The organism is Jutongia hominis (assembly GCF_014384965.1).
In the GTDB taxonomy this organism is placed as follows: domain Bacteria; phylum Bacillota; class Clostridia; order Lachnospirales; family Lachnospiraceae; genus Butyribacter; species Butyribacter hominis.
In genome coordinates, this window is sequence record NZ_JACRSW010000040.1 from 115,343 (window position 1) to 173,013 (window position 57,671).

Genomic DNA, 57,671 nt, shown 5'->3' on the forward strand with positions numbered 1-57,671 from the left:
AAAGGAATCGGATGTTTTGATCAAGACATCTGTTACTGCAGTCGGAAAAGGAGTCTTGCTTGCTGAAGAGACAGCACGTCAGTTGGAAATAATTGCGGATAACTCAAAGACGATCACTGAAGAAGTATCTGGTATTGCAGAGACACTGGAAAATCAGGCACTAGAAATACAGCAGATCAATGATGGAATAGAACAGATCAATGATGTTGTGCAGACCAATTCAGCGACATCTGAGGAGTGCGCTGCGGCGAGTCTTGAAATGAATAGTGAAGCAGAGCATTTGCATAATATGATACGTGAGCTCAAGGTAGCTAAATTTGATGAATAGGAAAGAAAACCATGTGAAAAGAGTATATTTCTTGATATTTTTTCTGATCCTAAGCAAGCTTGTTGATGTTATAAAAGATCAAACAGAAGATGTTGTAGCGAGATGGGGTGTGATAAAATAAAGCCGATAGATCATAGTTGAGAAGATACAATTATAGGAGAAATGTAATATGTCAAAAGATGAATATTTGATCATGGATCCTCCCCTTAAAGCATTGACTGTTTTTGCAATGCCTATGATCCTTGGTAGCTTTTTCCAACAAGTATATAACATGGCTGATTCCATTATTGTCGGTCAGTTTGTCGGATCTTCTGCGCTTGCGGCTGTCGGGGCTTGTGCTGCGCTGACGAATGTTTTTATTTGCGTGGCACTCGGTGCCGGTGTTGGTGCCGGTGTGCTTGTGAGCCGCTATTTTGGGGCTGGAAATTATAGAAAAATGAAAACAATTGTATCAACATCATTGATCAGCTTTTTGATTCTAAGCATACTTCTGGGTGTGCTCGGTTTCGATTTTTCCCATTCAATGATGTGTTTATTACAAACTCCTGCAGATATACTGAAGGAAGCAGTACTGTATCTGCATGTTTATTTTGTTGGATTTCCGTTTCTGTTTATGTACAACATTTTATCAACAATGTTTACCTCGATAGGTGAGTCAAAGATCCCGTTGGGACTTTTGATATTTTCTTCTGTCTTAAATATTTTCATGGATCTTTGGATGGTAGCTGTCCTTGGTCTTGGTGTGTTTGGTGCAGCCCTTGCAACTCTCATTGCACAGGGGATTTCCGCAGTGCTCTCGCTTTTGATCTTCTTGCGCCGGATGCGGCGATATAAAAGTCAATTTGACTGGTTTGACAAGCAGGAGTTACATTCTATGCTTCGGATTGCTGTACCTTCGGTTCTTCAGCAGTCCACAGTGTCAATTGGTATGATGATCGTACAGGCGGTTGTAAATCCCTTTGGTACACAGGCACTTGCAGGTTATGCGGCAACGATGAGAGTAGAAAATGTTTTTTCGCTGATATTTGTATCCATTGGTAATGCGGTCTCACCATATGTTGCCCAGAATCTTGGAGCAAAGAAAAACCAGCGTATCAAAAAAGGATATTATGCTGCCCTGGTGTTAGATCTATGTTTTGCATTGCTTGCTTTTATAGTCATTGAAACACTGCATACTCAGATTTCTTCACTATTTCTGGGAAAAGATGGAACTGCTTTCGCTTATCAGGTGTCCGGGGATTATATGAAATGGCTTGGTTATTTTTTCATTTTTATGGGTATCAAGATGGCAACCGATGGAGTCCTTCGCGGTCTTGGTATTATGCGTCCGTTTCTCATTGCAAATATGGTGAACCTTGCGATCCGCTTGTCAGTAGCTTTGATTTTTGCCCCGTGTTTTGGCATTGCATTTGTCTGGCTGGCTGTACCTGCAGGCTGGTTCGCCAATTTTCTGATCTCATACTTGGCACTCAGGAAATCATGGCCGGTGATAAAGTAACAAAGGAAGACGAGTAGTCAAGGATATTATCCGGTTGCTGCATATCAGGATGTAAGTGCATTCAAATTATACTACAGCGATATGGGTAAATATGATACGATTTATGCAATTAGGATTTCGACAAGAAATTTTGGAATGATAAATGGAATAAAATCAGTGCCATTATATAGCGTGTTTTGTATTTAGCAAGACAGTCTATGATTTTTGCTGATCATTACTTAATATCACACGGACAAGGTTTTTGGCGTAAGCACTAAATAAAATAGTATTGTTGATAAAAAATGCAATCTACGAGAACTCTCGCAAGATTGCATTTTTATCGTATATTTACGTAGAAAACAGATCCGCAGAAAAGAGCAGTCAATGATGAGCATACGGTTGTAAGAAGAAGTGGAGAAATACTTTCAGATATGGGATTTGAAAAAAAATCTCAAAAAATTAGCACTCACCTCTTGACAGTGCTAACAAATGGTGCTATAACATAATCAGATCGAGGGAAAGAGATAAAAGAATCCGGAAAGGATCCACCGGATCCGATAAAAATTCCCTTGATGATCACAACACTTCGGTTTCTCCGAAGGTGCATGTAACAGAATAATGACAAGATAATTGACAAAGACCAAAACTTTTAGCACCCTGACCGGATAGCAAAGCAAAGAATTTGTCAGTTACCCTGACATCGCAGTTTAACAGTAGTATGAAAGGGGAATGACTTATGATGATGCCTAGTATTTTTGGAGAAAATTTATTTGATGACTTTATGAATGATGATCTGTTTGATATGAACTGGATGATGTCTAAGAAAAGTCCATTCTATGATATTGACAAAACATTGTATGGAAAACACGCAGCAAGGATTATGAAAACAGATGTAAAAGACAGCGGAGACAGCTACGAAGTAGATATTGACCTTCCGGGCTTTAAGAAAGATGACATTCAGGCGGAGCTTGAAAATGGTTATCTGACGATCAAAGCAGAAAAGAAGCTGGATAAAGAGGAAGGCAAAAAGGATGATAAAAAAGAAAAGAATTACATTCGCAAGGAACGTTATTCCGGCAGCATGAGCAGAAGCTTTTATGTTGGTGATGAAGTAACGCAGGATGAGATTCAGGCAAAATACGAAGATGGTATTCTTCGCCTGAACATTCCAAAGAAAGAAAAAGCCGCTGTAGAACAAAAGAAATATGTTGCTATTGAGGGATAATTTTGAACGTTGATCTCAATACTTACAGTAACGAAGGATTGTAACAGTGTCGAAAAGAAAGACAGATCAACCGATCCGGTGCATCAGAATAAAAGGAATGTAAGTTACATTTTAGCATTTGATGTGGCAAAGAGACAGATGTTATGATCGGATAGAAAAGCAAAGTAGGCACAGAGTTTACTTTGCTTTTCTTAATTGACAGGGGAAGGCGAAAGGAGGAACGAAAATGAACATTAGCAGATTTACACAAAAGTCACAGGAAGTAATACAGCTTTGTGAGAAGACAGCAATGGATTACGGACATCAGGAGATCGCACAGGAGCATTTACTGTATTCTATGATGAATGTAGATGAAAGCTTGATCCGTAAGCTGATCGAGAAAATGGGAATCGAACCGGATGTGTTTACTACACAGGTAGAAAGCCTTTTGCAAAAAAGACCAAAGGTAACCGGTGGAGAGCTTCATATTGACCAGAAATTAAATGAGACATTGATCTATGCAGAGGATGAGGCAAAAAGAATGGGAGACGAATATGTTTCCGTAGAGCATTTGTTTTTGAGCCTCCTTGCCCATCCAAGCAAAGAGATCAAGGCATTGATGAAAGATTGCAATATTGACAGAAACCGTTTCTTACAGGTGCTATCAGAAGTACGTGGCAACCAGAGAGTTACGAGTGACAATCCGGAAGCAACGTATGATACTTTGGAAAAATACGGTTCAGATCTCGTAGAGCGTGCCAAAGACGGAAAGCTTGATCCTGTTATCGGCCGTGATGAAGAGATCCGAAATGTGATCCGTATTCTTTCCCGTAAGACAAAGAATAATCCGGTATTGATCGGTGAACCCGGTGTCGGTAAGACCGCAGCCGTAGAAGGACTTGCACATCGTATTGTAAAGGGTGATGTACCCGAAGGATTGAAGAATAAAAAGATTTTTGCACTTGATATGGGTGCATTGGTAGCCGGTGCAAAATATCGTGGAGAATTTGAGGAACGACTTAAAGCGGTACTGGAAGAAGTAAAGAAAAGCGATGGTCAGATCATTCTGTTCATTGATGAACTTCATACGATCGTCGGTGCCGGTAAGACCGATGGGGCGATGGATGCCGGAAATATGTTAAAGCCAATGCTTGCACGTGGCGAATTACATTGTATCGGTGCCACGACACTGGACGAATATCGTATGTATATTGAAAAAGATCCTGCTTTGGAGCGTCGTTTCCAGCCGGTTATGGTGGATGAACCGACCGTAGAAGATACAATTTCTATTCTGCGTGGTTTGAAAGACCGCTATGAGGTATTCCATGGCGTAAAGATCACGGATGCTTCTCTGGTTGCGGCAGCAACCTTGTCAAACCGCTATATTACGGATCGTTTCCTGCCGGACAAAGCGATCGACTTAGTCGATGAAGCCTGCGCAATGATCAAGACCGAGTTAGACAGTATGCCGGCAGAGCTTGATGAAATGCGTCGAAAGATCATGCAGCTTGAGATTGAGGAGGCAGCACTCAAAAAAGAGACCGATCATTTGTCTAAGGAACGTCTGGAAAATTTGCAAAAAGAGCTTGCGGAGCTTAGAGACAACTTTAACAGCCAGAAGGCAAAATGGGATAGCGAGAAAGCTTCTGTCGATGAAGTCAACAAGATCAAAGAGCAGATTGATGAATTGCATACACAGATGGATGCCGCCAAGAGAGAATATAATTTAGATAAACTTGCAGAATTGCAATATGGTAAGTTACCGGATCTGGAGCGTCATCTTGCAGCAGCAGAAGAAAAAGCAAAAGGTGAGAACCGTACTTTGGTACAGGAAAGTGTAACAGAAGATGAGATTGCGAAGATCATTTCACGCTGGACCGGAATTCCGGTTGCAAAACTTTCCGAAGGAGAAAGAGAAAAGACATTGCATCTGGAAGAAGAACTTCACAAACGTGTGATCGGTCAGGAAGAAGGCGTAGAACTGGTATCAGAAGCGATCCTTCGTTCCAAAGCCGGAATCAAAGATCCGACTAAGCCGATCGGTTCTTTCCTGTTCCTTGGTCCAACCGGTGTTGGTAAGACGGAGCTTGCAAAGACACTTGCCGCGAGTCTGTTTGATGATGAGAACAACATGGTCCGTATCGATATGAGCGAATATATGGAGAAAGTCAGTGTGGCACGACTGATCGGTGCACCTCCGGGATATGTCGGTTACGAAGAGGGTGGTCAGCTGACAGAAGCCGTTCGTCGTAAACCATATTCGGTGGTATTGTTTGATGAGATTGAGAAAGCACATCCGGATGTCTTTAACGTGCTTTTGCAGGTTCTGGATGATGGACGCATCACTGATTCGCAGGGACGTACGGTAGACTTTAAGAACACGATTATTATTCTGACATCAAACATCGGATCGTCTTATCTGTTAAACGGAATAGATGAACAGGGAAATATCAGCGACGAAGCAAGAGAAAATACGATGGCAGACCTTCGTGCAAGCTTCCGTCCGGAATTCCTGAACCGTTTGGATGAGATCATTTTGTTTAAGCCATTAACAAAAGATAATATCTCCGGTATTATTTCCCTTCTGATCGATGAGCTGAATGCCCGCTTGAAAGAAAAAGAACTTCGTGTCGAATTGACACCAAAGGCAATGCAATTTATTGCGGATGCAGCGTATGAGCCGGCGTTCGGTGCCCGTCCGTTAAAGCGTTATTTGCAAAAGAATGTAGAAACTCTTTTGGCAAAGAAGATTTTGAGTGATGAAGTGCATATGGGCGAAACGATTACGATTGATGAAGTTGATGGCAAGTTACAGGCATAAAAGAAAAGAGGAAGGCAGTGCGCAGGCACTGCCTTTTTTGTCCTTTACATCACGAAATGACTGTGCTAAACTGTAAAATTGTCAGTGAACTGTGAACGGGCAGTTTGAAAAGGGAACACAGTGAGAATCTGTGGCAGCCCCCGCTACTGTAAAAAGGAGTTTTATCTGATTTTTACTTTATATAATATAGGTAGAAAAGCCACTGTGAACGGATTCATGGGAAGGCAGATAAAATGTTGAGTTTGAGCCAGGAGACCTGCTGACGATCGAAACACAAAAAGTATAGTTGGACTTCGGTGGGAAGTTCAGAAAGGAAGGAAACATGAAGACAAAGAAGTTATGGAGTGCGATACTGGCATTTGCATTAGTTGTCAGCAGCACAGCGAGCGGAGCATGGAATGGTTCTGCAGCGAAAGCAGCCGAAACCAAAGCAAAGGTTTTAGCGTATGTAGCAGTAGAAAATGATGCAGCCACAGGATCTGCGATCAAGATTGACAAGACACCTGTTTTGTTGGATGAAGGATCGACAGCACTGGATGCATTACAGCAGGTATTGGATACAAATGGTTATAAAGACAAGTATAAAGTCAAAACGGAATCTTATGGTGACACGATTGATGAGATCGATGGTATGGGAACTGTAGCAATTGATCCTGCAACTTATACTTATGTATATTGGAGCTTTGGCGTCAATGGTGAGGCTGCAAGCGTAGTAGCCGGAAACTATAAATTAAAGAACAATGACCGGATCAGTTATGTATATACATCTGATTATACAAATGTAGAATGTGACAGCTTCAAGGATGATAATAGCAAGGATCCTAATGAAGCACAGGCAGAAACGCTTGTTAATACAGCAAAGTTAAAAGAACAGGCACTTGCCGGTACTATTTACAAGACACAGTTTGAAAACGGAAAAGTGGTACCCGGCTTAGATGATATCAACAGCTTATATACTGTATTTTCTCTTGCAAGAGCAAATTACGGTAAAGATGATGCCGATGTACAGGCATTTTATGATGCAGTTTATACAAAGATCGAGAAGCAGTTTGCAGCGATCAAAGCCGGTAAGAAAGTTTACGATACACAGGGAAAAGAAATTTCTTTCGACCAGATTATTGCAGGTGGTTATGCCTCTACTTTCTATGCCAAAGCAGCACTTTGTGTAGAGGCACTTGGCAAAAATCCAAAAGACGTAGGTGGTGTTGACCTGATTGAAAAATTAGCTGACCGTTCAATTTATGAAGGTTCCAACAGTTATATTACAGTAAGAGCACCAATGGTACTTTTTGCATTAGATGCGATGGATGCAGAAATTCCGGAAGGTGATGCATATATCACAAGAGAAGAGATCGTAAAAGAGCTCTTAGATCAGGTAGATGCACAGATCACGCAGTCAATTCTGTGGAAATCATGGGATAGTGCAGCAATGACCATTCAGGCACTTGCACCATATGTTGGAACAGGAATCGGAGAAGTATCCGGTGATGATGTAGATACAGCCGTAGATAAAGTTCTTGGCTTACTTGCAACCATGCAGGGAAGTGATGGCAAGTTTGGAACAGATTCATGGAATCCAAATGGTAATGTATGGACATTGGCGCAGATCATGATCACAATGGGCTGCTTTGATATTGCACCGATCACACAGGATGAAGATACGGTATATGATTTTATTAAGAATGGTAATACCGTCTTTGATGCAGCCGCTTCTTTCGTTGATGAAAAGACAGGTACAGTTGATGCAGCTTTAATGGGATACCAGCCGGAACAGCTTTTACGTGGTTTAACAGCATGCATCCGTGCAGAAAACAGTGAAAGCGGACTTTTTGATCTCGTAGATGATGTAGCATATACAGCAAAAGAAAGCAAAAAGACAGAATTAACTGCCGATATGATCAGCCAGATCGCTGACCAGACATATACCGGAGAAGCTTGTACACCGGAGGTTGTCGTAACAGCAAATGGCAAGACTATAGTAAAAGATACGGATTACCGTGTGACATATTTTGAAAACATTGCAGCCGGAGATAAGACAGCATATGCAGTTGTACAGGGTATCGGCGACTATTATATGAACCAGAGAGTAAACTTCTCTATCATTAAGAAAGAAGAGCCAACGAACCCTCCTGTAGTAACAACAGTACCAACCAATACGCCGGTAACACCGACAAAAGCACCGGTACCGACGAAGAAGCCTTCTAAACAGACAAAGAAGACTACATTAAGAAAGCCTGTGATCAAGAAAGTAAAAGCAGGTAAGAAGACATTAACCGTACAGTTTGCTAAGGTGAAAAATGCGAAGAAATATGTTGTAGAAGTTTCTACAAACAAGAAATTCAAGAAAAATGTTTTGAAAAAGACTGTGAAAAAAGGAACGAAAGCAGTATTTAAGAAATTAAGATCAAAGAAAACATATTATGTACGTGTGCGTGCTTTGAATGGCAAGAACAAGAGTGCATACAGCAAAGTAAAAAGCAAAAAAGTAAAATAATACAGAAAACTTATTCCTTAGAATCATCTAAAGACAGCTCTTTTGTAAAAGAAAAATTTCTTAATAGAAAGAATTCTTTTCAACAGGGCTGTTTTTGTACTTTCACGGAAAGATATCAAAATTGTATTTTGCCTTGGATATAGTATTCCGGAGCTTTTTATTGTATGTCGTGCGTGCGCTTTTATGAAAGATTTTAAAAGAACCTTCTGTCTTAGCTATAGTATGTTGGAACTTTTCATTGTGTGTCATTATAGGATTTTTATCGTATCCGATAATCGCATTTTGTCATTTTTCATAGTTGACAAATATGTTGTATTGAAGTAAAATGAAAAACGTTTTCAAATCATGAAATAAAAAAGAAGATAATGCCATAATATAAATCATGAAATAAAAAAGAAAATGTGGATAGGGAAAGGAACGTTATTATGAAAGCGAAGAAAATGGTATGTTTTATTGTGCTATGCAGCCTTTTATGCACTACATTTACAGGCTGTAGCAGCGTTGTTGATACAAAAAAGAAGGATGGACGATTAAAAGTAGTTGCGACCGTATTTGCAGAATATGATTTTTTACGTCATATTGCCGGAGATAAGATTAACCTGAGCATGCTTATGTTGCCGGGAGCCGATCTTCATGCATTTGATCCGACACCAAAAGATGTTGCAAGTGTACAGTCAGCAGATCTGTTTGTAACGATCGGCGGGGAATCCGATGCATGGTCTGAAAAGATCATGGAATCCGTAGATAATAAGAATTTACAGACAATCAAATTAATGGATTGCGTCAGCAATGTTGTGGAAGAAGAAGTTGTAGAAGGTATGCAAACAGAGGAAGAAGGACAGGAAGACAAGGAAAAAGAATTTGACGAACATGTATGGACTTCTCCGAAAAATGCGATCCAGATCGTGGAACATCTTCGGGATAAGTTATGTAAGATGGATGCAAAGAATGCAAAGACATACCAAAAGAATGCCGCCTCTTACATTGAGAAGCTGCAGGATCTTGATGCACAATTTACCGATGTGGTTCAGAATGCAAAAAGAAAAGAAATCATCGTGGCAGACCGTTTTCCGTTTCGATATTTTGCCGATGCTTATGGACTGACCTACTATGCAGCATATCCGGGCTGCTCAACACAGACCGGTGCGAGTGCCGAAACGATTTCCTTTCTGATCGATAAAGTCAAAGAAGATCATATTCCGGTTGTTTTTCATATGGAATTATCCAGTGATAAAATGGCAGATACGATCTGTAAAGAAACCGGTGCAAAAAAAGCACAGCTTAACGCTGTGCATAATGTCAGTAAGACGGATTTTGATAAAGGACGTGGTTATTTAGAATTGATGCAGGATAATGTATCTGTTCTGAAAGAAGCACTTAACTAAGTGCCGGATGTGTTTTACAGCATTTCATTTAGTGATTCGGTTCCCGGAAGAACGAAACGTCCATTCTGTATCAGACATATTACTTCTCCGTCAGCACAATGAATGCAAATATCGCCCAATTCGTCATATGGGATCGTGATATCCGTGTGACAATTAAAATAAGCTTTTGTCACATCGGTATGACGCAAAACGGAATAATCATTTTCTTTTGCGATCATCTGCTTTCCATCCGGGTTGTATGTGACAAGATCTTCTTCATGAGAAAAACAGGTATCTCCGATTGCAAAGTGAGGACCTGTTTTTTCTGCGATCAGGATAGGAAGCAGATGGGAAATGTTATATTTTTTGCCCATCGCATAAGCGGTTGTATTTGTCCCAATCGCAAATTCGCCCATAGGAAGCATATCATGGTGGAACAGAATATTGTCATGAATATATTTTTTATTCTTTTCTTTGGAATTAAAGTTACTACAGCTGTAGTCTTTAACAACACCATCTTCAAAAACGAGTGACAGATCATGATATTCCAGATCATTTAAAAAGACTTTTGTAACATGAAGTGTTCCGTTTGTACCGGATAATTTTGGTGAAGTAAAGACCTCACCTAATGGAATATTGACATCTGCAAGACAATTCTCAAAGCGTGTTTCTTTCGCAGGATCGCTAAGCGGTGTCAGTGCAATGGTCAGATCGGTCTTATTCTTTTTGCGTCCTGTAACCGTAACGTAGTCGGCACGATCCAAAGCATCAATGATCTTACTCTGGATAGTGAGATATTTTTCCTGATCCAATGTATTCACCGAAATTGTATCAGCAAAAATGTCCTGATACTGTTTTCCAATCTCCGGTAAAGGATAAGCAATGATAGAAAAGCTTGTCTGGTCTCCGGGGATAAAACGGTTGACTAATGCCCCATTAGCTGCTTGGTATTCGACTTTTCGTTTTTGCTGTTTCGCACTATATTGGAGAGCTTCTTTTTTCTCAACCGGGTTAAACGGTGTCTCTCCGAAAGTCTCGATCAGGGCAGGACCGGCAAAGTCCATACAAAGATCTTCGATGGACTTTAATGCGAGTTCCTGCTCCTGTAATCTGCGGTCTGCATAAGCTTTGTCATAAAAAAGTGCATCATCCATACGATGGTCATATTCATATTGTTTGTTTGGAGAAGCACCATAATAACCGACTTTGCCACGCAGGTTTCTGCGGCTGATACTGACAGCGGCACGATAAATACAAGGCTGTAAGCCCAATTCCTGAAATTGTGCAATGACTTCACGTATCAGACGTTCAAAGCCAAGATGGTAACGGATATTGACTGTCTTTTTGACAGAAAGATCAATGTCATATAGTGCAAAGCCTCTGCGATAGCCGTCGGTGAATGTAAAAGCCATATCATGGATCTGTTTGTCTGACAGCGTATTCAGATATTTTGCTGTTTCCAGCTCGTTTTCAGAAATATATTCGCCAAAATAATATAGGTATCGTAAATCTTCTAAATCACAATGACAAATGATATCGGTTGCAAAATTTCTTGACGGATCAAAGGAATCATGTAAGCTGTCGGCAACGGTGATATCCGCATAATCAAAGAAGTAATAGTATAATGCAGAACGGATCTCTTTTGCACCGGTATCTTCCTGTTCTAACAGATTATAGATCTCGATAAATAATTCAAAGGAAGTAGTCAGAAAGAAAAGGCGGTCTTCAAAAGCATATACAATATTACCGCGGAGTTCTGTATAAACAGCACTAAGCACCTGCCCATAATCCTGTCCTAACCTTTCACAGGCATAGGCAGGATTTGCAAAGCTCTTTTCGTAATTGGTATCCAGGACATCCTCGTAAAGATCACGGTTTAAACTCTGCCATTCCTGTAAAGAAAGGTCGGAAAGCTCACCATTCATTTTCTTTTGATAGAAAGAACAGATCTTTAAAAGAAAAGAAGATACACAATAGCTGTATTGCATAAAAGCTTCTCCGCGTGTTGCAATAGCCGGAGCTGTTTTTTCGGTTATAGCCGGATCGTTAAAAGACTCTTTAGAAGAGCTGTTACATTCTTCCCGAATCTGTCTGATCCTGTCTGTTGCTAATTGAAAACGTTCCTGATATTGTTCTTTTTCTTCTAAAAAATTCATAAGTTATCCTCATTTCTATTACAAAATATTTGCTAATTGTGGATGTAAAATGGTATTTTCACAAACATTGTGAAAGAAGCATTGTGACCGCCATGCATTTTCGCTAAATTGTGTGTATGATTCTTGCGATTTCGATTTCATGTCAAAACGAATCGCAAGAATTGCTTATACTTTTTATGGGAGTATTGCAAAGTTGTTTTATTGCTGAATAATCTGCATGATCTGTCGTATTCGCTGTTCATAAGTATGGTCTTTTTGTATTGCCTCCCATCCGGTAAGAGCAATCTTTTGGCGTAATGTATCGTGACGAAGATAAAAATCAACTTTTGCGGTCAGATCTTCTTTGCTTTCAAAGATAGCAAAATGTTTTCCGGGTGTAAAGTGTTCACACAATTCCGACTGATAGTTTGTCAGAAGAAAAGACTGACTGCCTAAGATATCCCAGACACGAAGCGGAATACCGCTTTTGATGTTTGGAATCGTCATATTCAGATTGATTCCGCTTTGGTAAAAGATCTGAGGCATTTGCGACAGGTAATCTACAGACGGATGGATTGTTACACCAACTAAGGGATTGGTTGTACTATCGGTAAAAAGATGCACTTTGCTGCCGGATAGCGAAAGTGCATTCAGATTGCGTATCCGTTCCATGGATGCTGTCTTAAAGCCGAGAACGGTTGTTGCAAAGAGCATTCGGATATCGGCAAAAGAATCGTCACTTTGCCTGTAATCTGTAATTTCTTCTAACCGGTCACAGATCTCATCGGTTAAAAGCAGATCAAAAAGATTGCCATCCGATACCGCAAGCTGTGCATTCATTGCACATTCCAGATAACCTGCAAGATAATCCGGGAGTTTTGCAGCAATACGGTCATAAGAGTTCTTTTCATACAATCTGCCAATGAAGCTGACCGGATACAGCACTTCTTTTGTTTTGTCGATCTGTGTGTTTAACCTTTTTGCTGCTGCCGCAAGCGGAAGATGAAATACATTTTTAACGCCGAGAGCGTGCATTTCTTCTACATTGGTACGATCAAATGTAAAAATGAAATTCGTCGGATAAAAAACAGCTTGATGATACATCGCTAGCAAAGGACTGTCACAATTCCAGCAGACATAGGGCGTTGCACTTTCATGACAGGCGGTTGCCAGCACCGGGAAAAAATTAATTGAGAAAACAATGTCAAAAGAAGCTTTTTTCAAAGAGTCAGCAAGCCAGTCTGTATAGGTATCATCTTTTTCGATATGCGGTATCGGTTTGTCAAGCATGACAACTTCATGCCCCAAAGCAGATAAGGTTTCTTTGATATCATATAAATTATATGCATTCCATTGATAAAATAAAATTCTCACAATTTTCTCCTGTGTCTTATTCAGATGCCTTTATCGGTTCATTGTCTGCCATATATTCTTTTAACGCATCTTTCCAGTCTTTCATCCGGTAATCACCAAGTGCATGAAGATGTGCATTTTCCAATACCGAATAGGCAGGTCTTTTGGCAATCGCTGCCGGATACTCTTCGGTTGAAACCGGTTTGACCTGAATGGAAACAGAAGCCTGCTTAAAGATCTCTCTTGCAAAATCATACCAGCTTGTAATTCCTTCACAAGTGGCATGGTAAATGCCGTAGTCTTTTTTGTCAATGATATATAAGATCATGCGGGCAAGCTCTAACGCAGAAGTCGGTGATCCGAACTGGTCATTGACAACAGTCAGCATGTCATGATCTTTTGCCAGACGAAGCATTGTGCGGACAAAGTTTTTGCCATCGCCATAAAGCCATGCTGTACGTACGATGTAATATTTCTTCATACTTTCCATAACGTTCTTTTCACCGGCAAGCTTGGAACTTCCATAGACGCTTTGCGGGCATGGTGTATCGGTTTCGAGATATGGTCTGGAAGATGTGCCGTCAAAGACATAATCTGTTGATACATGAACGAGTTCCGCATCAATTTCTTTTGCTGCCATAGCCAGATATTTTGGACCGTTGGCATTGATCGCATAAGCATTTTCTTTGTCTGATTCACAAAGATCAACCGCAGTATGTGCTGCTGCATTGATGATCAGGTCAGGGTTGCACGTTTGTACGAATGCATGAACTGCTTTTTCATCACGGATATCTAAGTCTTTTGATGTTGTATATGTGACATCAGCATCGCTGTTTTGCAACAATTGGTGCAAAGCACGGCCGAGCTGTCCGTTACTGCCGGTTACTAAAATCTTTTTCATAGGCGGCCTCCTTTTTGTTATAAGAAAATGCCAAAGCTACTGTGTGAGTAGAATGGCATTTTACGGTGTGATTATTTTTTAGTCGTAAGAACAAATTTTGTTTTTATATCATGTTCTTTTCTTATGTTGCGATATTACTAATACTTTTAAGAATAGAAATCTTATAAATAAATAGCGGATGAGAAATTTGGATGTTTCGTATCCTTTTCCGAAATGATCGGAGTTTCTCCTTCCGGTATTGGCCAGTCAATCCGGATCGTCGGATCGTTCCACATAATTCCGGCTTCGGAAGACGGATCATAAAAGTCTGTACATTTATACAAAAACTCTGCTGTGTCCGATAAAACATAAAAACCATGTGCAAATCCTTCCGGTACATACATCATATTTTTTTCCTCGGCAGAAAGAGTAGCGCCATACCACTGACCATATGTTTTTGAATCTTTGCGGATATCAACAACAACATCATAGACTTTACCGCTGATCACACGGACAAGCTTGCCCTGTGTATGTTCTTTCTGGTAGTGCATACCACGCAGAACGCCCTTTGTTGATTTTGACTGATTATCCTGTACAAAGACCATATCCAGTCCCAGTTCTTTGAATTCATTATAGTTATATGTTTCCATAAAATAGCCACGATTATCCCCAAAGACTGTTGGCTGGATCAAATATAACCCCTCGATCTGTCCACATTGTTCAATTTGAAATTTTCCCATTTCCTGCCTCCAAATTTAGAATCGGAGAAATTGTTTCCAAAAAAAATGTTCAAACATTTTTTTAGAAATAATTTCTAAAACGACTCTTTTTTCTATATTGTATGAGCGAAGACATACTATTTATACTATAGCATTATTAGCGAGACTTAGCAAATAATTTTTTGTGCCTTTTGGACTTGGCAGATGCTTCTTTTCGTGACTTTGCTGCGGGGATCGGATTTTCACAACTCGATGCGGTTTCGGCAAGATCTTCCCGTACCTCTGACAGGATTTTGTTTAACAGGGTAATCTGTTGTTCCTGCAGATCCTGCCGCTGTCGCGAAAGGTAATGGATCTCTTTTAACAGTCGTGTACTGACTTCTTCACAGATTTCTTCTTTTGTATCACCGATACAGTCTGTCAATGCAGAAGAGATCATTTGATGCAAAATATTCTCAAATTGCTGTAATTTATCAGAGGAATCCACAGCTTTTGGCGTATCATTGGAATACGAGGCATCTAATGAGGTGGCATGAGGATGAAGCGGCATTACCTGTGCGCTATGTTCCATGGAATGCGACATGCTTTCTTCTAAGACACGATTATTTAACTCCTCGCGGAGCCGGTATAATTTCTGCGTATCATAAGTACATACTGTTTTAATGTCCGGCAAAAGAAGTTTGATCGCTTTAAGTTGAAAGCCTTTTTCTTTTAATTCTTTGATATTTTGTAAAAGAGCAAGGTCAGAGTTGACATAAAAACGATGCCCTTTGGCATTGCGGTGAATCTGTAGATCCAATTCATCTTCCCAGTAACGTAGAACGTGCGGTTCAACCGATAGTTGTCTGGCTGTATCCGAAATAGTATGAAATTTTTCCATGATGGTAATGTCCTCCTAGAGATATTCTTTGATAATTTCTTCGATCAGTTGCATTTTTTCTTTTGTTGCGGCAGTAGCAGTGTTTTCCTGCTCGATCTGCTGAATGTCTTTTGCGAGTTTTTCTTCCTGCACCAGAGAATCGATCAATTCCCGCATTTCTTTGCTAAAGGTACTTTTCGGCTTTTCTTCCCGTTCTTTTTGATTCATTTTTTCTAATTGCACCATATGATCCAGGCGATCCTGTCCTTCTAAGCTTGATGTAATATCAAAGTATGCATTTTGGTACGCTTTTTGTAGTTCCGGGTGAAGATATTGATTTTCAAGCTTGGACTGGATTGTATTTTCAAGATAATCTAACAGTTGCAGTTTAAGACATCTTTTTTTGTGACGGATCCTAAAAAGCATTTCACTTAATCCGATCAAAGACAGTAAAAAGAGTGGGATAAGAATCTGTAAGAGAAGCTGTCTCATCGGCTGTCTGCCGGCTATTCCCTGGATCAGAGCCAGCAGGGAAGTACTGATCAGGAGTGCTGTGGCAAAAAGATCGGTATTTTCTAATGTATAAAGAGACAGCTTAAATACATGGTACCGTTCTAAATGCCGGCTTACAAAACAATCCGGGTCATTGATGGATATTCGGATCTTATAACTTGCCTCGTATTTTGTAAGCATAGCACGAAGCCATTTGTTTTTCGTTGTCTGAAGCTGTCGTGAGTCGTGTAACAGCTTATGGTATATTATTGCACAAATGCATTTTAACAGGATGGAAGCTGCAGTGCATATTACCATCCCCAGCAGTAAACGTCGATCTTCGCATAAATCTTTCAAAATAGTTATAACCTCCTTTGATTTATTAATGTACTCTCGAAAATTTTTACTCAGAAGATTCCGGGAATGCATTATTACAGTGGCTGTTTCTATGATACCTCGTCTGGCAGCAGACAAAAGGAGTGTTCGTATGTCAAATTTTCGCTTTCTTCGACAATTGTGCCGGAACAGAGCGGGATTTTCACATTGCAGAAGTGATATAAAAGGGGAATGTTAAGCTTTTATTATGGTAAATATACTGGAATAAAAAGAAGCGTTTTGTTATGATACACAAAAGGAATGGTAGAAGAAATTTTGTAATAGATACAAAAAGAAAATGTTACAAAGAAACACAAAAGAAGCAATAACGGAAGGGAAAGGTGAAAACATGATCTATCAGGAAATTGTTTCGGTGTTAAAACGATATGACTATCGGGATATCCGGTTAAATATACCGGGCGTTTATATGGCTTTAAGGCAGGAAGGACAGAACGGATATGTCGTTGTGACAGTAGATGAAACAGTTGGAAATACATTGAGCCGGGAACAGTTTTTGCATATTGCAGAGCAGATCCGGGATTTTTTAAGAAAGAAGGACTGCTTTTACAGTCGTTTCCTCTATCTGTTAGTCAGTGAAGAGGAAGAAAGTGTACATCGTCTGTTTCAGGGGCAGGACTGTTTTTGGAGGATCATTCCGTCAAGGCGTTGTCTTATGGTTTTTGAAACCTCTGACCAAAGTTTTCTGGAACTTCGCAAACCATTAGAACAGATTTTTCCGGGAATTTCTAACTCGAATGATCGGTATGGACAGCAGCAAGGCAATGAAAACCGGCAGAACAATGGAAATTGGCAACAGCAAAATAACGGAAGCTGGCAGAATACACAAAGATATCGCTCGAATTTTAATTGGAATGCATTGAAAACGCAAAAACTTCCATGGTGCAACATTATAATCATTGTATTAAACGTTCTTGTTTTTTTGTATACGGATCTTTTTGCGTATAGTCAAAATGATGCGATTGTCAATGCCGGTGCTTTAAGCTGGTATGCCGTGTTAGAGCAGGGGCAATGGTACCGTCTTTTGACTTGTATGTTTTTGCATAGCAATCTGGAACATATTTTTAATAATATGCTGATCCTTGGTTATGTCGGTTCCTGTCTGGAAGAGAAGATAGGAAGCATTCGTTACGGTATCCTGTATCTGGCATCGGGAATCCTTGCAGGCTGTGCGTCGATGGGGTATAATATGCTGCAGAATGATAACGTGGTATCCATAGGTGCTTCCGGTGCGATCTTTGGTGTGATCGGGGCTATGCTTTTTGTTGTTCTGGCAAGACGGAATGAGGAAGACCGCTATACGGTCAGACAGATCGCTGTTATGGCTGCACTTAGTTTATATGGTGGTCTGACCAGCCAGGGTGTTGATAATGCAGCTCATTTTGGCGGCTTTATTGCCGGATTTATTTTGGCATGGATACTTACGATGCTACAAAAAAGGCGAGGTGTGTCATGAAAGTAAATATCTATTATGGTGGACGAGGTCTGATCGACGATCCGGCAATCTATGTTATGGATAAGGTCAGCAAAGTATTAGATGAATTAAATGTGAAAGTACAAAGATATAATCTGTATGAAGATAAAAGAGGAATTTCGATGCTTCCCAAAACATTAAAAGAAGCCGATGCGATTGTTCTGGCAGCCTCGGTAGAATGGATGGGGATCGGTGGTCTTTTGTGGCAGTTTCTGGATGCCTGCTGGTTATATGGTGACAAAGAAAAGATCAAATCACTTTATATGATGCCGGTTGTTCTCTCCACCACATATGGAGAAAAAGAGGCACAATTTACAATGGTAAAAGCATGGGAAATGCTTGGTGGTATTCCCTGTAATGGCATTTGTGCATATGTCAACGACACGGCAACCTTTGAAACAAGTACCGAATATTCGTATCTGATCGAAAAAAGTATTGAAAACTTCTATCGTGTTTTTTCAAAGAAAATGAGCTCTTTACCATCCAGCAGTATGGCAGTCAGGGAAAATGTCATGCAGCCAAAAGCGATTCGTCTGACACCACAGGAAAGCGAGCAGCTATCTGAATTTGTATCGGATGAATCGTATGTGCGCCAGCAAAAAGAAGATATCCAGGAACTTTCACAGATGTTTAAAGCGATGCTTGGTGACGATGCCGGGCAAAAAGAGGAGGAACCCTATATACAGGAATTTAAAGAGGCATTTCAGCCAATCCCGAATGTTGCCCTGTCTTTCCAATGGGAACTGACCGATATTCAAAAGAAGCTTGTATTTGAAATTGATAATGGTGCGTTAAACTGCTATTATGGAGAGAAAGAGGATGCAGATGTAGAGATCCGTTCTACAAAGCAGATCCTTGAAAAAGTAATCCATGGTGAAGCACCGCTTCAGACAGCATTTATGGGTGGAGAACTGACAGCAAAAGGAAACTTTCGTGTACTTCATACATTTGACTCACTGTTTCGTTTTCGATAAAGTTGTTGGTAAGCTGTAAGGTTTGGCAGTCTGAAAACATTCGTTTTCATCTGAGATAAAAATAAAGAGACATCCGTTTGTGATGCAGAAAGGAAGAGAAGAAAGTATGGAAAAAACAGTAAAGGACGATTGTATTTTTTGTAAAATAGCCAATGGTGAGATTTCATCGAATACGATTTATGAGGATGAACATTTTCGTGTGATCATGGATATCAATCCGGCATCAAAAGGACATTGTATCATTTTGCCGAAGACACATGCAGCCAATCTGTATGAACTCCCGGATGACTGGTGTAAAGAGGTAATGCCGGTTGCAAAAAAATGTGCTGCGGTGTTAAAGGATGTTCTTGACTGTGAAGGCGTTAATGTGTTACAAAACAATGGTGCGCTTGCAGGACAGACGGTATTTCATCTGCATGTTCATCTGATCCCGCGTTATCAGGATGATACCGTAGAGATCCAATGGAAACCGACACAGAGAACGGATACCGAAGAGCTTGCAAAAAAGATCCGTGAAGCATTTGCAGACTAAGAAGATAAAAAAACATCAAAATGAATGGAGGAACAAGTAAATGTTAAGTTTAATTCCCGTATTGGGAGCATTAGATCCTGTAGCATTACTCAGGGCATTGCCGGGTAGTGTTTCACAGGGATTGATCTGGGGTATTATGTCGATCGGTGTATATATTACTTTTAAGATTCTGGATTTTGCCGATCTGACCGTGGATGGAACCTTGGCAACAGGTGGTGCGGTAACAGCTATGATGATCCTGAATGGATATTCACCGGTCGTATCATTAGTTGTTGCATTTATAGCAGGCATGGCAGCAGGATTTATTACCGGTGTTTTACATACTGTATTTGGAATCCCTGATATATTAGCAGGTATTCTGACGCAGATCGCATTGTATTCCGTTAATTTGAATATCACCGGGGGAAAAGCAAATCAGGCGATAAGTGTAGACCAGTTTCCATTGATCGTAACATTGCGTGAGATTTCACATACGATTCTGGTTACGGCAATCATTACGATTGCTGTGATCGCTGTTTTATATTGGTTCTTTGGAACAGAGATGGGATTTACGATCCGTGCAACCGGATGCAATCCTAATATGTCAAGAGCGCAGGGTATCAATACTTCTGTCGCAAAAGTTATCGCACTTGTCTTTTCAAATGGTCTGGTAGGATTTGCAGGCGGAATCTTAGCACAGTATCAGGGGAACTGTGATGTGAATATGGGACGAGGTTCGATCGTTATCGGTCTTGCATCTGTTATCATTGGTGAAGTGCTTGGAGAGGCATTATTTGGAAAGAAGTTAAACTTCTGCGGAAGACTTCTTTTTGTAGCGATCGGAAGTATTATTTACTATATCGTTATCAGTTTTGTATGCTGGCTTGGTCTGCCATCGATCGATATGAAACTGTTCTCAGCGATCGTAGTAGCTGTTTTCCTTGCTGTGCCATACATGCGCGGTAAGATGAAAAACTCATATCGAAAAGCAGCGAAGGGAGGCAGTAAGGCATGTTAGAATTAGTCAATATCCATAAAACTTTTAATCTTGGAACGATCAATGAAAAGAAAGCACTGAATGGTGTAAATCTACGATTAGATGAAGGTGATTTCGTAACAGTGATCGGTGGCAATGGTGCCGGTAAATCAACCGTTCTGAATGCGATCGCAGGTGTCTGGCCGATCGACACCGGAAATATCATTATTGACGGACAGGACGTAACAGGTCTTCCGGAGCATAAAAGAGCAGCTTTCTTAGGACGTGTTTTTCAAGATCCAATGAATGGTACGACAGCAACAATGGAGATTGAAGAAAATCTTGCATTGGCTGCCAGACGTGGAAAAAGACGTGGATTAAGCTGGGGTATCACAAAGAAAGAAAAAGAAGAATACAGAGAGTTATTAAAGATGTTAGATCTCGGACTTGAAGATCGCATGACATCCAAAGTCGGTCTTTTGTCAGGTGGCCAAAGACAGGCATTGACTCTTTTGATGGCAACCTTAAAGAAACCAAAGCTTCTTTTGCTCGATGAGCATACAGCTGCTCTTGATCCTAAGACAGCCGCCAAAGTGCTTGCATTATCCGATAAGATGATTGAAGAAAACAATCTGACAGCAATGATGGTTACACATAATATGCGTGATGCGATCGTGCATGGCAATCGGCTGATCATGATGAATGAAGGAAAAGTCATCTTAGATATCAAGGGAGAAGAAAAGAAGAAACTGACCGTAGAAGATCTTCTTCATAAGTTTGAAGAGATCAGTGGGGAAGAGTTTGCAAATGATAAGGCACTGCTCAGTAAATAAACTGCGTAGATAGTATATTTTGTGCGACGATAAAAAAGCTCTGCTACATGGATTAGATGTGGCAGAGCTTTTTTGTTTTCCACTTTCGGAAATTAATTCAACTCATCTAAAGTCAGCTCATAGGCCGGCAGAAATTCTTTTACAAAGATATCGGCTTCTTCACAGTGCAATTCTGTGATCGCTTTTGCAATAGTCTGTTTTGCACTTTTAAACTCGGCATTACCTGCTTTTTCCTCCTCAATACATTTAATGTAAGCAGAAAGCTTGTCAGCAGCTTTTACGATAAGCTTTTCGTATGCATCAAGGCTGCTTTCTGTAAAATAGCTTTCGTAAGAGGTTCGAAGATCGTCCGGCAGCATATTAAGAAGCCGGAAAGCAGCAGTTTTTTCAATCTGTTTATAGGCATCCTGAATCGTTGGGTTTTCGTATTTGATCGGTGTAGGCATGTCTCCGGTGATGATCTCGGTACAGTCATGGTAAACACCGAGCATGGCGATCCGGTCGGCATTCAGGTCTTTGCTTAGACGGGTGTTGCCAATGAAAGCCAAAGCATGGGAAAGAATGGCTACTTCCAAAGAATGCTCGCTGATATTTTCTTCCTCTGCATTGCGCATCAATGCCCAGCGTTTGATGTATTTCATACGTGCTAACATAGCATAAAATGTATTTTTCTTTTGCATTATTCTTTATCCTTTTCTAACATCTTTTTGATATAGGCTCCGGTATAGGACTTCTTGCATTTTGCAACCTGCTCAGGTGTTCCTGTTGCAACAACCGTACCACCACGGCTTCCGCCTTCCGGTCCGATATCAATGATATAATCCGCTGTTTTGATCACATCAAGATTATGCTCTATCACGACTACGGTATTGCCGCTTTCTGACAGACGGTGCAAAATCTCGATCAGCTTGTGGACATCGGCAAAATGTAAGCCGGTTGTTGGTTCGTCTAAGATATAGAACGTTTTTCCGGTAGCACGTTTACTTAGTTCTGTAGCAAGTTTGATACGTTGTGCTTCCCCGCCGGAAAGAGTAGTGGATGGCTGGCCTAACTTGATATAAGAAAGCCCGACATCGTTTAAGGTTTCGATCTTACGCCGGATCTTTGGCAATGCATCAAAGAAATGAACCGCTTCGTCAACAGTCATATCCAGTACATCTGCAATCGTCTTTCCTTTGTATTTGACATCCAATGTATCACGATTGTAGCGTTTACCACCACAGACTTCGCAAGGAATATAAATATCAGGCAGGAAATTCATTTCGATCTTGTTGATACCGTCACCACCACAGGCTTCACATCGTCCGCCTTTGGCATTGAAGCTGAAACGTCCTTTTTTATAGCCGCGTGCTTTCGCATCCGGTGTGCTTGCAAAAAGATCACGGATCAGATCAAAAACACCGGTATAGGTTGCGGGATTTGAGCGTGGTGTTCGTCCGATCGGAGACTGATCGATCGCAATGACTTTATCAAGCTGTTCTAATCCTTGGATTTCTTTATGTTTTCCGGGGATACAGCGTGCACGGTTCAGGTTCTTTGCAAGACTCTTATATAAGATTTCATTGACTAAAGAGCTTTTACCCGAACCGGATACACCGGTAACACAGGTCATGACCCCAAGTGGAAATTCGACGTTGATATTCTTTAAATTGTTTTCCTGTGCACCGATCACTTTGATCGAACCGTTCGGTTTCCTGCGTTTCTTCGGGATCGGAATCTTGATTCTGCCGCTCAGGTATGCGCCTGTGATCGAGTTTTCATTTTGCATGATCTCTTTGGCTGTACCGGTTGCAACGATCTCACCGCCATGTACACCGGCTCCCGGACCGACATCAACAATATAGTCGGCAGCAAGCATCGTATCTTCATCGTGCTCTACAACGATCAGGGTATTTCCAAGATCTTTTAGATGGATCAGAGTTCTTAATAATTTATCATTATCTCTCTGGTGTAAACCGATACTTGGTTCATCCAGGATATAAGCAACACCGACTAAGCCCGAGCCGATCTGCGTCGCAAGACGGATTCTCTGGGCTTCACCACCTGAAAGTGTACCGGCATTACGGGATAATGTCAGATAATCAAGACCGACATCCATTAAGAAACCAAGACGTGCATGGATCTCTTTTAGGACAAGTTCTCCGATTGCAAGCTGACGTGGTGTTAATTGTAAATGATCCATAAAATCTGTCAGATCACCGATCGACATATCGGTCAGCGCACTGATATTCTTATCACCGATCGTAACGGCAAGAGGACCGGGTTTCAAACGCTTTCCTTTGCACGTAGTACATGGAATGATCTCCATGAAAGTTTCATATTCTTTTTTTACAGTATCGGATGCTGTTTCGCGATAACGCCGCTCGACATTCTTGATCACACCTTCAAACGGGATATCATAAATGCCTGTACCGCGCTGGCCGGTATATTTAACACGGACGGTCTTTCCTTTGGTACCATGCATGATCAGATCTCTTGCTTCTTCGGAAAGATCCTGATATGGCGTGTTGATATCGAAACCATAATCTCTGGCGATCGCATCAAGGATCGTGCGTCCGTAGCTTGTCTCGGAAGTTGCCGACTGCCAGCCGGGTACGGCAAGTGCGCCTTCGGGGATGCTCAGAGTCGGATCAGGCACGATCAAGGATTCTGAAAATTCCATACTGTAACCGATACCATGACAAGTTTCACAAGCACCGAAAGGATTGTTAAAAGAGAAGTTTCTCGGTTCGAGCTCATCAATGCTGATATTACAATCCGGGCAGGAAAAGCTTTGGCTGAAATGAATCTGTCCTTTGTTTGGAATATCGACAGTCATTAATCCGTCAGAAAGCTTTAATACACTTTCAATCGAATCAGACAGTCTTTTTTGAATGCCGTCACGGACAACCAGACGATCGACCATGATATCAATATTATGCTTTTTATTCTTTTCGAGCTGGATCTCTTCGGAAAGGTCATAAAGATGTCCGTCGATAACAACACGGATATAACCGCTTTTACGTGCGGATTCGAGAATCTTGACATGTTCTCCCTTGCGTCCGCGCACGACAGGGGCTAAAAGCTGTAGTCGTGTTCCTTCTTCATAGGTCATGATTTCATCAACCATCTGGTCAACGGACTGTTTTTTGATCTCTTTTCCACACTTTGGACAATGAGGAATGCCGGCTCTTGCAAAAAGAAGACGGAAATAATCATAGATTTCCGTAACGGTTCCGACTGTAGAACGTGGGTTGCGGTTTGTGGATTTCTGATCGATCGAAATAGCCGGCGAAAGCCCTTCAATGCTTTCTACATTTGGTTTTTCCATACGCCCGAGGAACATGCGAGCGTAAGAAGAGAGTGATTCCATATATCTGCGCTGCCCTTCCGCATAGATCGTATCAAAAGCAAGTGAAGATTTTCCGGAACCGGAAAGACCGGTAAATACCACAAATTCTTCTCTTGGAATATCAAGAGATACATTTTTTAAATTATGTTCCTGTGCTCCGCGGATGCGGATATATTTTTTGGCTTCCTGATGTTTTGCCATTGTATTCTCCGTTTCCAACGATATGATCAGAAAATCTCTTTATGATTCCTACAGGCAGATTCTTTTGATCCATATCGTTTTATTATTATTGTTTGCAAATTGTAAAGAAAGATGCTTAAGAGTTTTCTTTACAACTGATTTATAGTAAAAATCAAAACAGGATATGCTAAAGATAGTAGCACGAAATAAAAAAGAAAGCAAGTACATATGTTCGGAAAAGATGATGCGTGGCGGACTTTTTTTAAATGTTTTCCGGCAGGAACATTATGTGGCAGTAAAAAAATATTTTTGATGGAGAATATGCACAATAAAGTGCACATAAAAAAGCAGAAAAAAAGGAATTTAGACGAAAAAAATTCTTGAAGAGGATGTCTGGTTGAAGTATAATAGCATAAGGAGACTTATTTCGTACAAGGGGGTAAAGAATTATGTTAAAGTCAGGAGCAAAGGTTATTGCTGTTTGTTCAGCAGGAATTAATTCGGACTATAATGATTCTTTATGGGGTGCCTTTCATTCGTTAGCAAATCTTTTTGATTTTAAAATATTATTTTTTAATTCATTTAGTGATCTATATTCTTATGAGAAGCATGACATAGGTGAGAGCAACATCTTCCAGCTTATGAATTATGAGATTTTAGATGGTGTCATTATTCTTTCCGAGACAATTAAATATAAAAAAGTATGTTACGATATTATTGAGAAGGCAAATGCTTACAATATCCCTGTAGTATCAATGGATGCAACATTAGACGGCTGTTATAGTGTGAATTTTGAATATGCACATGCAATGGAAGAAATTATTGAACATCTGATCAAGGTACATCATTATACAAAGATCAATTTTATCGCGGGCATCAAAGGTAATCCGTACTCAGAGGAACGTTTGGAAACGTATCGGCGTGTGTTGGAGCGGCATAATATTCCGGTAGAAGAAGAACGTATCGGATATGGTGATTTCTGGTCACAGCCTACGAAGAAAGTGATCGATCAGTTCATCGCATCGGACCTTCCTTTTCCGGAAGCGATCGTATGTGCAAATGATGGAATGGCGATTGCTGCATTTAAGTATTTACAGCAGTCAGGATATGAAGTGCCAAAGGATGTTGCACTTACCGGTATGGATGGCATTCGCGAAGCGATGGAGCATGCACCGATGATCACAACATCGCATCATGATTATTACAATGCTGTCATTACGGCATTTAAAGTGTTAGAAAGTCTCTTTAAAGGCGAAAGACCACCGAAACAGAGCTGGGTAAGTTCTAAGGTGCTTCTTGGCGGTACTTGCGGCTGTCAGGAAAGAGAGCACAAATCATACAATACCTTGGCAAGAGAATTGTATGAGCAGATTGACGATTATAACCATTTTAATGAGATTCAGGTCGCATTGGCTGCAGATCTGACCGATAATGATTCGTTCTGGGGTGTTTTTGATAACCTTACAAAGTATGCGGATAATTTCTGCTCTGATCGTTTTTGGCTGTGTATTGTAGATGATTTTCTTAGTGAAAAAGAAGTTTTGGCAGATATTATAGAAGAATCTTCATTCAAGCGTATCGGATATTCAACAAGAATGGATATCATGCTTTCAAGAGAGAACGGAGAATGGCAGGGAATCACGGATTTTGATACATCAGTATTGCTTCCGAAGTTAGAGGAAGTATTGGAAGAAGAGAATAACGTAATGTTTTTACCGCTGCATGTATTAGAGCAGACGATCGGATATGTTGCACTGGTATTTGATCCCGATATCATGCGTATGAATTATGCATACCAGTTTTTTATGAATATCAGTAATGCGTTAGAGACAACGAAGACACACCAGCGTCAGCAGGCAATCATCAATAATTTAGAGATAAAATATATTCATGATCCAATGACCGGTCTGTTTAACAGAAGAGGCTTTTATCAGAGACTGGAGCCTGTATATAATATATGCGCAAAGGAAAGCTGCAAAGTATTGGTTATGTCAGTTGATCTGAACGGATTAAAGCAGATCAATGACACATATGGTCATGCAGATGGTGATATTGCGATTACAACAATTGGTAAAGCATTATCATATGTAGCAAGTGACAAGCACACCTGTGCACGGTTTGGTGGCGATGAGTTTGTTGTAGCAGGTCCTGTGGAAAACGATGAAGAGGGAGAAGAATTCTATAAAGAAGTGCTTGCCTATTTGGATCGCTTCAATGAAAAATCCAACCGGCCATACCAAGTAAGTGCAAGTATCGGCTATGTGACCGGAACACCGGACAATGGTATCACATTGGATGAATTTATCAAAGCGGCAGATGAAAAAATGTATCAGGAAAAGGTACGTTATCATTCGCGTCAGGGAAGATAAAAGAGTAGAAAAATGAACCGCCCTTATCATGTCAGATGACAGATCTAACAGCGAAAGGACGGTTTCTTTTTTCGGTAAAAAAATAGAAATAAAGCAGATGATCCTGAAAGATCAAAATACAGACTTTTGGGTCTGGTCATGAGATGGATCATCATTAGAAATGAGGAAGAAAATGCAGGAAGAATATGAAATTTATGGTGGTTTTGCTTCTGTTTATGATGAGTTCATGGATAATATTCCCTATGATGCATGGTATGAATATTTGCATGGTTTATTAAAAGAATATGGTATATCGGATGGAATTGTAGTTGACATAGCCTGTGGAACAGGAGAAATCACCAGACGGCTGTCACAGGATGGCTATGATATGATCGGGATAGATATTTCGAAAGATATGTTAAATATTGCCAGACAAAAATGTGATCCGGATGTACTTTTACTTTGTCAGGACATGCGGCAGATGGATCTGTACGGAACAGCAAAAGCGATGGTGTGTCTTTGTGATGGAATGAATTATCTGTGCAGGAAAGAAGATCTGTTACAGGCATTACAAAGAGTAAGACTTTTCATGGATCATGGCGGGATTTTTATTTTTGATATGAAGACACCGCATTTTTATCAGGATATCTTAGGAGACCGTACGATCACCGACAATCGGGAAGATGCAAGTTATATCTGGGAAAATTCCTATGATCGGGACACAAGGATCAATGAATATCTTTTAACTGTTTATGAGCTGGCAGATGAAGAAAGAGACCTTTTTGTCAGGACAGATGAAGTGCATCGGCAAAAAGCATATATGGAAGAAGAAGTTAAAAAAGCCATTGAAGAAAGCGGGATGCAATGTATGGCAGTATATAACGCATTTACCAAAGATGCACCGGATAAACAGACACAGAGGATGTATTTCGTAGTTCGTAAAGAATAGATGGATTATTCAAAGAGAATGGTATATACTGCAAAAGAATATAGGAATACGCAAAAGAAAAGATGTATTCTATAAAAGTCAGACAGGATAAAAAATACATTCCGTAAAAATCAGGCAGAATACAAAAAGGATGTTATCCTATATAAAATAGAAAAAGCAGAGAAAAGAAAATAAAAAATAAGAAATGAGGAATAAAAATGAGCCAGGATTATATTGTAAGAGCAACCGCAGCACAGCAGCAATTACGTGTATTTGCGATCACTTCAAGAGATTTAGTGGAGCAGGGAAGAAAGATTCATAATACAAGCCCGGTCGCAACAGCGGCACTGGGACGTCTTCTTACGGCAGGTGCGATGATGGGCAGCATGATGAAGGGTAATAAAGATGTTTTGACACTTCAGATCGAATGCGGTGGTCCGATTGGTGGAGTTACCGTGACAGCGGATGCTAATGCAAATGTAAAAGGTTATGTCAACCAGCCGAATGTGATCATACCGGCAAATAAGGATGGAAAGTTGGATGTATCCGGTGCGATCGGACCGGGCTTTTTGAATGTGATTCGTGATATCGGTATGAAAGAGCCTTATAATGGTCAGGTTCATCTCGTTTCGGGAGAGATTGCCGAGGATTTGACATATTATTATGCTACATCTGAACAGATCCCTTCTTCTGTAGGACTGGGCGTTTTGCTTGACAAAGAAAATTTTGTAAAACAGGCAGGTGGTTTTATTATTCAGGTAATGCCTTTTGCAGAAGATGAAGTCATTGATAAAGTAGAGGAATCCTTAAAGCATATTCATTCCGTGACTTCTCTGTTAGAGCAGGGAATGACACCGGAGGATATGCTGCATCATCTTTTAGGTGATCTGGATCTGGAAATCTTAGACCGCATGCCTGCTCAATATGCATGCAACTGTTCGAAGGAGCGTGTTGCAAAAGCAATTGCAAGTATCGGCAGGGCAGACTTAGAGGATATGATACAGGCTGGCGAAACGATCGAAACAAATTGTCAGTTTTGTGGTTCCCATTACTACTTCACAACAGAAGAGCTTAAATCATTTTTAAAATAGGAAAAATGGAAACAGCAGAGGGATACAGGATAACATACAGGCATTGCATTTTTAGTAAGACAGAACAGATAAGGAGAGTGGAAAGAGTGAAACATAAGAAAAAGTTATTTGGATTGGGAATTGGTATGGCAGCCGCAATCGCCTTAGGCAGTGCACCGGCAAAACAGGCAAGTGCTGCAGCAGTCGGATATATCAATATTACGAAGATTACATATTTGTATAACGGTGCAGGAACCAGTACAGGTGTCGTTGTATCGAATAAGAAGAAAGTACGTCTGACAAATTACAAGAAAGTTTCCGTCATCGGTAAAAAAGGAGATTGGTATCATATCAAATATACACAGAATAAAGTGGTATATAAAGGATATGCAAAGAAAAATCAAGTCTCCGTACTGAGCGGTCAGGTGAAAACTGCCGTATATGGCAGGATTAATGTAAACAGCACGAAGATCTGGAAGAGTGCTGACAGCAGTTCGAAAACATTGCGATCGGGCAAGAAGAACATTACATTAAAAAGAACGAACAAAGTGCAGATCGTTTCAGAAAAGCTTGTTAAAAATGTAAAGTGGTATAAAGTATCTTTTTCGTTAAGCGGTACAGCTTATAAGGGTTACATCAAATCCAAAAATGTCTATCTGCTTGCCGAAAAAGGTCTTCCGGCAATTATGAAAACAACAAAGTCGATTCCGTTATATAAGAAAGCAGGTAAAAAGACAGTTGTCCGTTCCAAAGGGAAAAAAGTATCCATTCCGAAAAAACTGGAATTAACGATCACAGGCCAGAAACTTGCAGCCGGTAAGAAATATATAGCTGTCAAGATGGTGTATAACAAAAAGACGGTTAAAGGCTATGTGGCAGATAAAAACATTGCCTTTCAGATTGTTACAGATGAAAATATTGCGACCGCAACCGATCTGTCAACGCTTTCTGATCCACAGTTTCGTGCAGCTATGTTAGAAGCAGGTTTTCCGAGCAGTTACATCGGAGCACTTGCACAGCTTCATCAGGCATATCCGAAATGGAGCTTTTCACCTTATATTACCGGTTTAGACTGGAATACCGTCATTTCTAAAGAGAGCAAGGTTGGTCTGAATCTGATCAGCAATGCCAAATCAGCAGAGTGGAAATCCAAAGCGGCAGGTGCATACAATGCAACGACCGGCAAATATATCCCATTTGATGGAAGTACATGGGTAACGGCATCAGAAGCAGCTGTAAGATATTATATGGATCCAAGAAATTTCCTGGATGGAAGAGGAATCTTCCAGTTTGAAAGTCTGGCATATAATAAAATATCCCATACACAGTCCGGTGTCGAAAGCATTTTGAAAAACACACCGATGTATAATAAGACCTTCTCTTATCCGGACGATGTAACGAATACAACAAAAAGCATGAAATATTCGCAGGCATTTATGGCAGCAGCTGATACATCCGGTGTAAGTCCATATCATCTTGCATCAAGAGTAAAGCAGGAAGTTGTGATCAGTCCGACGACGATGAGTGATTCTGTGTCTGGAACCCGTTCAGGTTATACAGGAATCTATAATTTCTATAATATAGGTGCAACGAATACAACATCGGGAAGTGCTGTCAACAATGGTTTGAAATGGGCAAGTACGGGAACTTCCTATCTGCGTCCATGGAATTCCAGATATCGCTCAATCGTTGGAGGTGCGATCTATATCGGAGAAAAGTATATTAATGTAGGACAAAATACTTCTTATCTGCAAAAATTTAATGTAACAGAAAAGAATCGTTATAATCATCAATATATGTCTAATATTGAAGCACCAAATAGCGAAGCGACTAAGACAGCAAGTGCCTATAGTGCAACATTAAATGAAATGACATTGGTATTCTCTATTCCGGTTTATACGAATATGCCGGAAGAAGTCAGTCCGATTCCAACGAAATAAGATCTCTCAGAGAAAAACGTTTTGAGCGGATGAAACGATAAATTTACCGGTGGAAAATATCTAATGTTATAGGTTGATTTCAGTGCTTACATAATTTACAATAGATACATATTATATGCGGAAAGCATAACGGAACATGGAGGCACTTATGTGGACAGACAGCAGAAAGACAAAAAGACAAAAGACAGTGATCCGAAAAAGGACAAGTCGGGGATTTTTGTTCTTTCTGCTTTTTTGTATCATCCTTTTGAACGGGCTGTCCGGTAAGAATGCACAGGCAGCAAGTGCTTCGATTACGATCGATACCAGCAAAAAGCAGGTTGTCAAAGGAGATACGGTGTATGTTGTGATCACAGTCAGTTCATCTGAGAGTATCAAGAGCTTTAACGGTTATTTTTCATATGATAACCGCTATCTTCAATTTGTAAACGGTGGCAGTGTGGTACATGGAAATGATGATAAGTTTTTAGTAGATGATATTAATCGTACCGGCAGTGCGACAAAGTTAAAGTATTCCATCAAATTCAAAGCACGTAAGAAAGGAAGTACCACGATCGCATTACAAAAGCCATATAAAGTGTGTGCAGATGACAGTTCTTCCGGTGAGATGTCGGTTTCTTACAATGCGTTAAATATTGCTGTTTTGTCAAAGAAGGAGGCTATTGCAAGCAGTCAGCCACAGCAGAGTAATACAGAAGCACTTCCAAATGCTACAGAGCATCCACGGACAGAAGTATCCGGCAAACCTGAGACATCACCGGATAGAGCCAATGCAAAAAATCAACCGGGTCCGTCAAAAGATCCCAAGGCTTCGGCAACACCGGAAGTCACAAGAGGGCCGGATGATATTGCTGGTTCTTCCAGACTTCGTAAACTTTCGATTACAGATGCCCAGATCGCACCGGAATTTCAGCCATCGATTCGAAAGTACAGCGGATTTGTAACAACCAATCAGGATACGCTTGACATTTCCTATGAAGCAGAAGACAGCAAGGCATCTGTTACGGTAAAAGGAAATAAAAATCTAAAAGAAGGAAAACATACGATTAAAATTGTTGTAACTTCTGTCAACCATAAAAAGATCGTATATCGTTTTCAATTAAATGTTGCGAAGCAGGATCAGACAAAAGATGGAGCAAATTCGATACAGGTGACGCAGACCAATGGAAAGACCTATCTGAGTGGCGGATTGCAAATAGAATTGTTAGAGTTGGAAGATGAAAGCCTGCTTCCTGATGGTTTTTCAAAGACAACGATAGAGATAGCCGGAAATGAGCTTACAGCATTTACATTAGATAGTAGCACGGATTACAATTATGTGTTACTCTATGGAAAGGGTGATGCAGAGGGATTTTTCCTATATGATAAGCAGGAAGGAGCACTTTATCCGTATGAAAAAGTAAAGCAATGGTATCGCAGTCAGGCAAAAGACAGTCAGGACAGTACACAGACGCAGACGATCAGAAGTTATCAATATATCATTGCGATCATGGCTGTTTTGTGTGTATTGATGTTAGTGATCACGGTTGCGTTTGGAATGCATCGCAATTATCAAAAAGAAATATGGGAACAGGAAATAGAAGAAATAGATAATGATGAGATGAAGGAGGATAGATAGATCATGCAGAGACATTATACAAAAAGTGCCTTAAATGTATTAAATAATACAGCAAAAGAAGCGGAAGCATTAGGGCATAATTATATTGGAACAGAACATCTTTTACTGGCATTGATCCATACAAAAGGTGTAGCTAGTGAAGTGCTCCGGGAAAACAGGGTAGATTATGAAAAGATTGCTGATCTGATCGAAGAAAATCTTGCAATGGATGGAAGCGTTGCTTTGGTACAGAAAGCACAGCAGACACCGCGAATGAAAAGAGTGGTCGAAAATGCATTATCGGAAGCAGAACGACTGGGAGCCGCAGGAGCCGGAACAGAGCATTTGTTGATCGCACTGTTAAAGGAACAGGATTGCATTGCACTTCATTTGTTACATGCAATCGGAGTCAATGTACAAAAGCTTTATATTGATACCTTAACAGCAACCGGTCAGGATATGGCAAGTGCAAAAAATGAATATATGATGCAAAAAAGCCGTAAGAACAAGTCCACAACACCGACATTAAACCAATACAGCCGTGATCTGACAGAATATGCAAAAGACGGAAAGTTAGATCCTGTGATCGGAAGAGAAAAAGAGATTCAGAGACTTGTACAGATATTAAGTCGCAGAACGAAGAATAATCCGTGTCTGGTTGGTGAACCGGGTGTTGGTAAGACAGCAGTCGTCGAAGGTCTGGCACAAAAGATCATACAGGGAGATATACCTGAAGTGATCCAGAATAAAAGAGTGCTTGTATTGGATCTGTCCGGTATGGTTGCAGGATCAAAATATCGCGGAGAGTTTGAAGAGAGGATCAAAAAGGCGTTAAGGGAAGTATCGGCAGCCGGTAATATTCTTCTTTTCATTGATGAGATCCATACGATCATTGGTGCAGGTGGTGCAGAAGGTGCGATCGATGCAGCAAATATTTTAAAACCTGCATTAGCAAGAGGAGAGATCCAGTTGATCGGTGCTACGACCAGAGAAGAATACCGCAAATATATTGAAAAAGATGCTGCTTTAGAACGAAGATTCCAGCCGGTTGATGTAGAAGAACCAAATGAAGAAGAAAGCATTGCTATATTAAAAGGGCTTAGAAGCCGCTATGAAGAGCACCATCATGTAACGATCACGGATAGTGCGATCGTAGCAGCAGTTAAAATGTCAGAACGCTATGTCAATGACCGTTATCTGCCGGATAAAGCGATTGATGCGATCGATGAAGCAGCAGCACGCACCGGTCTGACAAAGTATCTGCCATCACCAAAGCTTCGTTTTTTAGAAGAAGAACAGATAGCGTTGGAAAAAGAAAAAGAGAATGCGGTATTTGATCAGGATTTTGAACGCGCAGGACAGATAAAAAGAAAGCAGGAAGCAGGCAGACTTGAGATAGAAAAGCTGCAGGCAGAAATGGAAAGAGAGCGGGAAGAAGTTTCGCTGGAAGTAACAGAAGCAGAAGTTGCAGATGTGATTGCTGAATGGACCAAGATTCCGGTACAAAAGTTACAGGAAGAAGAGTCTGAACGTCTTCGTCATTTAGAAGAAGAGCTGCATAAGCGTGTGATCGGACAGGATGAAGCCGTTCATGCGGTAGCAAAGGCAATCCGTAGAGGCAGAGTCGGCTTAAAAGATCCAAACCGTCCGATCGGTTCATTCTTATTCCTTGGACCAACCGGTGTTGGTAAGACTGAGCTTTCCAAAGCACTTGCACAGGCTGTCTTTGGTAAAGAAGAAGATATTATCCGCGTTGATATGTCAGAGTATATGGAAAAGCACAGCGTGTCTAAGATGATCGGATCACCACCGGGATATGTCGGATATGAAGATGGAGGTCAGCTTAGTGAGAAAGTACGTCGTCATCCATATTCCGTCATCCTTTTTGATGAGATTGAGAAAGCCCATAGTGATGTTTTTAATATTCTTCTTCAGATCTTAGAAGACGGACACATTACAGATGCACAGGGACGCAGAGTCAGCTTTAAAAACACCGTGATCATTATGACTTCAAATGCCGGAGCGCAAAGGATTATTGCACCGAAGCATCTTGGGTTCGGGACAAAAGAGGATGCCGAGGCTGATTACAAGCAGATGAAAGAAAGTGTTTTAGAAGAAGTCAAAAAGCTGTTCAAACCGGAATTTATCAATCGAATTGATGAATTACTTGTCTTTCATGTATTGACACAGCAGGATATCGAAAAGATTGCCGGTGTCTTTATTGATAAGCTTGCTAAGCGTTTACATGCACAGATGAGCATTACGTTTACCGTGACACAAAAAGCATTGGCACATATTGCAAAGAGCGGTTTTGATAAAAATTACGGTGCACGTCCGGTACGTCGTGCGATCCAGACACAGATCGAGGATGCATTAGCTGATAAAATGCTTGCAAAAGAAATTCAGCCGGGTGACTGTATCGAAGCAGATGCAGACGAAGAAAAGATCATATTTTGCAAACGGTAATAGTAGAAAAAAAGAATGAGATATGATATGATAAACATATTCTAAAAGGAACGAAATGAAGATGGATGTCATAGGAAAAACATCCAAAAGATAAAAAGAAAATTACAAAACACGGGAGGAAAAATCATGGCAGTAATTAAGGAGTTAATCCGCAAAGAAAGTAACGGAACATTAAGTTTTGGTAACTATGAGCTTGACAGCAAGCAGAAGTTATCTGATTTCGAATTTGAAGGAGATCTTTACAAGGTAAAAACATTCAAAGAGATTACAAAGCTCGAAAAGAACGGTATGTTCGTCTATGAATCTGTTCCGGGAACTGTAGTTACAAACTTAAAGGTAACAGATAAGGAGACTTCTTTTGCAGTAGAAGGTTTAGAAGATGTATCAATCACATTAGAAATGGAACCGGAATCAGACTATGTCGTATACGTGGATGGTACAAATGTCGGAAAGATGAAGACAAATCTTGCAGGTAAACTGATCCTCAGTCTGGAGATCACACCGGGACAGGTATCGGAGATTCGTGTCGTAAGAGGTTAATGCAGAATATATGGCTAAAGCAAAGAAAAAATCTATATTTTTCTGCAAAGAGTGTGGATTTGAAAGTGCAAAGTGGCTTGGACAGTGTCCGGGCTGTAAAGAATGGAATTCATTTGTTGAAGAACCGGTGATCAAGAACACAGCAGGAAAAGAAGTTCATGCTGCGGAAAAGAAAGAACCTTCACGTTTATCAGAAGTAAGCGTGGAGAAAGAAGAAAGAGTATTAACCGGTATTGGTGAACTGGATAGAGTATTAGGCGGTGGGATTGTGACCGGTTCTCTTGTTTTGGTAGGTGGAGATCCCGGTATCGGAAAGTCTACACTTTTATTGCAAATGTGCCGGGAACTTTCTACAGCCTCTAAAAAAGTGCTGTATGTTTCAGGAGAAGAGTCTGTAAAGCAGATCAAGATGCGTGCGGACCGGATCGGTACATTTGAAAAAGAAATGCTTTTACTGAGTGAGACAGATCTTGATATTGTTGTTGAGACTATTTTAAGACAACAGCCTGATATCGTGATCATTGATTCGATCCAGACAATGTACAGGGAAGAGATTGGTTCGGCACCCGGAAGTGTCAGCCAGGTGCGTGAGACAACAAGTGTTTTGATGCGTCTTGCAAAAGAGCAGGGCATCACGATCTTTGTAGTCGGACACGTTACAAAGGAAGGTGTTGTTGCCGGACCGCGTGTCTTAGAGCATATGGTGGATACCGTGCTTTATTTCGAAGGGGATGGCTGCATGCCATACCGTTTTCTGCGTGGTGTGAAGAACCGTTTCGGCTCAACGAATGAGATTGGCGTATTTGAAATGCGCGGAAGTGGGTTGGCAGAAGTGACAAACCCATCCGAATATATGCTTCAGGGCAAACCCGAAAATGAACCGGGCTCGATCGTTACCTGTTCGATGGAAGGAACCAGACCGATCTTAGTAGAAGTACAGGCTTTAGTATGTCAGACAAGTTTTAATCTTCCAAGACGTACAGCAGCCGGTACCGATTATAATCGTATCAATCTTTTGATGGCGGTGATCGAAAAGCGTCTGGGCATACGAATGGGTGACTGTGATGCTTATATCAATGTAGCAGGTGGTATGCGTATCAATGAACCGGCACTGGATCTGGGTATTGTTGCGGCATTATTATCCAGTTACAAAAATATAACATTTGACAGCAGCACGATCTGCTTTGGAGAAGTAGGACTGGTGGGGGAGATTCGTGCAATCAACATGGCAGAACAGAGAGTGCTCGAAGCTGCGAAACTTGGCTTTCGTACCTGTATTCTTCCACAGGCGAATAAGAGCCGCCTGGATATTTCAAAAGATATGCTAAACGGAATGGAACTTATCGGTTTAAGTACGATACATGAATTGCTGGGGGTGATGTAATGGAAATCAATGAGACAGAGGATTCGACAGAAAATGTCTTGAGTCGTATGGAAAATTCATTAAATGCATTAGAGCAGATGTCATTGGATTCCATCAATATTACAGATAAACTTGTTAATGGCATCTCAGATCTTCAAAAATGTATTGAAGAATTACGGGAAAGCCCACAGCAGGATAAGGAACTGATCTATGAGATGATCGTAGAATTGTTGCAGGAACTTTTGGATACGGCATTTACCGTCAATAATGTTTCACATGAACTGGAAACAGAAATGGTACTACAAAGAGACATGGTAGATAATGTCCGCCAGATTGTGGATTATTTGTATGGGATGCAAAAAAAATTTGAAGATCCGGATTGTTTTTTAGAATGAAGCACATTGGAATAAAATGTAAAAAGGAGAACGATATTAAAAGATCGTTCTCCTTTTTTGTATTTCGTACCGTATAGGAGCATTTTTTAATCCAAACAGCATACATTGAAACCTTATCATTTATCCATTCAAAACACTTATGCAGCAGTTCTGAATGGATGAAACAGTTTATATTTTATGAAGCAGTTGTAGTTCCTAATGGTTGTTTTCTTCTCTTTTTTCTCTGCGTGGTGGCTTCGGACCGAGGTATTGATAAAAATAGGTACGCATCATACCGTTGTAGATCTTTCGGTTTTTGTCGGCCTTCTTACCGATATACCGCTGTGCATCTTCGTAAGCCGTGATAAGATACATTGACCAGCTGTCTAAGTTTTTATAAGCAGTTCCGATATCACGATATAATTCCGGCATTTCTTCGGGACTGTCAAGACGCTGTCCATATGGTGGATTCGTAATGATAAAACCGTATTTTTTGCGATGGCTTAGATCCTGTAAGGCTCTTTGCTGAAAATGGATCAGATGATCAACTTCAGCAAGACGGGCATTTTCCATCGAAGCTTTTATCGCATCATGACTGATATCATAACCCTGAATATCCATTTCGCAGTCACGGATAATATTGTCTTCTGCTTCTGTGATCGCATCATACCATTCCTTTTTCGGGATCAGATGCGTCCACTTCTCAGAGGTAAAAGAACGGTTCATGCCGGGAGCGATATTTGCTCCGATCATAGCCGCTTCAATCGGAAAAGTACCACTTCCACAGAAAGGATCGACTAAGATTCGGTTTCTATTCCATGGGGTTAAAAGGATCAATGCAGCAGCAAGTGTTTCCGTGATCGGTGCTTTCACGGTAGCCTGACGATAGCCTCTTTTATGAAGAGAAGCACCGGTCGTATCCAGTCCGACCACAACTTCGTCTTTCATCAAGGTTACACGTACCGGGAAGTCAGCACCATCTTCCTGAAACCAGTTAATATGATATTTTTCTTTCAAACGTTCCACCATTGCTTTTTTCATGATCGACTGGATGTCAGACGGGCTAAAAAGCTTACTTTTGATCGAAGTCGCTTTTGTTACCCAGAAACGTCCGTTCTGCGGAATATAATTTTCCCATGGCAGCTTCTTAGTACCCTCAAAAAGCTCATCAAATGTGGTAGCATGAAAGCTACCGATTTTTAACAAAATACGTTCGGTTGTCCTCAAAAATATATTTGCACGACAGATCGCGTCGCTGTCACCGGTAAAAGTGATCTTACCGTCTTCTACTTTTATGATCTCATATCCTAAACGCAGGATTTCTTTCTTCAATACAGCTTCCAGTCCAAAATGACAGGGAGCAATAAATTCATATTTAGCCAAATTGTTTCTCCTTCCATACATAGAGCTGTACCGCCATCGCCCATCCCATTTGTATCCCACTATAGAGCTGTACAAAATGCCTTTACTGCGTCAGATCAAAGACTTTCTTTTCGTGGTTTCAATTTATTTTTGCCTTTTGGGTTGACACGACGGCTTCTTAGGATATCTGATTTTTTAAGACTTTTTTGCTATTGGGCGCGGGTCATAACTATAGGGGCGACTCAGCCTGAGTAGCATTGCTTAGGGGGCACGCTTCCGCTTCGCAAAGCCACGTAGCGCACACATAGCACTTCAAAAAGAAAATCTTTTTTGAAGCGCAAGTGGCGACGGGCTTAGAGAGCCCCTACAGCAATGTACATCAGGACTGGCCCTGCCCCTATATCAGATGAGAGCGCCCATAATAAAAGCAAAAAAGTCAAAAAATCATAGATATCCTTAGAAGGCGAAACAGTGCCCCAAAAGTCAAAATAAATTGAATCACGAATGAAACATTTATGAACTGACGCAGTAAAAGCATTTTTCAGCCTGTGAAAGTATGGAAAATGCAAATGGGATCTGCGATGGCTTGTCAGGGTGGATGTTGTGGCCCTGACATTCTCTGATTGTTATTAGTATATTATAGAGAAAAACAGATAAGATGGCAAATATGTAATAGTGAACCATTTTTAACAAAAAATCAGAATAGATTTTGTATGTTTTTTACTTAATGAAGTATGTTAAAATAGTAGATATGCCGGTGGGCTTCCGGCATTGTTTAAATAATAGAAGAAAGCAAGACGGCTTTGTGTGGCTGCTTTGTATGGAGGGGAAGATGAAGAGTTTACTTCAATATTTAAGAGGATATAAAAAAGAATGTATTTTAGGACCGCTTTTTAAAATGCTCGAAGCGTGTTTTGATCTGACGGTACCATATGTGACTGCATTAATGATCGATCAGGGTATTGCGAATCATGATACGGGGAGGATCGGAAGGTATAGTGTTATGTTGATCCTGCTTGCAATGATCGGTCTGTCGTGTTCGATCACCGCACAGTTTTTTGCAGCAAAGGCGGCAGTCGGTTTTGCAACGAAATTGCGTCATGCACTGTTTTCCCATATAGAAACACTGTCTTTTGATAAAGTGGATCAGGTGGGAACGTCGACTTTGATCACACGAATGACAAGTGATATCAACCAGTTGCAAAATGGTGTCAACATGGCGATCCGATTGTTTTTACGTTCACCGTTTATTGTATTTGGCGCAGTGATCTGTGCGTTAATGATTGATCTGAAAGCTGCATTGGTTTTCGTCGCGGTAATCCCGCTTCTGGCAGTCGTAGTATTTGGCATTATGGGAATCAGTATGCCACTTTATAAGAAAGTACAGCAGGCATTAGATAAAGTCTTAGAAAGCACAAGAGAAAATCTGACCGGGGTCAGAGTGATCCGGGCTTTTCACAGAGAGGAAGAAGAAAAGCAGCAATATGGAAAGAAAAATGATACTTTAGCATCCGCACAGCTTTTTGTAGGACGAATTGCCGCACTGACCAATCCGGTTACTTATGTGATGATCAATCTTGCGTTGGTCGTTTTGCTGCAGGTCAGTGGTATTCGTGTGAATGTAGGAGCATTGACGCAAGGTGAAGTGGTTGCATTAGTCAACTATCTGTCACAGATCTTAGTAGAGCTGATCAAGCTTGCAAATGTCATTGTTGTAGAAAACAAGGCATTAGCCTGTGCAGCCAGAATTGAATCTGTATTAAAGAAAAAGTCATCATTGGATATTATTGAGGATAAAGATACAGAACAGACAGCAAACCATGTAATTCCGAAAGTTTCTTTTGAAAATGTATCGCTTTGTTACAACGAATCGGCAGAGCCTTCGATCGAAAATGTGAATTTTGAAGCAATGGCTGGAGAAACGATCGGCATTATCGGTGGTACAGGATCGGGGAAAAGTTCTTTGATCCATATGATACCAAGATTTTATGATGCTACCAAAGGAACGGTTCGTATTGATGGAAAAGATGTCAGAACGATGCCGGTAGAAGCAGTAAGACAAAAGATAGGAATTGCACTACAAAAAGCCGTATTGTTTAAGGGTACGATCAAAGAAAATCTTTTGTGGGGAAATGAAAATGCAACACAGCAGGAGCTTGACGAAGCGATAGAAGCTTCGCAGGCATTAGAATTTATTGACAAGAAAGAAAATGGACTGGAATCAGTTGTTGAGCAGGGCGGACGCAATCTGTCAGGCGGACAAAAGCAGCGTTTGACGGTCGCAAGAGCATTGGTTCGCCGTCCTGAGATCCTGATCCTTGATGATAGTACATCGGCATTGGACTATGCGACAGATGCAAAGCTTCGCAGTGCGATCAAACATTTAAGCTATCATCCTACTGTTTTTATGGTTTCGCAAAGAACATCATCGATTCGCCATGCAGATAAGATCCTTGTTTTGGATGATGGACAAGTAGTAGGAATCGGAACCCATGATGAGCTTCTAAAGAATTGTGAAGTATATCAGGAGATACATTATTCACAATATCAAAAAGAAGAAAAAAGGGCATAAAGACAGCATTAATTTGAGCTTTGGCGTACATGGTACAGCAAAGAGTACGCAGAAATGAGGATGAACATGGCAGAAGAAAAAAAGACATTAAAAAAGGTGCTGCGTTATATTCGAAAGTATTTATGGCTGATGATACTTTCTATGATCTTGGCAGCAGTTACGGTTATTTTTACATTATATCTTCCTATTTTGACAGGACAGGCAGTTGATATGATGATGGACAAAGGAAGAGTACGTTTTACTGATCTTCATGGCATATTAATGAAGATGGTAATAGCGATTGCAATTACCGGAGTAGCACAATGGCTGATGAATATTTTAAACAACCGTGTGACGTATCTGGTTGTCCGTGATATCCGAAAGGATGCATTTGAAAAGATCCAGAAACTTCCGTTAAAATATCTGGATGCGCATCCTTCGGGTGATATTGTAAGCCGCATCATAGCAGATGTAGACCAGTTTGCAGATGGTCTTTTACTGGGATTTACACAGGCATTCACCGGTGTGCTTACGATCGTTGGAACATTGCTTTTTATGCTGCGGATCAATGTATGGATCACGTTGGTGGTTGTTTTGGTAACGCCATTGTCTTTCTTTGTGGCGGCCTTTATCGCTAAAAAGACACATATTATGTTTCAAAAGCAGTCAGAAACCCGTGGAGAACAGACCGGACTGATTAATGAAATGGTAGAAAACCTGTCTGTAGTACAGGCATTTGGCTATGAGGAAAAAGCTTTACAGCGTTTTGATGTGATCAATGATCGTTTAGAGAAATATTCACTTCGTGCGATTTTCTTTTCTTCGATCACAAATCCATCCACGCGATTTGTCAACAACTTAGTATATGCCGGTGTAGGCATTACCGGAGCATTGTTTGCAATACACGGAAGATTAAGTGTCGGTAAACTGACAACATTTTTAAGTTATGCGAACCAGTATACGAAGCCGTTTAATGAAATATCCGGTGTGATCACGGAATTACAAAATGCATTGACTTGTGCCGGACGTGTTTTTGATCTGATGGAACAGGAAGAAGAGATACCCGAAGATTCCAAAGAGCATATCGATCAATGTGTTGGTAATGTGACGATCGATCATGTCGACTTCTCTTATGTGGAAGATAAACCATTGATTCAGGATCTGCATCTGTCTGTAAAATCAGGGCAGAGAGTTGCAATCGTCGGACCGACCGGTTGTGGAAAGACGACGATCATTAATCTTTTGATGCGCTTTTACGATGTTAATAAGGGTGCGATCTATATTGATGGAAAGGATATCAGAGAACTTTCACGCAAAAATCTCCGCAGCCAGTATGGTATGGTGTTGCAGGAAACCTGGTTAAAGGATGCAAGCGTGCTTGAAAATATTTTATTTGGGCGTGAAGATGCTACCAGAGAGGAAGCGATTGCAGCAGCAAAGATGTCTCATGCACATTCGTTTATTAAAAGACTGCCGGAAGGATATGATACGATCCTGAGTGAAAACGGAGAAAATCTGTCACAGGGACAAAGACAGCTTTTAAGTATTACGCGCGTGATCCTATGCAAACCATCTATTCTGATCTTAGACGAAGCAACATCTTCGATCGATACGAGAACAGAAATTAAGATTCAGAATGCGTTTGCCAAGATGATGGAAGGAAAGACAAGCTTTATTGTTGCCCACAGATTGTCTACGATACAAAATGCGGATATCATTCTGGTGATGAAAGACGGTAAGATCATTGAACAGGGCAATCATGAAGAACTTCTGGCAAAGAAAGGCTTTTATTCTGAATTGTATATGAGCCAGTTTGCCGTTGACTAAGCCAATCATGGAAGGAATAAGAAAGAAAAGAATCAATTAGAAACTAAATGGAGGTTATCATGAAAAAGATACTTGTATTAGATTTAGATGGAACATTGACAAATCATAAAAAAGAGATCACACCTAAGACAAAGGCTGCGATCATGGAGATGCAAAAGCAGGGACATACTGTTGTGCTTGCATCCGGCAGACCGACAAGAGGCGTGGATCCGATCCGCAAAGAATTAGAACTGGATCGTTATGACGGATATACATTGGCTTTTAATGGTGCTCGTATTACAAGATGCAGCACTAATGAAGTAATCTACCAGCAGACACTTCCTGAAGAGATTGTGCCGGAACTGTTTGCCATGGCAAAACAGGAAGGTATTGGAATGATGACATATGATGAACAGGGGATTATTGCAAATAGGCATGAAGATGAGTTTATGGATATCGAAGCAATGATCAATCAGGTTCAGATCCGTCATTTCGATGATCCGACAGCACATCTGACACAGCCGGTCAATAAATGTCTGGGAACAGCTCCGGTTGATATCGCACCGGCAATTGAAAAGAAGTTTTATGATCGTTTCTCTGACAGGATCAATGTCAGCCGTTCGGAAGCATTTTTTATTGAATTAGTGCCAAAGGGAGTAGATAAAGCGGCTTCACTTGCCAAACTATGTGAAATCCTTGGAAGATCCAGAGACGATATGATCGCATGCGGAGATGGGTTTAATGATATTTCCATGATCGAATTTGCCGGCCTTGGTGTTGCAATGGAAAATGCACAGGAACCGGTCAAAAAAGTCGCAGATTATATCACAAGGTCCAATGAAGAAGATGGTGTTGCACATGTGATCCATAAATATATTCTGGCATCATAAAAGCTTTCTGACAGAAAAATACTTTCTTGCAAATGATCGTAAAAGCGGATTGACAGAATAAAATATTTTCATTACAAATGCTCACAAATATAGTATGATATCAAAAAAAAGGAGCTTGTTTCATAGTTGATTATGAAACAAGCTCCTTACATTATCAAGAGTATCTGTTTCGCTGTAAAGATATCATGCAATACTTCTATATCAAGAGTATCTGTTTCACTGTAAAGATATCTTGTAATGCTTTTATATCAAGTAAATTTATTTTGCTACAAAGACATCCTGTAATGTTTCCATATCCAACGTGTCTTTTGGATCAAAGGCATCCGATGTCAGATAAGTGAGTAATGATTTTGTGAATTGTTTTACCTCAACACGATTCGCAATCTCGCTAAGGCGGCTTGTACAGATCATCAAACGACCATCTCCGACTTTTCCCTCAAAGAGAATACCTAACTTATGATTACGTTCGAAGTTATCGACCATCTGGATGATCGGACGGAATGTTTTATCCGTAGCATTGTCAAGAATAGCACAGTCTGCATGGCTGACAATCTGATACCATTGCGGAGTTGCATAGCTGTGTGTCGGGAATGCGTTAAAGACAGGATGTTTCTTCCGGATGCAAAGTCCCATTGTTCCGACTGCGACCGGCTTTTTCATCCATTCGCAGATATCACGAAACATAGGATAACACCAGAAATCCGTACAATAAAAGCCTTCGATGTTTTGTGCAACTTCGTTTGGAAGATATAATACGCGTTTGCCCTGATTTAATAAAGTCTTTGCTTCTTCAAAATTCTGTGTCAGGAAAAGATGTGTTCCATTTTCATTGATGTTAGATACCGCAGAAAGTGGAAGAGCACTCTTGTTTGAAGGATAGCTATATAGTTCATAAGCATTCTTCATCTTTGTTCCCGGAACGGTAAGTGTTAATGTATAGACTTTTGCGTCAGCACTTTCAGGAAGTGTGATTGCAGCATCTCCAAGGGCAACAAGATCAAAAGCGTTGTCCGGGATGGCAAGACTGCCGGAATCTACGACCTGTCCTTTCTCGCTGACTTCCCAGTGAAGTTCTTTGCCAATCAGCTTTTCGGGGTTATAATAACGCAATGCCATGGCAGCGTTAAAGGTTTCTCCATTTGTATGGATATAGGATTCGAATTGTGCAAGTAAGATACCGTCCGAACAGAATCCTGCCCATTCTTCCGGTGTCACATGTCCTTTGTTATCCATAAATGCATCTAAAATACCGACTAAAGCAGTACCCTGACCGGAAAAGTCCTGAATATCAAGAATCTGGTATCCGGCAAGTCGTTTGGTACGTGCAGCAGCTTCTAATTCTTCTTTATAACATTGAACGGAAAGTTTTCCTGATGTATAGAAGAAATCATCTGCCCAGTCAAGCATACCGGTTTCTTTTAAACGGTCACGGAATACTTCAAAGTTGCGGGCCTTTAACACACCAGTATATTTTTCAATCTCATGGAAGTTTGGATATACTTCGTATTGACCGATCTCATGAGATACGACCGGAATATGAGGAATCAAAACACCCTCGCCTTTAGCAGCTTTTACTTTCTTTACACCTGTTCCGTACTGAATCTCGATCTCGTCAGTGCCATCATTGCTGCTGCTTTCTGTATTTGTCGGATAGATCTCTTCGTCATAATTATGCATCGTAGATGGTTCATCCCATTGTACATGACCAAGCGGTGCATCACACATGCCATAAGAACCACGGATCAGACGGTTCTTGCTGAAACGTACGCCAACATAGAAATCATCTTCCGGTAAAAGAACCGGTGTATGCTGGAAGTTATTCGATCCCTGCGTGTAGAGATGACGTGTATCGACTTTTTTGTAATTGCGGATGATCTCTGCCATTCTTTCTTTGCTGCCCCAAAGTTCATTACCGAGAGACATCATACAATAAGATGCATGGTTGCCAAAAGTATCCATCATGCGATAGCCTTCTGTGATCAGATAATCCTGCTCTGCGGCATTATGATTTTCATCATCCGGTGCGGTAAGTGTACCCCAGAACGGAAGCTGAGGTTCCATATAAATTCCAAGATAATCTGCTGCCGTAAATGCTGCATCGGGAGGGCAGCAGGTATGGAAACGATAGTGATTGATGCCATATGATTTTGAAATCTTCATGACACGGATCCATTCATCCACGGTAGCCGGAACAGCTCCGGTAAGAGGAAAGATCAGTCCGTCGTGCTTTCCTCGCAGGAACGTTGGTGTTCCATTGATCAGAAATTCTGTTTCGGTTGTAGTAAAGTCACGAAGACCAAAGGTAGTGATAGTCTTATCTTTGTTTTCCATGATCATCATTTCGAAGCGGTATACAACCGGCGTATATTCACTCCAAAAAGCAGCATCCGTACCCAAAGCATAAGTGATCTCGTTAGCGTGTGTTCCAACCGGAAATGTAACTTCTTGTGTTGCCGCGGCAGAAGATATACCGGTGTCACCACTGATATCCGTTAAAAATGCCTGTGTCTGAAGCGTTAATTCATGCTCTTCCTTTGTGGTATTTACTGTATCAAATGTCACACGGACTGTCCTTGTTTTAGTATCAGGGAAAGTCTTAACATTTTTGATATAGCATTGATCAAAAATATGTAATGCGATTTCACCGATGATTCCGTTCCAGTTTGTCTGCGTATCCGGTGATGTAAGATGACCGCCCTTTGTCGGATAATCGACATTTGATACCAGAATGGTCAAACGAAAATGTGTCTGTTTGAGATAGGGAGTCAGATCATATTCATGAGGTGTATTCAGACTGTCAAAATCTCCGACGAGCTGATCGTCTACCCATACCTTAGTCATACGGGTACGCTCCAAATATAAAATAATATTTTTGTCAAGATCGGTTCGGTCAAGGTCGATCTCTTTTGCATACCATGCATATCCTTCAAAAAGATAAGGATCGGTCAAAAAGCCGGTTTCCTTAACGTCAGAAGGTGTTCCCTTTTGCGCCATTGAAATCGTTCCGGGTAATGGAATATTGTCCGAAAATTCTTTTGAATAAATGTGTTCGTCTATTCCTTTTTTCTCAGGATCCATAGCAAAATCCCATGTTCCTGCCAAATTCAATTTTTTAATCATGTGATACCTCTTTTAAATTCCAGCCTTTTGGCTTTCAAATTCTGTATGTCAGCAATGCATTAGTATTGTGCTGTACTTATTTTCAAGTGTCTGTTTTATTATACTATGAAAAGGTTGGGCTTTCAATCATAATGTAGCACGCAAAAGTGCATTTTAGTTGCATTCAAAATAGGATTAAGGTATACTTTGATAGGGAAAAGTTTGTCACAACAAACACAAAAATCAGCAAACCAAAGATAAAAATAACAGGAGAAAGCACAAATGAACGAAAAGGAATGGAAAAAACTTCTGATACAGGGTATAACACTATTGTGTATTGTGCTGCTTTGCTGTGTATACTTTGATAAAGGCAGTTGCAAGAAAGAAATTAATGCAGCTGCAAAAGACAAGAAACCCAATATCGAGATGGGAGCAGCAGCGGTTTCGACAGCTTCTTCTATTTCTGTAGAAAGCCAGCCGAAAGTAATTGTATTAGATGCCGGACATGGTGGTATAGATGAAGGTGCTTCATCTGCGAACAGAAAAGTGCAAGAAAAGAAATACACTTTACTTTTAGCCAGGAAAGTAAAATATTTATTAGAACAAAAAGGAATCATAGTATGTATGACACGTACACAGGATGCTGATGTGACAAAAGCATGCAGAGTGCAATTAGCCAATACAGCAGGTGCAAATCTTTTTGTCAGTATACATTGCAATACATCGGATGCGTGGGATACCAGTGCAAACGGCTTGGAATGTCTTTATGCAACGAATAAAAAAGCACTTGCTGCGAAAAACAAAAAATTAGCAAAAACAATTTTACATTCACTTACCAAGACGACAAGGTTAAAAAAACGTGGTGTGATCAAAAGAAACGGTTTATATATTTTGCGAAAAGCAAAGATACCATCTACCATTGTAGAAGTAGGTTATCTGTCAAATAAAAAAGATTTAAAAACGATCATAAAAGAAAGCGGGCAGAATGCGATCGCACAAGGAATCAGTGATGGCATTATACAAGCGTTGGAGGGAAATAGATAAATGGATGCAAATAGAAAAATTATCGTAGCAACAGGAAATGAAGGCAAGATGAAAGAGATTCGTCAGATACTTGGCAATGAAAACATCACATTTTCTTCTTTGAAAGACGAAAAGCTTCAGGATGTAGAGATCATCGAGAACGGAAAAACATTTGAAGAAAATGCAATCATTAAAGCACGAACGATCAGCGACCTGACCGGTAAAATGGTGCTCGCAGATGATTCCGGTCTGGAGGTAGATTATCTGGATAAAGCACCGGGAGTATATTCGGCAAGATATCTTGGCGTCGACACGCCATATCATATTAAAAATCAACATATTATCGAGCTTCTCGACGGCGTCAAAGACGAAAAAAGAACAGCACGCTTTGTCTGTGCGATTGCCTGTGCCTTTCCTGACGGCCGCACGATCACAACACGCGGCACGATCGAGGGACGTATCGGTTACGAAGAAAAAGGCACCAATGGATTTGGATATGATCCTATCTTTTATGTGCCGGAGTTTGGTTGTACCACGTCAGAACTTTCACCGGAAGAAAAGAACAAAGTCAGTCACCGTGGAAAAGCATTGGTGGCAATGTACGAAGAATTAAAACGTGAAAACGTCTTATAGGGAAGAAAAGAAGTACAAAAAAGCAATATCAGCCGGAAAAGGTCATTGCAGGACAGAGGAGTGAAAAGGATGGCATATAAAATGGGTAGAAAGATCTTAGTAGTCAGTGATTCGCATGGCAGAATGGATTATTTGCGAAAAGCAATCGAAGCTTTTGGACCAAGAGGACGTGATCTTGAGATGATGATCCATTTAGGAGACATCCAGTGTCCGGTAGAACAGATCACCGGAATGGTAGATTGTCCGGTTGAGATTGTCAGAGGAAACAATGATTTTAATCCGGAACTTCCGGGGACCAAATTGGTCGAGATCGGTGACGAAGTTGCCATGATCACACACGGACACCGTTATGGCTGTTATCATGGAACAGAAGAGATGAAAGAACTGGCAGCCGCAAATGGTGCCGGCATGGTTCTTTTTGGACATACACATAAACCGCTTTTAGAACTGGATGGAGAGGTCAAAGCCATGAATCCGGGAAGCATTTCCCTGCCAAGACAGGAAGGGTATTGTCCGACGTATTTGGTCATCACGATCGAAGAAGATGGAAGAATGAATTTTTCGATTGTGGAGATGTAAGAAGAGTCGCAAAGTAAAAGAAATTATAAAAAGGAGAGATCAGATGAAAGATCTCTCCTTTTGTTTTGGAGTTATTGTATCATGGATTCGCAACAAAAGAAAATTTGTTTTTTGTGCAGAATTCATGAACGATAATATTTTTTTTGACTGTTGTTATGAATAAATTCATTAGTCAAATAATGTTTCGTTCTTCTTTTTCTTTTCTGTGATCGTCAGTTCCGGATTACGGACACTGACGCGGGAACCGGCAGGAACGGAAGAAGTAATAAAGGCATTACCGCCAATTACAACACCTTTTCCGATTACGGTTTCACCACCGAGAATAGAAGCACTGGAATAAATTGTCACATCATCTTCAATCGTAGGATGTCTCTTAACATCACGCAGAAGCTGACCGCTGCGTGTGGATAACGCACCCAGAGTAACACCCTGGTAGATTTTTACATTATTGCCGATAATCGTGGTTTCTCCAATGACAACACCTGTTCCGTGGTCAATAAAGAAATATTCTCCGATCGTTGCACCGGGGTTGATATCAATTCCACTGTGACTGTGTGCATATTCTGTCATAATACGTGGAATGAACGGAACCTTCATTCGATATAACTCATGTGCCATACGGTATACAAAAATTGCAAAAAGTCCCGGATAGCAAAAGATGATCTCTTCTTTGGAATGAGCGGCCGGATCACCATCAAAAGCAGCCTGCACATCTTTCATCAACATTTTTTGGAGATCAGGAAGAGATCGAAAAAATGCAGAACAGATCTCGTTTGCTTTTTTTGATGCCTCTTCATCGGAAACGCATTTTTTGCAATTTTGCATCAAAGCAGCCTGAATCTGACCGGATAAACTGTTATATAACTTACTGATCGTATGTCCGATAAAATAAGAAGGAAGGGAACAGCACAGATGCTCTTCATCAAAATATCCCGGAAACATGATCTGACGGAGTCCAAGTGTAATATGTATGATCGTATTACGGTTTGGCATGGTATGGCCTTCCGGAATATAAAAGAGCTCCTCGTTTTTATAGTTATTATTGATCTGTTCTACGATCCGATGTAATTCTTTGTCTGAAAACATAAATTCCTCCTGTATTTTTTAATGTACCATCAGTATCTTCTCAAAACGAATTCTTTGGGCAATATATCGTAAATTTATCTCAAAAATTTTCGTTTAGAAGATTCCTCTTATACATTTTATAATATATATTTATATGCAAATTTTGAAAGTATGTGTATCATTTGGATTTCGGAGTTATTATAACACAACATTAGTATATGTTCTAGTGGGAGAAAAAAGTCGAACAAAAGGTGTAATTGTTTGACAAATAGGATAAAAACCAGTATAATAGTTCTAAAGTGAACTGTTTAATAATAGACTAATATAAGAGGAAGCAGCACACAGGGGGTGAGGAATTGGACGAAAAGATAGAACTTCTTCTATATGGCCAGCAATATAAAAAGTTTCAGGAAACTTTTTATGGAGATCTGATGGTGCAGTATCATTTGAATGTGATCGACATTCGTGTACTATTGTTTTTTTATGAACATAAGAAATGGGATACAGCTAAAGATATTGTTCAAAAGCATTTTTTGACAAAATCTTATGTATCCAAAGCGGTTGATAAATTGATAGAAAAGGGATATCTTGAACGGCGGTATTACAAAGAAGACCGCAGATATATTCATCTTGTTGTACAAGAGAAGGCAGTTCCGGTGATCAAGTTGATTCAGGAGAAGAGAAAAGAAATGGTATGCAGGCTCTTAGCAGGTGTTGCTACAGAAGATCTGGAACTATTAGGTAAGATCGCATTGCAGATCAATGAGAATATTTCAGAAGTTCTTGCACAAAAGGAGATGGCGGAAAGCAACGATTAGTCCATTCGGTCTGTGGATGCGTGGTGTCACAGACTGTAGAAAATTCACGCAGAAAAGAGGGTAACTATGAGTAAAGATTTTGATGAAATGATGAAGACATATACGGAACGTTACAGTAAGATATGTATTGATAACAACCAGATTGATGCATCATTGTTTGATGAATTTGGGGTAAAAAGAGGTTTACGAGATAAAAACGGTAAAGGTGTTTTATCCGGTATCACGAATATTTCTTTGATCAAGTCAAGCACAGAAAAAGATGGTAAAACCATTCCATGTGATGGACAGCTCTACTATCGCGGATATAACATTTTTGATCTGACACAGGGATTTCGCAATGAAAAAAGATTTGGCTTTGAGGAAACCACCTATCTGCTTTTGTTTGGAGAATTGCCAACAAAAGACCAGCTTGCGGAATTTACGGCAATTCTTGCAAAGAACCGCAGATTGCCGACGAACTTTGTGCGTGATGTTATTATGAAAGCTCCTAGCAAAGATATTATGAATTCCCTGACAAAAAGTGTGTTGACCTTATCTTCTTATGATGACAAAGTTACAGACAATTCTTTACAGAATGTATTGACACAGAGTTTAATGCTGATCAGCGTATTCCCGATGTTAGCGGTATACGGTTATCATGCTTATAACCATTATGAAAGAGATGAAAGCTTTTATATTCATCGCCCGGATGACAGCTTATCGGCTGCGGAAAATATTTTAAGAATGCTTCGTCCAAATAAAGAATATACAAATGTAGAAGCCAGAGTGCTTGATCTTGCTTTAGTACTTCATATGGAACATGGCGGTGGTAATAACTCAACATTTACTACGCGTGTAGTAACATCAGCCGGTTCTGACACATATTCTGTTATCGCGGCAGCTCTATCTTCTCTGAAAGGACCAAAGCACGGTGGTGCAAACATCAAAGTGGTAGAAATGATGCAGGATTTAAAAGAGCATGTAAAAGATGTCACGGATGAGGATGAAGTAAGAGAATATCTTCGTAAACTCGTTCGTCGTCAGGCATTTGATAAACGCGGTCTGATCTATGGTATGGGGCATGCGGTATATTCTATTTCCGATCCGAGAGCAATCGCTTTTAAGCAATTCGTAAAACTGCTGGCAGAAGAAAAACATGAGAAGAAAGAATTTGAATTATATTCCATGATCGAAAGAATCGCACCGGAAGTCATTGGTGAAGAATGTGCCATTTATAAAGGTGTCAGTGCCAATGTGGACTTCTATAGTGGTTTTGTTTATAAAATGCTTGGTATTCCGGTAGAATTGTTCACACCGATCTTTGCCATGGCAAGAATTGTCGGCTGGAGTGCGCATCGTATGGAAGAATTGATCAATGTCGATAAGATCATCAGACCGGCATACCAGAGTATCATGGTGCCAAGGGTTTATGAGAGTATCAAAGAGCGTTCCACACGAAAGATTGATACAAAGTATCTGAAAGAATTACAGCTTTCGATGAAAGAAGAGAGTTGCTAATAACTTCAAAATGACTGGGTATTGCTTTTGTGATTCCTATATAGGCAGTACAATGGTATGCGGTACTGCCTTTTTTATATAGGAAAATGCTCGTATAGTAGCGGTACACATAGCAAAGCGCTGGCTTTGCACTTTTTTATAAAAAAGTTTGTATTACAGCAGGATGCAAAGACAGTCTTCTATAAAATCATTGATTGCATGTTGTAAATTTGGTATCATATTTATAGTAGCATAGTGTGGTAACCAGGAAAAATTTATATGTGAATAGGAGGAGAAATTATGGAAAAAAAGTACAAGATAGTTTTATCATTAGTTATTGTGTTTGTTTTGCTGTTTGGAAGAAATTCTATGAATATTACGGCTCAGGCATCTGGTGATGCAAGTGATAATAATGCATATGTTTTGGCATATTATGATATTGCTACGAAAACAGAGACAATGCTTACTGCAAAAGATGTGAAACAGAGATTTGGAATCAATATTAATTCAAGTACGTTAACAATCAGCTCTGAACCACAGCAACCTTTAATGAGGCCGATAGAAGAGAAACTTTCAGATGAAGAAAAATCAGATATAGCGGACAAAGACGAGAAAGGAATCAATTATTCTAATACAAACAATGGTTCTTTATTGTTGGAAGAATCATATAGTAATAAAGTCTCAAAAAGTGCACGTGCGACTATAGGAGAAACAAGGAGCAAGATATCAAACCCTAATACGTCTCCTTATTACAGTACAGCAAAAATTTATTCAAGTGATCAATGGATTGGAACAGGATTTGCAGTAGGATACAATCTTCTCGCTACAGCAAGACATTGTCTTCAAAATGATGCGGGTTGGAAGTCATCTATTACAGCTTATTTTGGATATAATGGAAATAAAGGCACATATTTTTATAAAGCAAATAATGCAATTGGATACATTTATTATCCATCATCAACTATAGAATCATCTTTACAGGATTGGGCATTTGTTGTATGGAACACTAATACAGTATATTCTACAGGATGTTATGGAATGAAAGGCGATGGATATAATGGTATGGCAGTAAGTACCGTAGGATACCCTCAAGATTTGGACTCTGGAAATTATATGTATAAATGTTCAGGTACAATTACTAGTTGCAATGATTATGATTTTTGGTCAGATTTACGTGTATATAATGGACAAAGCGGTTCCCCTGTATACGAAGAAACTTCAAGCGGTGCATATGCGATTGCAATTATGACACATAGTTATTTCCCAGTTAATGGTACAAATAATGCTTTATCACGAAGAATTGATAGTGGACTAATTGGATGGCTGATAGAAAATGGATATGCTTGATTGTATTTTGGCTTTTATTAAGGGAGGAAATAATCATGAATAATTATTTGAGATATAGAAAACTTTGCACTTGTTTCATCGTGCTTGCGATTCTTTGTTCCGGTGTGTTATGTACATCCGGAAACATATCTAAGGCGTCAACGAAATTACGATGTCCCCAATCTGTTAAAGCTATAGTTGTGAATAATAAAACCATAAAGTTGAAATGGAAGTCTGTAAAATCTCGGAAAAAATATGAAATATATGCATCAACGAAAAGAAAGGGAAAGTATAAAAAAATAAAACAAACAAGCAAGTGTTATATTATTGTACGGCAGAAACCAGGGAAAAGTTATTATTATAAGGTGAGGGCATATATGAAAAAAAGAAATGGGAAAAAATATAGTTCTTTTTCTAAAATAGTCCGTTCAAAAATTTCACAAGATAAGAAAACATCTTCTGAAGTTACACCGACACCGTCAACAAATCAAAATCAGCAAGATAAGAAAACATCTTCTGAAGTTACACCGACACCGTCAACAAATCAAAATCAGGAAGTATCTGAAAAACAAAGTTTTCAATCGATTTTTGTAAAAGTTTCTCAAATATCAGACAATGAGATATCGTTAATTTCAGAAACTTCCGCAAATGAATATATGATGAAGAAGGAGAATGCACCCGAAGTTCAAATTGGAAGTAGATTAAAGATAGTGAATCCTTCTTTTGATAAAGAAAATACTTTATCAAATTCTATTATGAGTTTTGATTCCCTTACTGTATTAGGAGAGGGAGAGTGGATGAATCATGCCTATTATGTTAAGGAATATGCAAATGGAATCATATATTTATCAGATTCCTTATCGGGGGACGTGGTTTTTACATTAAATGTAACTAAAAATGAAATATGTGTCAGTAAAGGTGGAAGCAATTTATCAGTAAACAATATTATGGTAGGTGACTGTATTTCCTTATTTGTAAATTCGCCTGTATCTACCGGTATTCCCGGCATTATCAATGATTGTACAAAGATTTCTGTTTTATAGAGTCAGTTATGCATCGACATATTTTTAGTTTAGAAGAACATGATATGAAAAGGTGTTATTATATAGGGGCTGTCGCACTAAGTTGTGTGGCACCCCATTTTAACTTTTCGTATATTTTCGGCATAATTAGTATTATTTGCATATGTTTTTTTGATTTACAATCTGTTCATTGTACAATGAAGAAACGGATAGCAGACATATAGAAATTGGTGTGCTGTCTTTTTTTAGTGGAGCAATTCTGTTATAATACGATATAAGAGTGTTAAAAGATGTTATCAAAAAGTGGCAGTCAGGGCGAGTATAAGCCCGTGGCAGAAGAAAAGAATGTTATAAGATATTACGGAAAAGAGAGCAGGAACAGAAGGAGAGTTTGGATGAATCGTATTTTATTTGTCAGGAGAAAGAAAAAAAAGCCGGAAGAAAGCTTGGCAAAGAATTACCGAGTGCATTGTGTCGATTCAGATACGGATGCATGGAATGTATTAGATAAAGAAAAATTTGATGCTATTTTGCTATGGATGGAAGAAGATTCTGCGATAGAAGAAAAGCGATTGACACAATGGAAAGATCATGTAGAATGGAATCTGGTTCCAGTGATAGCCGTTTTACCAAAAGGAAGCTCTGTGACAGAGGAAGATTGTTTTGAGTGGGGGATGGCAGAATGTCTGAAAGAACCACTCTCTACACTTGCAGTATGCAGAAGACTGGAATATGTTATCACATTGTTTCAGCAGGATAAAAAGTCAGATATCAATGAAGTTGAGCAAAATGACCGTATTTTGAATTTGCAGCATGAAGTGATCTGGAGCATGGCGAACCTGATCGAAAGCCGTGACGGTACAACAGGAGGTCATGTTAAACGGACATGGACCTTTGTATGGCTGATCGGGCGGGAACTTTTACGTGAAGGGAAATATCCTGATATTTTGACAAAGGAGTATTTCCGGAATATGTGTGAAGCAGCACCATTACATGATATAGGAAAGATTGCGATACCGGATTATATTTTAAAAGGTACGACCAGGCTGACTAAGGAAGAATTTGAAGAGATGAAGGATCATGCAGCTTTGGGTGGAAAGATCATTCAGGAAACGATGGGAAAGATAGAAGATGCAGCCTATTTAAAGATTGCAACGGATGTTGCATGTTATCATCATGAAAAATGGGATGGTACAGGATATCCGAAGGGCCTGAAAGGAGAGGAAATTCCTCTTTGCGCAAGGATCATGGCAGTTGCCGATGTTTTGGATGCACTGGCATTTCGAAGATCTTATAAAGAAGCTATGGACATCAAAGAAGCAATTAAGATCATTGTAGATGAAAGTGGAACGCATTTTGATCCGACTATTGTCAATGCGATGTTAGCTATTCACGATGAGATAGAAAAAAGAGTGACAGAGAGTCAGAATCAAATGAACAGAAGCGAGGAATAACATGAAAAAAATAAGCGAGCGTAAGCGTATTGTTGTAAAAGTCGGAACGTCTACATTAACACATAAAACCGGAAGATTAAATATCAGAAGAGTGGAGCAACTCGTCAAGACACTTGCAGATCTTTATAATGCAGGGCATGAAGTGATTCTGGTTTCCAGCGGTGCGATCGGTCTTGGAATGGGAAAGCTCGGTCTGAGAGAAAGACCAAAAGACACCAAGGGAAAACAGGCATGTGCGGCAGTAGGGCAATGTGAATTGATGTATATGTATGATAACTTGTTTTCAAATTACAGTATTACCGTAGCACAGTTACTTTTAACAAAATATATTTTATTGGAAGACCGCAGAACCAATGTTGAAAATTCATTAGAAACATTATTATCAATGGGTGTTATTCCGGTTGTTAATGAAAATGATACGGTTGCGATCGATGAGTTGGAACTGGAAGTAGGAGAAAATGATTCTTTGGCAGCGATTGTTGCAACGATCGCAAAGGCCGATCTTTTCATAATGATGTCTGATATTGATGGACTTTTCGATAAAGATCCGAATTCTTCAGATGATGCACAGATGATTCCGGTCGTACAGGAAATCACAGACGAGATCCGTGGTGTGGCAGGCGGTGTGACAACGAACGTGGGAACCGGAGGGATGCGGACAAAGATCCGTGCGGTAGAGATTGCATTTGAAGCAGGGATTGATGTTGTATTGATGAATGGCAAGACTCCAAAGAAGTTGTATGATCTGTTTGAAGATAAGCCGGTCGGCACTTTGTTTACTAAGAAAGATTCGTAAATCATAAAGATGGATCTAAAAAATAAAAACACTCTATTTCTTTTTTACCATAATAACGGCTAAAAACGAAATAGGGTGTTTTTTTACATAATAGCTAAGAATAAAACTAAAACAGAGCGTTTCTGTTTTTCGTTATAATCATAGCCAAGAATGAAGTAGAGTGATTTTCGAATTCTATTATGTTTAATGATTCGTATTGTCATCTTTCAGCAGTTGTACCAGATTATGGCGGAATGCTTTTTCGTAAATATCTTCCTCATGGAAAGCGAAACGATTGAAATCAAATTGCGTTTCCATAACCATCTTACGTGTGAAAAACATTCTTTCCTTTTTCTGGTAGGAAGGCC

45 protein-coding genes and 1 riboswitch (2 of these 46 running past the window's edge) are annotated in these 57,671 nt (G+C 40.1%); of the genes, 33 read left to right on the forward strand and 12 right to left on the reverse strand.

Annotated elements, in window-relative coordinates:
* From H8700_RS11695 to H8700_RS11725, 7 genes are all read left to right on the forward strand, one after another.
* Nucleotides 1–328, forward strand: partial view of a methyl-accepting chemotaxis protein gene (locus tag H8700_RS11695; RefSeq protein ID WP_249305865.1) — the 3' portion only. It extends 1,325 nt beyond the left edge of the window; 328 of the gene's 1,653 nt are visible here — the last part of the coding sequence; its start codon lies beyond the left edge, outside the window; its stop codon occupies nucleotides 326–328.
* A gap of 169 nt (nucleotides 329–497) precedes the next feature.
* Entirely contained in the window at nucleotides 498–1,826 is a 1,329-nt protein-coding gene (locus tag H8700_RS11700) for an MATE family efflux transporter (protein WP_249305753.1), read from the forward strand.
* 715 nt (nucleotides 1,827–2,541) lie between these two features.
* Nucleotides 2,542–3,030 (forward strand): Hsp20/alpha crystallin family protein, encoded by a 489-nt coding sequence (locus tag H8700_RS11705; RefSeq protein WP_249305756.1) that lies wholly within the window; start codon nucleotides 2,542–2,544, stop codon nucleotides 3,028–3,030.
* 9 nt (nucleotides 3,031–3,039) lie between these two features.
* Nucleotides 3,040–3,177, forward strand: coding sequence for a hypothetical protein (locus H8700_RS11710; protein ID WP_249305758.1), 138 nt, complete (start codon nucleotides 3,040–3,042; stop codon nucleotides 3,175–3,177).
* A gap of 79 nt (nucleotides 3,178–3,256) precedes the next feature.
* Nucleotides 3,257–5,830, forward strand: coding sequence for an ATP-dependent chaperone ClpB (gene clpB / locus H8700_RS11715; protein WP_022141526.1), 2,574 nt, complete (start codon nucleotides 3,257–3,259; stop codon nucleotides 5,828–5,830).
* 65 nt (nucleotides 5,831–5,895) lie between these two features.
* A riboswitch (cobalamin riboswitch) is annotated at nucleotides 5,896–6,108 on the forward strand.
* Nucleotides 6,109–6,152: 44 nt separating this feature from the next.
* Nucleotides 6,153–8,324, forward strand: coding sequence for a DUF4430 domain-containing protein (locus H8700_RS11720; RefSeq protein ID WP_249305761.1), 2,172 nt, complete (start codon nucleotides 6,153–6,155; stop codon nucleotides 8,322–8,324).
* Between the two features lie 425 nt (nucleotides 8,325–8,749).
* Nucleotides 8,750–9,709, forward strand: a complete 960-nt coding sequence (locus tag H8700_RS11725; RefSeq protein WP_249305764.1) for a metal ABC transporter substrate-binding protein — start codon at nucleotides 8,750–8,752, stop codon at nucleotides 9,707–9,709.
* 14 nt (nucleotides 9,710–9,723) lie between these two features.
* Here the strand turns inward: H8700_RS11725 and H8700_RS11730 are convergent, their stop codons facing one another.
* The 6 genes from H8700_RS11730 to H8700_RS11755 all read right to left on the reverse strand — a co-directional run bounded on the left by H8700_RS11730 (nucleotide 9,724) and on the right by H8700_RS11755 (nucleotide 16,483).
* Nucleotides 9,724–11,844 carry an aminopeptidase gene (locus H8700_RS11730; protein ID WP_249305767.1) on the reverse strand — a complete coding sequence of 707 codons (2,121 nt, stop codon included), beginning with the start codon at nucleotides 11,842–11,844 and terminating at the stop codon, nucleotides 9,724–9,726.
* 198 nt (nucleotides 11,845–12,042) lie between these two features.
* Complete coding sequence (locus H8700_RS11735) at nucleotides 12,043–13,197, reverse strand: CgeB family protein (RefSeq protein WP_249305769.1); 1,155 nt, start codon at nucleotides 13,195–13,197, stop codon at nucleotides 12,043–12,045.
* Nucleotides 13,198–13,213: 16 nt separating this feature from the next.
* The gene (gene rfbD / locus H8700_RS11740) at nucleotides 13,214–14,077 is read right to left on the reverse strand and encodes a dTDP-4-dehydrorhamnose reductase (RefSeq protein WP_249305771.1); all 864 of its coding nucleotides are present in this window, start codon (nucleotides 14,075–14,077) and stop codon (nucleotides 13,214–13,216) included.
* Nucleotides 14,078–14,238: 161 nt separating this feature from the next.
* Nucleotides 14,239–14,796: a dTDP-4-dehydrorhamnose 3,5-epimerase gene (gene rfbC / locus H8700_RS11745; RefSeq protein ID WP_249305773.1), complete on the reverse strand. Its 558-nt coding sequence runs from the start codon at nucleotides 14,794–14,796 to the stop codon at nucleotides 14,239–14,241.
* Between the two features lie 136 nt (nucleotides 14,797–14,932).
* On the reverse strand, nucleotides 14,933–15,655 hold the full coding sequence (locus H8700_RS11750; protein WP_022141533.1) for a helix-turn-helix domain-containing protein: 723 nt from the start codon (nucleotides 15,653–15,655) through the stop codon (nucleotides 14,933–14,935).
* A 15-nt stretch (nucleotides 15,656–15,670) separates the two neighbouring features.
* Nucleotides 15,671–16,483 carry a hypothetical protein gene (locus H8700_RS11755; protein ID WP_249305775.1) on the reverse strand — a complete coding sequence of 271 codons (813 nt, stop codon included), beginning with the start codon at nucleotides 16,481–16,483 and terminating at the stop codon, nucleotides 15,671–15,673.
* A 316-nt stretch (nucleotides 16,484–16,799) separates the two neighbouring features.
* On the opposite strand from H8700_RS11755, the gene H8700_RS11760 reads away from it, so the two are divergent.
* The 5 genes from H8700_RS11760 to H8700_RS11780 all read left to right on the forward strand — a co-directional run bounded on the left by H8700_RS11760 (nucleotide 16,800) and on the right by H8700_RS11780 (nucleotide 21,287).
* On the forward strand, nucleotides 16,800–17,975 hold the full coding sequence (locus H8700_RS11760; protein WP_249305777.1) for a rhomboid family intramembrane serine protease: 1,176 nt from the start codon (nucleotides 16,800–16,802) through the stop codon (nucleotides 17,973–17,975).
* Nucleotides 17,972–18,967, forward strand: a complete 996-nt coding sequence (locus H8700_RS11765) for an SCP2 sterol-binding domain-containing protein (RefSeq protein ID WP_022141536.1) — start codon at nucleotides 17,972–17,974, stop codon at nucleotides 18,965–18,967. Before H8700_RS11760 ends, H8700_RS11765 begins: the two co-directional genes overlap by 4 nt.
* 106 nt (nucleotides 18,968–19,073) lie before the next feature.
* Complete coding sequence (locus tag H8700_RS11770; protein WP_249305779.1) at nucleotides 19,074–19,499, forward strand: HIT family protein; 426 nt, start codon at nucleotides 19,074–19,076, stop codon at nucleotides 19,497–19,499.
* 40 nt (nucleotides 19,500–19,539) lie between these two features.
* Nucleotides 19,540–20,496: an ABC transporter permease gene (locus tag H8700_RS11775; protein ID WP_249305781.1), complete on the forward strand. Its 957-nt coding sequence runs from the start codon at nucleotides 19,540–19,542 to the stop codon at nucleotides 20,494–20,496.
* Nucleotides 20,490–21,287, forward strand: a complete 798-nt coding sequence (locus H8700_RS11780) for an ABC transporter ATP-binding protein (protein ID WP_249305783.1) — start codon at nucleotides 20,490–20,492, stop codon at nucleotides 21,285–21,287. The genes H8700_RS11775 and H8700_RS11780 overlap by 7 nt, the downstream gene beginning before the upstream one ends.
* A gap of 92 nt (nucleotides 21,288–21,379) precedes the next feature.
* Here H8700_RS11780 and yfbR read toward each other — a convergent pair whose 3' ends face one another.
* Nucleotides 21,380–21,967: a 5'-deoxynucleotidase gene (gene yfbR / locus H8700_RS11785; RefSeq protein WP_249305785.1), complete on the reverse strand. Its 588-nt coding sequence runs from the start codon at nucleotides 21,965–21,967 to the stop codon at nucleotides 21,380–21,382.
* Nucleotides 21,967–24,819, reverse strand: a complete 2,853-nt coding sequence (gene uvrA / locus H8700_RS11790; protein ID WP_249305788.1) for an excinuclease ABC subunit UvrA — start codon at nucleotides 24,817–24,819, stop codon at nucleotides 21,967–21,969. The genes yfbR and uvrA overlap by 1 nt, the downstream gene beginning before the upstream one ends.
* Nucleotides 24,820–25,247: 428 nt before the next feature.
* Between uvrA and H8700_RS11795 the strand changes: the two genes are divergently transcribed.
* The 9 genes from H8700_RS11795 (at nucleotide 25,248) to H8700_RS11835 (ending at nucleotide 37,445) form a co-directional block, all read left to right on the forward strand.
* Nucleotides 25,248–27,167 (forward strand): diguanylate cyclase domain-containing protein, encoded by a 1,920-nt coding sequence (locus H8700_RS11795; RefSeq protein ID WP_249305792.1) that lies wholly within the window; start codon nucleotides 25,248–25,250, stop codon nucleotides 27,165–27,167.
* A gap of 172 nt (nucleotides 27,168–27,339) precedes the next feature.
* Nucleotides 27,340–28,095 (forward strand): class I SAM-dependent DNA methyltransferase, encoded by a 756-nt coding sequence (locus H8700_RS11800; RefSeq protein WP_249305797.1) that lies wholly within the window; start codon nucleotides 27,340–27,342, stop codon nucleotides 28,093–28,095.
* Nucleotides 28,096–28,292: 197 nt separating this feature from the next.
* Entirely contained in the window at nucleotides 28,293–29,165 is an 873-nt protein-coding gene (hslO, locus tag H8700_RS11805) for an Hsp33 family molecular chaperone HslO (protein WP_022141544.1), read from the forward strand.
* A gap of 86 nt (nucleotides 29,166–29,251) precedes the next feature.
* On the forward strand, nucleotides 29,252–31,084 hold the full coding sequence (locus H8700_RS11810; protein ID WP_249305800.1) for a hypothetical protein: 1,833 nt from the start codon (nucleotides 29,252–29,254) through the stop codon (nucleotides 31,082–31,084).
* A gap of 148 nt (nucleotides 31,085–31,232) precedes the next feature.
* Nucleotides 31,233–32,702 carry a cohesin domain-containing protein gene (locus tag H8700_RS11815; RefSeq protein WP_249305804.1) on the forward strand — a complete coding sequence of 490 codons (1,470 nt, stop codon included), beginning with the start codon at nucleotides 31,233–31,235 and terminating at the stop codon, nucleotides 32,700–32,702.
* A gap of 3 nt (nucleotides 32,703–32,705) precedes the next feature.
* Nucleotides 32,706–35,147, forward strand: a complete 2,442-nt coding sequence (locus tag H8700_RS11820; protein WP_249305807.1) for an ATP-dependent Clp protease ATP-binding subunit — start codon at nucleotides 32,706–32,708, stop codon at nucleotides 35,145–35,147.
* 126 nt (nucleotides 35,148–35,273) lie between these two features.
* Entirely contained in the window at nucleotides 35,274–35,687 is a 414-nt protein-coding gene (locus H8700_RS11825; RefSeq protein WP_022140650.1) for a hypothetical protein, read from the forward strand.
* A gap of 10 nt (nucleotides 35,688–35,697) precedes the next feature.
* Nucleotides 35,698–37,071, forward strand: a complete 1,374-nt coding sequence (gene radA / locus H8700_RS11830) for a DNA repair protein RadA (protein WP_022140651.1) — start codon at nucleotides 35,698–35,700, stop codon at nucleotides 37,069–37,071.
* Complete coding sequence (locus tag H8700_RS11835) at nucleotides 37,071–37,445, forward strand: hypothetical protein (RefSeq protein WP_249305809.1); 375 nt, start codon at nucleotides 37,071–37,073, stop codon at nucleotides 37,443–37,445. Before radA ends, H8700_RS11835 begins: the two co-directional genes overlap by 1 nt.
* Nucleotides 37,446–37,640: 195 nt before the next feature.
* Here H8700_RS11835 and H8700_RS11840 read toward each other — a convergent pair whose 3' ends face one another.
* Nucleotides 37,641–38,807: a THUMP domain-containing class I SAM-dependent RNA methyltransferase gene (locus H8700_RS11840; protein ID WP_249305811.1), complete on the reverse strand. Its 1,167-nt coding sequence runs from the start codon at nucleotides 38,805–38,807 to the stop codon at nucleotides 37,641–37,643.
* Nucleotides 38,808–39,618: 811 nt separating this feature from the next.
* Between H8700_RS11840 and H8700_RS11845 the strand changes: the two genes are divergently transcribed.
* From H8700_RS11845 to H8700_RS11855, 3 genes are all read left to right on the forward strand, one after another.
* Nucleotides 39,619–41,358: an ABC transporter ATP-binding protein gene (locus H8700_RS11845; RefSeq protein ID WP_249305813.1), complete on the forward strand. Its 1,740-nt coding sequence runs from the start codon at nucleotides 39,619–39,621 to the stop codon at nucleotides 41,356–41,358.
* Nucleotides 41,359–41,424: 66 nt separating this feature from the next.
* Nucleotides 41,425–43,164, forward strand: a complete 1,740-nt coding sequence (locus H8700_RS11850) for an ABC transporter ATP-binding protein (protein WP_330606374.1) — start codon at nucleotides 41,425–41,427, stop codon at nucleotides 43,162–43,164.
* A 59-nt stretch (nucleotides 43,165–43,223) separates the two neighbouring features.
* Nucleotides 43,224–44,033 (forward strand): Cof-type HAD-IIB family hydrolase, encoded by an 810-nt coding sequence (locus H8700_RS11855; protein ID WP_249305819.1) that lies wholly within the window; start codon nucleotides 43,224–43,226, stop codon nucleotides 44,031–44,033.
* Between the two features lie 258 nt (nucleotides 44,034–44,291).
* Here H8700_RS11855 and H8700_RS11860 read toward each other — a convergent pair whose 3' ends face one another.
* On the reverse strand, nucleotides 44,292–47,153 hold the full coding sequence (locus tag H8700_RS11860) for a DUF8487 domain-containing protein (RefSeq protein WP_249305822.1): 2,862 nt from the start codon (nucleotides 47,151–47,153) through the stop codon (nucleotides 44,292–44,294).
* A gap of 261 nt (nucleotides 47,154–47,414) precedes the next feature.
* On the opposite strand from H8700_RS11860, the gene H8700_RS11865 reads away from it, so the two are divergent.
* From H8700_RS11865 to H8700_RS11875, 3 genes are all read left to right on the forward strand, one after another.
* Complete coding sequence (locus H8700_RS11865; protein ID WP_249305824.1) at nucleotides 47,415–48,176, forward strand: N-acetylmuramoyl-L-alanine amidase family protein; 762 nt, start codon at nucleotides 47,415–47,417, stop codon at nucleotides 48,174–48,176.
* Nucleotides 48,177–48,788: an XTP/dITP diphosphatase gene (locus tag H8700_RS11870; RefSeq protein ID WP_022140560.1), complete on the forward strand. Its 612-nt coding sequence runs from the start codon at nucleotides 48,177–48,179 to the stop codon at nucleotides 48,786–48,788. It abuts the gene before it with no gap.
* A 69-nt stretch (nucleotides 48,789–48,857) separates the two neighbouring features.
* Nucleotides 48,858–49,367 (forward strand): YfcE family phosphodiesterase, encoded by a 510-nt coding sequence (locus H8700_RS11875; protein WP_022140561.1) that lies wholly within the window; start codon nucleotides 48,858–48,860, stop codon nucleotides 49,365–49,367.
* 168 nt (nucleotides 49,368–49,535) lie between these two features.
* On the opposite strand, the gene epsC is transcribed toward H8700_RS11875, so the two are convergent.
* Nucleotides 49,536–50,453 (reverse strand): serine O-acetyltransferase EpsC, encoded by a 918-nt coding sequence (epsC, locus tag H8700_RS11880; RefSeq protein WP_249305826.1) that lies wholly within the window; start codon nucleotides 50,451–50,453, stop codon nucleotides 49,536–49,538.
* 335 nt (nucleotides 50,454–50,788) lie between these two features.
* Between epsC and H8700_RS11885 the strand changes: the two genes are divergently transcribed.
* The 6 genes from H8700_RS11885 (at nucleotide 50,789) to proB (ending at nucleotide 57,324) form a co-directional block, all read left to right on the forward strand.
* The gene (locus tag H8700_RS11885; protein WP_022140564.1) at nucleotides 50,789–51,250 is read left to right on the forward strand and encodes a MarR family winged helix-turn-helix transcriptional regulator; all 462 of its coding nucleotides are present in this window, start codon (nucleotides 50,789–50,791) and stop codon (nucleotides 51,248–51,250) included.
* 66 nt (nucleotides 51,251–51,316) lie between these two features.
* Complete coding sequence (locus H8700_RS11890; protein WP_249305828.1) at nucleotides 51,317–52,747, forward strand: citrate/2-methylcitrate synthase; 1,431 nt, start codon at nucleotides 51,317–51,319, stop codon at nucleotides 52,745–52,747.
* A gap of 279 nt (nucleotides 52,748–53,026) precedes the next feature.
* Nucleotides 53,027–54,073 carry a trypsin-like serine peptidase gene (locus H8700_RS11895; protein WP_249305830.1) on the forward strand — a complete coding sequence of 349 codons (1,047 nt, stop codon included), beginning with the start codon at nucleotides 53,027–53,029 and terminating at the stop codon, nucleotides 54,071–54,073.
* Nucleotides 54,074–54,429: 356 nt separating this feature from the next.
* Nucleotides 54,430–55,095 (forward strand): hypothetical protein, encoded by a 666-nt coding sequence (locus H8700_RS11900; RefSeq protein WP_249305833.1) that lies wholly within the window; start codon nucleotides 54,430–54,432, stop codon nucleotides 55,093–55,095.
* A 374-nt stretch (nucleotides 55,096–55,469) separates the two neighbouring features.
* Nucleotides 55,470–56,528 (forward strand): HD domain-containing protein, encoded by a 1,059-nt coding sequence (locus H8700_RS11905; RefSeq protein ID WP_249305836.1) that lies wholly within the window; start codon nucleotides 55,470–55,472, stop codon nucleotides 56,526–56,528.
* A gap of 1 nt (nucleotide 56,529) precedes the next feature.
* Nucleotides 56,530–57,324 (forward strand): glutamate 5-kinase, encoded by a 795-nt coding sequence (gene proB, locus H8700_RS11910; protein ID WP_022140569.1) that lies wholly within the window; start codon nucleotides 56,530–56,532, stop codon nucleotides 57,322–57,324.
* A gap of 183 nt (nucleotides 57,325–57,507) precedes the next feature.
* Here proB and H8700_RS11915 read toward each other — a convergent pair whose 3' ends face one another.
* Nucleotides 57,508–57,671 carry the 3' portion of a RelA/SpoT-related domain-containing protein gene (locus tag H8700_RS11915; protein ID WP_249305838.1) on the reverse strand. 1,684 nt of this gene lie beyond the right edge of the window, so the window shows 164 of its 1,848 coding nt (coding positions 1,685–1,848); its start codon lies beyond the right edge, outside the window; it ends in the stop codon at nucleotides 57,508–57,510.

Bases quoted from the DNA above. Each gene is read 5' to 3' on its own strand.
- H8700_RS11700 (WP_249305753.1), top strand. From the start codon at position 498: ATGTCAAAAGATGAATATTTGATCATGGATCCTCCCCTTAAAGCATTG.
- H8700_RS11705 (WP_249305756.1), top strand. From the start codon at position 2,542: ATGATGATGCCTAGTATTTTTGGAGAAAATTTATTTGATGACTTTATG.
- clpB (WP_022141526.1), top strand. From the start codon at position 3,257: ATGAACATTAGCAGATTTACACAAAAGTCACAGGAAGTAATACAGCTT.
- H8700_RS11720 (WP_249305761.1), top strand. From the start codon at position 6,153: ATGAAGACAAAGAAGTTATGGAGTGCGATACTGGCATTTGCATTAGTT.
- H8700_RS11725 (WP_249305764.1), top strand. From the start codon at position 8,750: ATGAAAGCGAAGAAAATGGTATGTTTTATTGTGCTATGCAGCCTTTTA.
- H8700_RS11730 (WP_249305767.1), bottom strand. From the start codon at position 11,844: ATGAATTTTTTAGAAGAAAAAGAACAATATCAGGAACGTTTTCAATTA.
- rfbD (WP_249305771.1), bottom strand. From the start codon at position 14,077: ATGAAAAAGATTTTAGTAACCGGCAGTAACGGACAGCTCGGCCGTGCT.
- rfbC (WP_249305773.1), bottom strand. From the start codon at position 14,796: ATGGGAAAATTTCAAATTGAACAATGTGGACAGATCGAGGGGTTATAT.
- H8700_RS11750 (WP_022141533.1), bottom strand. From the start codon at position 15,655: ATGGAAAAATTTCATACTATTTCGGATACAGCCAGACAACTATCGGTT.
- H8700_RS11760 (WP_249305777.1), top strand. From the start codon at position 16,800: ATGTTACAAAGAAACACAAAAGAAGCAATAACGGAAGGGAAAGGTGAA.
- H8700_RS11765 (WP_022141536.1), top strand. From the start codon at position 17,972: ATGAAAGTAAATATCTATTATGGTGGACGAGGTCTGATCGACGATCCG.
- H8700_RS11770 (WP_249305779.1), top strand. From the start codon at position 19,074: ATGGAAAAAACAGTAAAGGACGATTGTATTTTTTGTAAAATAGCCAAT.
- H8700_RS11775 (WP_249305781.1), top strand. From the start codon at position 19,540: ATGTTAAGTTTAATTCCCGTATTGGGAGCATTAGATCCTGTAGCATTA.
- H8700_RS11780 (WP_249305783.1), top strand. From the start codon at position 20,490: ATGTTAGAATTAGTCAATATCCATAAAACTTTTAATCTTGGAACGATC.
- yfbR (WP_249305785.1), bottom strand. From the start codon at position 21,967: ATGCAAAAGAAAAATACATTTTATGCTATGTTAGCACGTATGAAATAC.
- uvrA (WP_249305788.1), bottom strand. From the start codon at position 24,819: ATGGCAAAACATCAGGAAGCCAAAAAATATATCCGCATCCGCGGAGCA.
- H8700_RS11795 (WP_249305792.1), top strand. From the start codon at position 25,248: ATGTTAAAGTCAGGAGCAAAGGTTATTGCTGTTTGTTCAGCAGGAATT.
- H8700_RS11800 (WP_249305797.1), top strand. From the start codon at position 27,340: ATGCAGGAAGAATATGAAATTTATGGTGGTTTTGCTTCTGTTTATGAT.
- hslO (WP_022141544.1), top strand. From the start codon at position 28,293: ATGAGCCAGGATTATATTGTAAGAGCAACCGCAGCACAGCAGCAATTA.
- H8700_RS11815 (WP_249305804.1), top strand. From the start codon at position 31,233: ATGTGGACAGACAGCAGAAAGACAAAAAGACAAAAGACAGTGATCCGA.
- H8700_RS11820 (WP_249305807.1), top strand. From the start codon at position 32,706: ATGCAGAGACATTATACAAAAAGTGCCTTAAATGTATTAAATAATACA.
- H8700_RS11825 (WP_022140650.1), top strand. From the start codon at position 35,274: ATGGCAGTAATTAAGGAGTTAATCCGCAAAGAAAGTAACGGAACATTA.
- radA (WP_022140651.1), top strand. From the start codon at position 35,698: ATGGCTAAAGCAAAGAAAAAATCTATATTTTTCTGCAAAGAGTGTGGA.
- H8700_RS11835 (WP_249305809.1), top strand. From the start codon at position 37,071: ATGGAAATCAATGAGACAGAGGATTCGACAGAAAATGTCTTGAGTCGT.
- H8700_RS11845 (WP_249305813.1), top strand. From the start codon at position 39,619: ATGAAGAGTTTACTTCAATATTTAAGAGGATATAAAAAAGAATGTATT.
- H8700_RS11850 (WP_330606374.1), top strand. From the start codon at position 41,425: ATGGCAGAAGAAAAAAAGACATTAAAAAAGGTGCTGCGTTATATTCGA.
- H8700_RS11855 (WP_249305819.1), top strand. From the start codon at position 43,224: ATGAAAAAGATACTTGTATTAGATTTAGATGGAACATTGACAAATCAT.
- H8700_RS11860 (WP_249305822.1), bottom strand. From the start codon at position 47,153: ATGATTAAAAAATTGAATTTGGCAGGAACATGGGATTTTGCTATGGAT.
- H8700_RS11865 (WP_249305824.1), top strand. From the start codon at position 47,415: ATGAACGAAAAGGAATGGAAAAAACTTCTGATACAGGGTATAACACTA.
- H8700_RS11870 (WP_022140560.1), top strand. From the start codon at position 48,177: ATGGATGCAAATAGAAAAATTATCGTAGCAACAGGAAATGAAGGCAAG.
- H8700_RS11875 (WP_022140561.1), top strand. From the start codon at position 48,858: ATGGCATATAAAATGGGTAGAAAGATCTTAGTAGTCAGTGATTCGCAT.
- epsC (WP_249305826.1), bottom strand. From the start codon at position 50,453: ATGTTTTCAGACAAAGAATTACATCGGATCGTAGAACAGATCAATAAT.
- H8700_RS11890 (WP_249305828.1), top strand. From the start codon at position 51,317: ATGAGTAAAGATTTTGATGAAATGATGAAGACATATACGGAACGTTAC.
- H8700_RS11895 (WP_249305830.1), top strand. From the start codon at position 53,027: ATGGAAAAAAAGTACAAGATAGTTTTATCATTAGTTATTGTGTTTGTT.
- H8700_RS11900 (WP_249305833.1), top strand. From the start codon at position 54,430: ATGAAAAAAAGAAATGGGAAAAAATATAGTTCTTTTTCTAAAATAGTC.
- H8700_RS11905 (WP_249305836.1), top strand. From the start codon at position 55,470: ATGAATCGTATTTTATTTGTCAGGAGAAAGAAAAAAAAGCCGGAAGAA.
- proB (WP_022140569.1), top strand. From the start codon at position 56,530: ATGAAAAAAATAAGCGAGCGTAAGCGTATTGTTGTAAAAGTCGGAACG.